Source organism: Mycobacterium sp. E802 (assembly GCF_001666875.1).
GTDB lineage: Bacteria > Actinomycetota > Actinomycetes > Mycobacteriales > Mycobacteriaceae > Mycobacterium.
The window spans coordinates 1-57,671 of the sequence record NZ_LZJD01000002.1 but is presented as its reverse complement, the minus strand read 5'-3'; the positions used below and the strand labels follow the sequence as shown (position 1 = coordinate 57,671).

Below are 57,671 nucleotides of genomic sequence, written 5' to 3'. Positions count from 1 at the left end.
CTGGCCGACGCTCCGCTGCGGATCGAATGCGTCGATATCAGCCATGTGCAGGGCACCGATGTGGTGGCCTCGCTCGTGGTGTTCGAGGACGGTCTTCCGCGCAAGTCGGATTACCGGCATTACGCGATCCGGGAGGCCGCCGGTGACGGCCGCTCCGATGACGTCGCGTCGATCGCGGAGGTGACGCGCCGGCGATTTTTGCGGCACGTGGCCGACAGCCAACCCGACCCGAGCGCTGAACAACGTCCGCGCCGGTTCGCCTATCCACCCAACCTGTTCGTAGTGGACGGCGGTGCACCTCAGGTGAATGCGGCCTCGGCAGTGCTCGAGGAGTTGGGCGTCACGGACGTCGCGGTGATCGGTTTGGCCAAGCGGTTGGAAGAGGTGTGGGTGCCGGGGGAGCCAGATCCGGTGATCTTTCCGCGCAACAGTGAAGGGCTGTATCTGCTGCAGCGGGTGCGCGACGAGGCGCACCGATTCGCGATCAGCTACCACCGCAGCAAACGGTCCAAGAGGATGACGGCGTCGGCGCTGGATTCGGTGCGTGGGTTGGGCGAGCAGCGACGTAAGGCGTTGGTGATGCATTTCGGTTCGGTGGCCCGGCTCAAGGAGGCCACGGTCGAGGAGATCACCGCGGTGCCGGGGATCGGTGTGGCGACGGCGAGGGCGGTCCTGGCTGCGCTCGGCGGCGAGCCGCCGAATGTGCCGAGCGGCGAGCCGCCGAATGTGCCGAGCGGCGAGCCGCCGAATGTGCCGAGCGGCGAGCCGCCAAGTGTGCCGAGCGGGGAGCCGCCGAATGCGCCGAGCGGCGAGCCGCCAAGTGAGCCGCCAGTTGAAAATGGTGATCGGCTAAGTGAGAACAGCGTCGGACTGGGCGTTTCAGGGACGCCTGCAACGGATATCGAGGATGATCGACGCAGGGTGTCGGGATGACGGATGACGGAGACATGAGAAGCCAGGCGGATCGCGCATGAATGAACACCTGCGCGAGAGCGGGATTGTCGGTGGTGCAGACGCAGACTCGGATATCGACGTGGTGTTGGTCACCGGCCTGTCTGGAGCGGGCCGTGGCACCGCCGCCAAGGTGTTGGAGGATCTCGGCTGGTACGTCGCCGACAATCTCCCGCCGGAGCTGATCGCGCGCATGGTCGAGTTGGGCTTGGCTGCCGGATCACGGATCACCCAGCTGGCCGTGGTGATGGATGTGCGCTCGCGTGGCTTCACCGGAGACCTGGACTGGGTCCGCAATGAGCTGGCGGCCAGGAGCATCACGCCGCGAGTGTTGTTCCTCGAGGCCTCCGACGACATCCTGGTGCGTCGCTACGAGCAGAACCGGCGGAGTCACCCGCTGCAGGGCACACAGACCCTGGCCGAAGGCATCGCCGCCGAGCGTGTGTTGTTGGCACCGGTTCGCGCGGCGGCCGATCTGGTGATCGACACCTCGGCACTGCCGGTGCCGGCGTTGCGGGAGAGCATCGAGCGGGCGTTCGGCGGTGAGACGGTGTCCTACACGAACGTCACCGTGGAGTCTTTCGGCTACAAATACGGACTGCCGATGGATGCCGACACGGTGATGGATGTGCGGTTCCTACCGAACCCACACTGGGTCGACGAGTTACGACCGCACACCGGCCAGCATGCGGATGTGCGCGACTACGTGCTCGGCCAACCGGGCGCCAGAGAGTTTCTCGACACCTACCATCGTCTGTTGGACGTGGTGATCGCCGGATACCGCCGGGAGGGGAAGCGTTATATGACCGTCGCCATCGGGTGTACCGGCGGCAAACATCGCAGCGTGGCGATTGCCGAGGCGCTGGCGGAACGGTTGCAGGGCGGTGACGGGCTGACGGTGCACGTGTTGCACCGGGATCTGGGTCGCGAATGACCGCCCGCATCGTCGCCCTCGGCGGAGGGCATGGTCTGTACGCCACGTTGTCGGCGGCCCGCAGGCTGAGTCCGCATGTGACGGCCGTGGTGACGGTGGCCGATGACGGGGGCTCATCGGGGCGGTTGCGCAGCGAACTCGATGTCGTGCCTCCCGGTGACTTGCGAATGGCCTTGGCGGCGTTGGCCTCTGACAGCCCGCACGGGCGGCTGTGGGCGACCATCATCCAGCACCGGTTCGGAGGCAGCGGGGCATTGGCCGGTCACCCGATCGGCAATCTGATGTTGGCGGGTCTCAGCGAGGTGCTGGCCGATCCGGTCGCCGCGCTCGACGAGCTGGGCCGCATTCTCGGCGTCAAGGGTCGGGTGCTGCCGATGTGTCCGATCGCACTGCAGATCGAGGCCGATGTCGCGGGTCTGGAAACCGATCCCAGGATGAGCCGGGTGATCCGCGGTCAGGTGGCGATCGCCACCACGGTGGGCAAGGTGCGTCGGGTCCGGCTGCTGCCGGGTGATCCGCCGGCCACCCGGCAGGCCGTGGAGGCCATCATGGCCGCCGATCTCGTGGTGCTCGGCCCCGGTTCGTGGTTCACGAGTGTGATTCCGCACGTTCTGGTGCCGCAGTTGGTGGCGGCGTTGCGTTCGACGACGGCGCGCCGCGCACTCGTGCTGAACCTCGCGGCAGAACCCGGCGAGACGGCAGGGTTTTCGGCGGAGCGCCATATTCATGTGCTGGCCCAGCATGCACCCGATTTCAGCGTGCATGACATCATCGTCGATGCCAGCCGGGTGCCGAGCGACCGGGAACGGGAGCAACTCAGCCGCACCGCCAACATTCTCAACGCTCGCGTGGAGTTTGCTGACGTGTCTCGACCTGGTACACCTTTACATGACCCGGCGAAATTGGCCGCGGTGCTGGAGGGCGTCCGGTTGCGTGCGTCGACACCTGGGCGGGCCGTGCCAGAATCGACCGTTCCCACACCGGCTCCGAGGTCGGTCGATGTCGCACATCGGGAGCCGGCGCCGAACACACCGAGAGGGGACAATCCGTGGCGATGACAGCCGAGGTGAAAGACGAGCTGAGTCGCCTCGTAGTCAACTCGGTGAGCGCGCGCCGCGCGGAGGTGGCCTCGCTGCTGCGCTTTGCCGGTGGTCTGCACATCGTCGCGGGTCGCGTGGTGGTGGAAGCCGAGGTGGATCTCGGCATCATCGCGCGGCGGCTCCGCAAGGACATCTACGACCTGTACGGCTACAACGCGGTGGTGCATGTGCTGTCCGCCAGCGGTATCCGCAAGAACACACGTTATGTGGTGCGGGTGGCCGCCGACGGCGAGGCGCTGGCCCGGCAGACCGGCCTGCTCGATCTGCGCGGCCGGCCGGTGCGTGGCCTGCCCGCGCAGGTGGTCGGCGGCAGCGTCGGCGATGCCGAGGCCGCCTGGCGCGGAGCGTTTCTCGCCCACGGCTCGTTGACCGAGCCGGGACGCTCGTCGGCGCTGGAGGTCAGCTGCCCCGGTCCGGAGGCGGCGCTGGCTCTCGTCGGTGCGGCCCGCCGGCTCGGGGTGAGCGCCAAGGCGCGTGAAGTCCGCGGCAGTGACCGGGTCGTGGTGCGCGACGGCGAGGCGATCGGTGCACTGCTGACCCGGATGGGGGCGCAGGACACCCGGTTGACGTGGGAGGAGCGGCGCATGCGCCGCGAGGTCCGCGCGACCGCCAATCGCCTGGCCAATTTCGACGACGCGAACCTGCGCCGATCCGCGCGCGCCGCGGTGGCCGCGGCCGCCCGGGTGGAACGCGCGCTGGACATCCTGGGCGACGGGGTACCTGACCATCTGGCCGCCGCCGGCAAGCTGCGGGTCGAACACCGTCAGGCCTCACTGGAGGAGTTGGGCCGGCTCGCAGATCCGCCGATGACGAAAGATGCTGTGGCCGGTCGGATTCGACGTCTGCTGTCGATGGCTGATCGGAAGGCGAAGCAGGAGGGGCTTCCCGACACCGAGTCGGCGGTCACCCCGGATCTGCTCGACGACGCCTGAGCGCCTCTGTCTTGACAAGCATCGTCAACTAGCGAAATTCGCTGTTGCCAAGTCCTTTTGGCGGTGCCGCGGTGTCAGCTGTGTAGTGGATAACTGCGGTATTCGGGCTCCGGCGGCCCGAATTCGATGGCGTTGTCGTCGAGGCCGTTGGTGATCGTGATCCGGTCGTGGGCGAAGCCGAAACTGACCGCGACCATATCGCTGCCGCTCCACACGAGAAGTTCGACGGTGTGAAGCTGTTGTCCGTGAAAGGCTGCAAGCCGTAGACATGCGTCGTCTCGCCACGCCAGGGAGATGTCCTTCGGGTCCTCGCCATAGGCGATCGGCTCACTGGGGTCGATGCTGTTTCAGGTGATGGACAGATCGTCGACTTTCTGGTGGGTGAGCTCTACCTGCTCGCCCTCGAAGTCCAACAAGACCGGCCAGTCGGCGTACCACTCATCGCGGATGTGGTTCCAGACCAGCCAGCTGTTGGTGAGGCGGCGACCGACCTGTGCGTGCAATCGAAGCCCGTGGGCACGGGCAATCGTGTGACGCCCGGTGAGCCATTGCGGCTGGTACCCCCGAATCCCTAAGTAGGACACCCGCCGATTATCCCGAGCGGCCGCTGGACAGGCGCTTGAATATTTCGGATAGCGATCACTATCCGAAATTCCAGATAACGGCTACTATCTGAAATATGGTCGATGATCGACGTGACGACGAAGCGGCGCCGGTGCGCCGGACGCGGGCCGAGAACCAGGCCCGAACCCGGGCGGCACTCTTGGACGCGGCCGCCCAGACCTGCGCCCGAAAGGGCTACGCCGCGGCGTCGGTCGACGAGATCGCCGCGGCCGCGGGGTATTCGGTCGGTGCCGTGTATTCCAACTTCTCCAGCAAGGAGCAGATGTTCTCCGAGCTGATGAATGAGCGTGCCTCCGGTCGGCTTGACCAGGTGGCGCAGTCCATCTCCGAGAACGACGACGGTCCACTGACCGCTTTGGGTCGGGTGCTCGTCGAGATCGCGGACAACGACATCGAATTCGAGGCGATCCAGGCGGAGTTCTGGCTGCACGCCGTGCGCAACCCCGACGCCATGCAGATCCTGCGAGAGCGGTCGGCACGCACGCTGGCCTCGCTGCGCGAAATCCTTGCCGCCGCACTGGAGTGCAACAAGATCGACGTCAGCGTCTCGGTGGACGGATTCGCCGTGGTGGTGCTCGCGCTGTTCCAGGGCCTGATCCGGCAACGGCGTATCGACCCGGACCGGGTCCCGGAGGAACTGTTCGGCCAGGCGCTGGCCTGGCAGTTGGCCGGTATGCCCAAGAAAGACAAGGGATAACCGCGATGGATCCGATCCGGATCGGGCTCTACGCCATGCCCGCCTTCTTCGTCCTCATGGCGGTCGAGTTCCTCAGTTACCGCTTCGACAAAGACGATGATCCGCGGCCCCGGGCCGGCATCTCCTGGCGGGACACCGGCACCAACCTCTCGATCTATGTGCTGGGATTCATCCTGCGGCCGTTGGACAAATTCATCGCGGTCCCGCTGGTCGCGATCGCGGCATCCGTGACGCCGCTGCACCTCTCGGCATCGCACTGGTGGGTCTGGGTGCTGGCCATCGTGCTGGCCGATCTGGCCTACTACCTGCAACACCGGATGTCGCACCGCATCCGGCTGTTCTGGGCCGCCCACAACGTGCACCACTCGAGCCAGTACTTCAACCTGTCCACGGCCACCCGGTTGTCCTGGCTGATACCCGGATCGTTTCTGGCCACCATCGGTTACGCCGGGTTGGCGCTCATCGGCATCCCGGCCTGGCTGGTCTTCCTGTCGCAGGCGATCGTGCTGCTCTACCAGTTCCCGATCCACACCGAGCGCATCGACCGGTTGCCCCGCGTCATCGAGTACGTGTTCAACACCCCGTCCCATCACCGCGTGCATCACGGCGCCAACAACCCCTACCTCGACAAGAACTACGCCGGCATCTTCATCCTGTGGGACCGGATGTTCGGCACCTTCGTCGCCGAGGGCGAACCGGTCCGGTACGGGCTGACCAAGAACATCGACACCTACAACCCCGTCAAGGTGAACTATCACGAGTTCGTCGCCATGCTCGGTGACGTCTGGCGCGCCCGGACCTGGCGCGGCCGACTCGGCTACCTGTTCGGCCCACCCGGATGGAGCGAAAGCCCCGACAGCGCAACGACTGTCGGGGACACGGAGCAGAAGCTGACGGCGGCAGCGTCGGCAAGCTAGGCGAATCGGTCTGCGTAGTTGCCGACACCCAGCGGGATGTCGCCATTGCGTCGCGCCGGCGCCACCGGGGCGTTGTAGGGTGTGGCGACAAACTTCGACGTCAACACCAACAATCGAGGCGGCGCTCGCGATGAGACTGATTCTTGAGCTGATCCGCCCCTATCGGTTGCTGGTCGCGGGGATCTTCGCGGTGCTGCTGGTACAGATCGCCACGGGACTGGCCGCGCCGTGGCCGTTGAAGGTCGTGCTGGACAGCGTGGTCGGCCACCATCCGCTGCCCGGCTGGCTGCACGGTCTGCTGCAGCCGCTACTCGGCGGTGAAGGCAAGATGCACATCGCCGGGTTGGCCGCGATCATGGTGTTCGTCATCGCGGTCGTCGCCGCGGTGGCAAGTTATGTGGCCAATTATCTGACCGAGACCGTCGGCCAGCGCATCGGCAACGATCTGCGCACCCGCGCCTACCACCACCTGCAGCAGTTGTCGCTGAACTATTTCGACACCCACCGGGTCGGGCCGATCCTGAGCACGCTCACCGACGACGTCGACACCATCCAGGGCTTCGCGTCGGCCTCCACGCTGGGCATCGCGACCGATCTGCTGACCATTGTCGGGATGTTGGCCATGATGCTATGGCTGCAATGGGATTTCACGCTCATCGCGCTCGCGGTGGCGCCGTTGCTACTGTTGTTCGTCTCGCGGATCCGCAAGGCCGTCAAGGCCGCCACACATGAGGTGCGCAAGCGGGAATCCGACATTGTCGCGGTCGCCGAGGAGGGCCTGCAGTCGATCCGCGTGGTCAAGGCGTTCGACCGCGAGGAGTTGCAGGAACGCCAACTGGCGATCGTCGGCCAGCAGGCCGTGGATGCCGCACTCAATGCCCGGCGGGTGAAGTCGGTGGTGTCGCCGATCGTCGGCGTGGTGGTGGCCGCCTGTACCGCCGTGGTGTTGTGGCGGGGTTCGGCGCTCATCCTCGCGGGTGCGATGACGGCGGGCACACTGACCGTGTTCATCTCCTATCTGGCGTCGTTCTTCAAGCCGGTCCAGGACCTGGCCAAGCTCACCAACACCATCGCCATGGCCTCCGTCGGCGTCGACCGCGTCAACGCCCTGCTGACCGCCGAGACATCGGTTCAGGAGAAACCCGACGCGATCGAGCCTGAGCAGCTCACGGGAGCGATCAGCTTCGAGCGAGTGGCATTCAGTTACGACAGCGCGACACCCGTGCTGCGCGACGTCACGTTCGAGGTCCAGCCCGGCCAACTCGTCGGCGTCGTCGGACACACCGGGAGCGGGAAATCCAGTCTGGTCAGCCTTATTCCGCGGTTCTACGATCCGAGCGCGGGCACGGTCCGGATCGACGGGATCGACCTGCGCGACTACAAACTGCACGAACTTCGCCGCCAGATCGCCTACGTCCTGCAGGACACGGTGCTGTTCCGGGGCACCATCCGAGACAACATCGCCTTCGGCCGTCCCGACGCCGATCACGACGAGATCATCGAGATGGCGAAACTGGCCAACGCCCATGAGTTCATCTCCGAGATGCCCCTGGGCTACGACAGCCCGGTGGGCGAGCGCGGGTTGACGCTCTCCGGCGGCCAACGTCAACGCATCGGCATCGCCCGTGCGCTCATCCGTGACAGCCCGATCCTCATTCTCGACGAACCGACCGCGGCACTCGACGCCGAATCCGAGCACCTGGTGATGTCGGCGTTGCAGCGTCTGATGAACGGACGCACGGTGATCACGATCGCCCACCGGCTCAGCACGATTCGCGATGCCGACAAGATCGTCGTGCTGGAGGAGGGCCGGGTGATGGAGCAGGGCACGCACACCGAACTGCTCACCGCCGGCGGCAGATACGCCGAGTTGCACCGCATCCAATACGAGGACGAGACAACGTGACGCGTTCGCTGATCATCCTGCCTGACGACTCGGCGAAGCCCGTGATCGATGCGATCGGGGGATCCACCCGTTCCGTGCGGATCAAGATGTTCGCGTTCAGCCACCGGCCGCTGCTGGAGGCGGTGGTGGCCGCCCACCGGCGCGGCGTGGACGTCAAGGTCATGCTCAATCCCGAGCGGCGCGATGGGGAGACCGACAACGACGCTGCACGAGAAATGTTGCAGCAGTTCGGTATCGAGGTCCGCCAGAGCAACCCCGCCTTCGACCTGACACACGAGAAGTCCATGGTCGTCGACGACGAGTACGCCTTCGTCGAATCATTGAACTGGACCGACGAGAACTTCACGGTGACACGCGATTACGCAGTGGTGACCCCCAGTGCCTACGAGGTCGCCGAGATCATCGACTGCTTCGAAGCGGATTGGGCGCGTCAGGATTTCAACCCCGGCGGCGGAGCCCACCTGATCTGGTGTCCGTCCAACGGGCGGCATCGCATCGCCGAGTTCATCGACCGCGCCGAGCACACCCTGTTCGTGCAGAACGAGCGTTATCAGGACCCGGTGATCATCGAGCGCCTCGTGCGGGCGGCGCATCGGGGCGTCAAGGTGCACGTCATGGCCCGGGCGCCCCACCACCTCAAGGCGGGCAAGCTGCTCGAAGGAGTCAGTGGGATGCGCATCTTGGACGACGTCGGCATCAAAATCCACCGGCTCAAGCACATGAAGCTGCACGCCAAAATGATCCTGGCCGACCACGAGCGGGCGATTGTCGGCTCGATCAACTTCTCCCCGGGCAGCTTCGATCATCGTCGCGAGTTGGCCATCGAAGTCACCGATCACCACATCCTCAAACGACTGAACGAGGTGGCCCACCACGACTGGAAACATTCCGCGCCGATGGACCTCTCTGACGAGGGCCTGATCGCCGATCTCGTCGGCCAGGATCCGCACGAACTCGACCAACTGGCCCTACACGACCGCGAAATCTGATGCACTGACCGGACCGCGCGGCAAGGCTTTGACGCTACTAGGCTGGCGACGGGCAGTTCAGTTAACGGCAACTGTAGGGAGAATCACGTGACGATCCGGGTAGGCGTTAACGGCTTCGGCCGCATCGGACGCAACTTCTATCGGGCCCTGGCGACACAGCAAGCCGAGGGCAAGAACACCGACATCGAGATCGTGGCAGTCAACGACCTCACCGACAACGCCACCCTGGCTCACCTGTTGAAGTTCGATTCGATCCTCGGCCGCCTCCCGCAGGACGTCAGCCTCGAAGGCGAAGACACGATCGTCATCGGCGACAAGTCGATCAAGGCCCTCGCGATCAAGGAAGGTCCCGCGGCCCTGCCATGGGGCGACCTCGGAGTCGACGTGGTCGTCGAGTCGACCGGCATCTTCACCAAACGTGACAAGGCCCAGGGCCACCTGGACGCGGGCGCCAAGAAGGTCGTCATCTCGGCGCCGGCCACCGACGAGGACATCACCATCGTGTTGGGCGTCAACGACGACAAGTACGACGGCAGCCAGAACATCATCTCCAACGCCTCCTGCACCACCAACTGCCTCGGCCCGCTGGCCAAGGTGCTCAATGACGAGTTCGGAATCGTCAAGGGCCTGATGACCACCATCCACGCCTACACCCAGGACCAGAACCTGCAGGACGGCCCGCACAAGGATCTGCGCCGCGCCCGCGCTGCCGCGCTGAACATCGTGCCGACCTCCACCGGTGCCGCAAAAGCAATCGGCCTCGTCTTACCTGAACTGAAAGGCAAGCTCGACGGCTATGCCCTGCGCGTGCCGATCCCCACGGGTTCGGTCACCGATCTGACCGCCGAGCTGGCCAAGTCGGCGTCCGCCGACGAGATCAACGCCGCGATGAAGGCCGCAGCAGAAGGACCGATGAAGGGAATCATGAAGTACTACGAGGCGCCGATCGTGTCGAGCGACATCGTCACCGACCCGCACAGCTCGATCTTCGACTCGGGTCTGACCAAGGTCATCGACAACCAGGCCAAGGTCGTCTCCTGGTATGACAACGAATGGGGATACTCGAACCGCCTCGCCGATCTGGTCGCACTCGTAGGGAAGTCGCTCTAATACCAATGACTGTCAAGACACTCACTGACCTGTTGTCCGTGGGCCTGGAAGGGCGGGGCGTACTGGTGCGCTCCGACCTCAACGTCCCCCTCGATGACGAGGGCAACATCACCGACCCCGGTCGCATCATCGCGTCGGTACCCACCCTCAAAGCCCTGGCCGAGGCCGGCGCCAAGGTCGTCGTGACCGCGCACCTGGGCCGTCCCAAGGGCACTCCGGATCCGAAGCTGTCGCTGGCCCCGGTGGCCGCGGCGCTGGGGGAGAAGCTCGGACGCCACGTGCAGCTGGCCGGCGATGTGGTCGGCACCGATGCGCTGGCCCGCGCCGAGGGCTTGACCGACGGTGACATCCTGCTGCTGGAGAACATCCGCTTCGACCCGCGTGAGACCAGCAAGGACGACGCCGAGCGGTTGGCGCTGGCCAAGGCGCTGGCCGCGCTGGTCGAAGGTGCCGACGGCTCACCGGGTGCCTTCGTCTCCGACGGCTTCGGCGTGGTGCACCGCAAGCAGGCCTCGGTGTACGACGTGGCCACCCTGCTGCCGCATTACGCAGGCACGCTGGTCGACGCCGAGGTCAAGGTGCTCGAGCAGTTGACCAGCTCCACCGAGCGACCGTACGCAGTGGTGCTGGGTGGGTCGAAGGTGTCCGACAAGCTCGCGGTCATCGAGAACCTCGCCACCAAGGCCGACAGCCTGATCATCGGCGGCGGCATGTGCTTCACTTTCCTTGCTGCCCAAGGTGTTTCGGTTGGAACCTCGCTGTTGCAGGAGGAGATGATCGACACCTGCAAGGAACTCCTCGAGAAGTACGCCGACGTCATCCACCTTCCCGTCGACATCGTGGTGGCCGACAGGTTCGCCGCGGATGCCGAACCGGAGACCGTGGCCTCCGACCGTATCCCCGACGGCAAGATGGGCCTGGACATCGGTCCGGAGTCGGTCAAGCGTTTCACCGCCCTGCTGTCCAACGCCAAGACCGTGTTCTGGAACGGTCCCGTGGGTGTGTTCGAGTTTCCCGCGTTCTCGGCGGGCACCAAAGGCGTGGCCGAGGCGATCATCGGTGCCACCGCCAAGGGCGCGTTCAGCGTCGTCGGCGGGGGTGACTCGGCGGCTGCGGTGCGTCAGCTCGGTCTGGCCGAGGACGGTTTCTCACATATCTCGACCGGCGGCGGGGCGTCGCTGGAATACCTTGAGGGCAAATCCCTGCCCGGCATCGAAATCCTGGAGTCCTGACATATGGCCCGTAAGCCGCTGATCGCCGGCAACTGGAAGATGAACCTCAACCATTTCGAGGCCATCGCGCTGGTACAGAAGATCGCATTCGCCTTGCCGGACAAGTACTTCGACAAGGTGGACGTGACCGTCATCCCACCGTTCACCGACCTGCGCAGCGTGCAGACCCTGGTCGACGGCGACAAGCTGCGGCTGACCTATGGCGCCCAGGACCTGTCGAAGCACGATTCGGGCGCCTACACCGGTGAGATCAGCGGGGCGTTCCTGTCCAAGCTCGGTTGCAGCTTCGTGGTGGTGGGGCACTCCGAGCGGCGCACGTACCACGGCGAAACCGACGAGACCGTGGCCGCCAAGGCCGCCGCGGCGTTCAAGCACGGCATCACCCCGATCATCTGTATCGGCGAGCAACTCGAGGTGCGTGAGGCCGGCAACCATGTCGAGTTCAATGTGAACTCGTTGCGCGGCTCCCTGGCCGGCCTGAGCAAGGAACAGATCGGTCAGGCCGTCATCGCCTATGAGCCCGTGTGGGCGATCGGCACCGGGCGGGTGGCCAGCGCCGCCGACGCCCAGGAGGTCTGCAAGGCCATCCGCGCAGAGCTGGGTAACCTGTCGTCGCCTCAGCTCGCGGCGGGTGTCCGGGTGCTCTACGGCGGGTCGGTCAACGCCAAGAACGTCGGTGAGATCGTCGCGCAGGGCGATGTGGACGGAGCACTGGTCGGCGGCGCGTCGCTCGACGGTGAGCAGTTCGCGACGCTGTCGGCGATCGCCGCGGGCGGGCCGCTGCCGTAACCCGCGGCGGGCGTCCGACGGTTCACCCGGTAGTCTTTACGGCATGGAATTGGCCCTGCAGATCACCCTGGTCGTGACCAGTGTGCTGGTCGTGCTCCTGGTACTGCTGCATCGCGCAAAAGGTGGCGGTCTGTCCACCCTGTTCGGTGGCGGTGTGCAGTCCAGCTTGTCCGGCTCCACGGTGGTGGAGAAGAACCTCGACCGGTTGACGCTGTTCGTCACCGGTATCTGGCTGGTCTCGATCATCGGCGTCGCGCTGCTGATCAAGTACGGCTGAGCAGTTCCGTCAGGCACCAAAAGGACGCCGCCCCGGTGTGAAACCGGGGCGGCGTCCTTTTTCCTGTCCGGTGGCTCAGTAGCCGGAGGCTTGCTGGTTGTTGTCGGCGTTGTTGTCGGGGCTCGTGTCAGAGTCCAGCAGCGTGCGCGTGCCCGACACCCCGAGACGGGTGGCCCCGGCGACGATCATGGCCCGGGCCTGTTCCAGGGTGCGCACCCCACCGGAGGCTTTGACCGCGAGCCCGCTGTCGCGGACGGTGCGGTACATCAGGTCGACCGCGTGCACGCTGGCCCCGCCGGCCGGGTGAAAGCCCGTGGACGTCTTGACGAAGTCGGCGCCCGCTGTGGCGGCCGCACCGCACACTCCGACGATCTCGGCGTCGGTCAGCGCAGCCGACTCGATGATCACCTTCAGCACTGTCGGCGCGGGCACCGCGGCCCGCACCGCGGCGATGTCGGCCTCGACCCGATCGAACGCACCTTCCTTTGCCGCACCGATGTCGATCACCATGTCGATCTCGTCGGCCCCGTTGCGCACCGCCTCGGCCGCCTCGGCAGCCTTCACCGCCGAGGTGTGTTTTCCGCTCGGAAAGCCGCATACCGCAGCCACTTTGAGGTCGGAATCAGACGGCACCTCGATCGGCAGCATCGACGGCGACACGCACACCGAATAGGTGCCCAACGCCACGGCCTCGGCGATCAGCGCAGCCACATCGGCGGCCGTGGCCTCCGGCTTGAGTAGGGTGTGGTCGATCATCGCGGCGACCTCGGTCGGCGTCGGTGGCGTGGTCATCGGATTCGGATCCTTTCCGTTGTCGGGTTTCAGGCAGTCTTGGTCTGGCGGTCGAGCACATAGTTCATGACCAGCGCCGCGATCAGGATGAGGCCGGTCACCAGCATCTGGAAGAACGAACTCAACCCCAGCAGGTTGAACAGGTTGCGCAGCACCGAGAGCAGCAACACGGCGATGAATGTGCCCATCACGCCGCCCTTTCCACCGAACAGACTGGTTCCACCCAACACCACCGCGGCGATGGCATCCAACTCCAGGCCGGTGTGGGCGGTGGGTTGCCCGATCGTCAGCCGCGCGGTCAGCAGCACCCCGCTCAGCGCGGCCAGCCCGCCGGAGATCACGTATGCCGCCGTGGTGATGCGCTGCACCGGAAGACCCGACAGCCGGGCCGCTTTGGCGTTGCTGCCGACGGCGTAGATGTGTTCGCCGAAGGTGGTACGGCGCAGCACCAGTCCGACGATGACGGTGGTGGCCACGAAGATCAGCCCGACCACCGGGATCCCGGCCACCGACCCCGCGCCGAGGAACCGCAGCCCCACCGGAATCTCGGCCGTGGTCGGGGTGCCGTTGGTGGTGAGGAACGTCAGGCCCCGGATGCTCTGCATCCCGGCCAGGGTCACCATGAAGGCCGGCAGCGCCAGGTAGGCACTCAATCCGCCCATGACCCCGCCGAGTACCAGCCCGCTGCCGATGGCCAGCACCGTGGCCACCGGCCAGGCGATACCGAAGCCGATCAGGATGGCCACCAGCATGCCCGACAGCGCGGCCACGCTTCCCACCGACAGGTCGATGCCGGCCGTCAGGATCACCACCGTCATACCGATTGCCACGATGCCGGTCAGGCTGGATTGCTGCAGCAGGTTCGCGAGGTTCTGCGAGGTGAGGAATTGCGGCGCGGTGACGGCGGCCACGACGAACAGCGCGATGAAGATGAACAGCAGATTGAACCGCACGATGATGTTCTGCCGGCGGGTGCGCGTGGTGACGGCCCGACCTTCCGCGGCCGCTGGGGTGGATCCCTGAAGTAGATCAGTCATTGTCGGTTCTTCCTGTGACGACGCAGCGGGCGATGTCCGCCGCCGGTGTTGTTCTCGGGTCGAAGGCGGCGATGTTCCGGCCTTCGTGCATGACCCAGATCAGGTCGCAGTTCTCGGTGAGCTCGCTCATCTCACTCGAGGCCATCACCACCCCGACGCCGGACTCGGCCAGGGCCTGAACCTGTTCGAACAGATCGGCTTTCGCGCCGATGTCCAGACCCCGGGTGGGCTCGTCGAGCAACAGCAGGTCGATCCCGCGGGCCATCCACTTGGCCAGCACCACCTTCTGCTGATTGCCGCCCGAGAGCTGGCCGACCGGTTGATCGACGTCGGCGAACTTGACTCCGAGCCGCTGCAGCGGCGGCAGGCACAGGGTCCTCGCGGCCTTGAGCGGGTTGACGCCGAACGGCGCGAGCGCCGCGATGCCGGCGTTGCGCAGGATCGACTGTTCCAAGAACAGGCCCTGGCTCTTGCGGTCCTCGGGCACCAGGCCGATCCCGGCCCGGACGGCGTCACGAGGGGACAGCCGGCTGATTCGGGCACCCGCCATGGTCATGTCGAGCGTGGCGGTGCGGTCGCCGAAGAGGGTGGCCAACAGGGTGGAACGGCCTGCCCCGCCCAGCCCGGCCAGGCCGATGATCTCGCCGCGTCGGACCCGGATGCCTGATACGTCGATCAATCCCGGAATGGTGGCACGGCGAACCTCGAGCAGATCGGCTTTGGCGCCGTCCGGGCGTGGCTGCCGAGGCGACTGAGGCTGCAGGCCACGGCCGATCATCGCCTCGACGAGTTCGTCTTTGGTGACCGTGGCGATGTCGAACACGCCGACGGTGGCCCCGTCCCGCATGACGGTGGCACGGTCACCGATCGCCTTCACCTCGTCGAGCCGGTGGGAAATGTAGATCACCGACTTGCCCGCGGCGGTGAGCTCTCGGATCACCCGGAACACCTCGGCCAGATCGTGGTCGGTGAGCGTGGCGCTCGGTTCGTCCATGACGACGATCCGGGCATCGGTGGTGAGCGCCTTGGCGATTGCGGTGAGCTGCTGGTCGGAGACCGACAGGTTGGCGACGACATCCGATGGTGCGAAGCTGCCGCCGACGCGTGCGATCGCTGCTGCCGCCCGGCGATCGCGTTCCCGGCGGGCGATGAACGGCCCGCGCCCCGGTTCGTGCCCCAGGAACAGATTCTGTGCCACGGTCATGTCCGGCACGAGATCCAGTTCCTGGTAAATGGTGTTGATTCCGGCTCGGACGCCATCGATGGGGGAGTCGAACGAGACTTCTTCTCCGTCGATGACGATCGTTCCGGAATCTGGTGTGTAGGAACCGGAAAGGATCTTCATCAGGGTGCTCTTGCCGGCGCCGTTCTCACCGAGCAGACAGTGCACTTCGCCGCGGGCCACCTCGAGGGTGGCACCGGCGCAGGCTTTGGTGCCCGGGAAGGTCTTCACGATGTCCTGCATACGCAGCGCGATGGTGCGCTCGGGGCTAGGTGTCATGTCGTTGCTCCAGCACGGCTCGGGCCGTTGGTTCATCGGTGATCAGTACCGAGCACAGCCCACTGCTCAGCGCGCCGTTGACGACCGGGACCTTGTGGGACCCGGCGGCCACCGCGATCGCGCAGTGGGTATTTCTGACATCGTCGAGGCTGAGACCGACTGTGCGGCGGTCGATATCGGGATAGGCGAGCTCACCGGTTGCCGTGATGTAGTGGGCGAGAGCATCACCGCAGGCTCCGGCCGATTCGAGCAGCGTCAGTTCGCCGGGGGTGACCGCGCCGGACTCCACCAACACCGACGTCGCGCCCAGCGCCCCGAGCGAGAACAGCAGCGCGTCCGCCGTGCGGGCCCGGGTCAGGACGTCCTGCACGAAACCCTCCGCGTAGAGGGCGTCGCGGGTTTCGATCCGCTCGACGATGGCCGGCACCGGCAGCAGCGTGGCGCGGCCGTTGCCGCTGTGGGCGATGCTGGTCACAATGTTGGCGGCCTTCGTGGGATGCACTGATCGGCTGACGCCGCCGTTGGCCTGGATCACCTCGATTCCGCTGGTCCATCCGCTCGGCAGCACCGCGGCGATCTGCTGCAGGGTGTTGCCCCACGACACCGCCAAGGTGGTGATCCACGAGGCGTTCGTCTTCAGGTAGGTGGCCGCGGCGGTCGCCACGTGCGCACCGGACTCGTCACGGGTGTCCGGGCCCGGGACCACCACGCACTCGCGCAAACCGAACCGGCTGCGCATCTCCACTTCGAGGTCGGCGCGCCGGGCCTGCGGGTGCACGATCTTGATCTGTACGAGGCCGACGGTGCGCGCCTCGTCGAGCAGCCGGCCCACCTTCCATCGGGTCAGGTGCAGTTCGGCGCCGATGTCTTCCTGGGTGCGGCCCTGCTCGTAATAGCACTGGGCGACATAGAGCAGCAGATCGGTGTGGCTGCGATCGGCAGCGGCGCTCATCAGCGCACCACCCGAAGCGGGCCGCCGCCCACAGGCCCGGCGTCGCCGTCGGCGGTGTCGCACATGATCGGGCGCAATGCTGCGGTCAGCCGCTGGTAGTCAGCGAACGTCTGCTCGTAGACGGCGGTCCGTTTCGAGTCGGGTTCCAGGAGTCGAACCTTGGGGGCGAACAATCGAGAACCCGCACCGAGGCTGGGCACGATCCCGGCGGCGGTCGCGGCGATCACCGCGCAGGCCCGCAGGGTGAGATTCTCGCCGATCACCAGTTCGGCGGGCCGGCCGAGCATGTCGATGGTGACCTGCTGCCACAAGGAGTTTCGTTCGATGCCGCCGGAGAAGACCAGGCGGGTACAGGGCACCCCGGACCGTTCGAAAGAGTCGATGACGCTGCGGGTTCCGCAGGCCACCGCCTCCACCATGGCCCGGTAGAGCTCGGCCTTGGTGGTGCCGAGGGTCAGTCCGATCACCGCGCCGCGCAGCCGGGCCTCGCGGTGTGGCGTGCGGTTACCCATGAAGTAGTCGAGGGCGCGCAACCCGTGGCCGGCCGGGTCGACTGCGGTGGCCTGCTCGATCAGCCCGGCCAAGTCGTCGCGGGGGACACCCATGATGGATTCACCGGTCCATTTGAGGACCGAACCGCTGGTCACCTGTCCGCCTTCGACGAGCCACCTGTTGTGGGACAACGCGTTTGGGTAGGGGCCCCAGACCTCGTTGGAGGTGGTCGGCTGATCGATCTCGGTGACGATGGCCGAGGACGTGCCGGACACGATGGACACCAACCCGTCCGTCGTGCCGCCACAGGCCAGCAGGGAGACGTGTGCGTCGATGCCGCCGACGGCGACGACCGCGGTGTTCGTGATACCGAGATCAGCGGCCGCGCTGTCGCTGAGGGTGCCGGCGACCCCGCCGACCGGGACGATGTCGTCCGGCAACTTGGCGACGAGATCGTCCATACCCAATGCGGCGTACAGGTCTACCGGGAATCGCCCGGCGATCGCGTCGTAGTTGTATTTGCAGACTGCGTTCATCTGCGACCCCACCCAGCGGCCGGTCAGCCGGAAGGTGAGGTAGTCGACGGCTTCGACGATGCGGGCCGCCGAACGGTAGCTCTCGGGATCATTCTTCTTGAGCCACATCGCTTTGGGCAGAAGCCATTCGGCGGCATCGGATCCGCCCGACCACTCCAGGATCGGATGTTGGCGGCTCAGTTGTGCGGTCCGCTCGGATTCGGCAGCCCCGCGTGCGTCCATCCACAGGATCGCCGGACGTAGTGGCGTGCCGTCCGCGTCAACGATCGCCACCGTCGAGGCCGTGGTCGAGGCGGCGATCGAGATGACGTGGCCGGCCGCTCGGCAACCGTCGGTATCGAGTAGCTGACGGGTCGCGGCGGTGACGGCGGCCCACCAGTCCCGCGGGTCCTGCTCGGCCCAACCCGGCCTGGGGTGGTTGGTCGAGTAGGGGCGATGGGCCGTGCCCAGCGGGGTGCCGTCCTCGGTGAAGGCGCCGATGCGGGCGCCCTCGGTGCCGAGGTCGATCGTCAGAAGGATTCCCATGGGTTCAGTCCTTGTTGGGCAGGAACAGCACTTTTGACGAGAAGATCGAGCGGTCGCCGAGTTGTTGCATCATGTCCGGGAGGGCCGATAGCGGCAGTTCGTGGGTGATCATGAACTCCCACTTGAGTTTTCCTTCGGCCATCATCTGGGCCGAGGTGCGCCACTCGTCACCGGGGAACGGCGCCGAGAAGGAGTTCCACGAACCGTGCAGGCTGGTTTCGAGTCGCATGAACTGGTTGAAGGTGTCCTTCTCCAGCGTCACCGGTGCGTGCGGGATGCCGACGAACACGGCGTGCCCGTGCGGGCCGGTGAGATTCGCTGCCATGTCGGCCGTCGCGGGCACACCCGCGGACTCGAGCACGATGTCGAAACCGCGACCGCCCAGGGCGCGGGCCTCCTCGACGTTCTGCACGGCGTGCGTGGCACCGGCCTCCCGCACCATCGCCGCCTTTTCCTCGCTGAGGTCGACCGCGACGATCTGGCCGGCACCGTGCAGCTTCGCCCATTGCACGGCGAAGAGCCCGATCGGGCCGGCGCCGATCACCAGGACGCGGTGACCGGCCCGCAGGTCGGTCTTCCACAGCCCGTGCAGGGCGATGGCGGCAGGGTCGAGCATCGCCGCGGCGCGGGGATCGATGCCCGCCGGTAGCTTCAGCAGATTGCCGACCGGGCTGACCACGTACTGCGCGTACGCGCCGTCGGATCGGCTGCCGAAATAGTCGTAGTTCTCGCACAGTCCGAACGCGCCCTTGGCGCAGAATTCGCAACCGCGGCAGGGGATGAGCGGGGGCACCGACACCAGTTCGCCAACGTCGAATCCCTCGACGTCGGAGCCGAGTTCGGTCACCCAACCGGAGAACTCGTGTCCGCAGATGATGGGCATGACGTATCCGCCGTTGCGCAGCATCCTGGGGATGTCGGAACCGCAGACGCCGCAGGCGGCGACTTTCAGCAGTACCTCACCGGGTCCGGGTCTGGGTACCGGTGCGGACTCCACCCGGATGTCGCCCGGCGCGTACATCACGGCCGCGGTCATGGTGTCGGGCAGGCTCGGGGACGCCGACAGGGTGGTCGGGGCGGGGGCCTCGGTTGTCATCGAAGCTGTCTCCTCGTGTGTTGTGGTGGGTGACGCGGGGTTGCCCGGCTTATTCGGCCCGGGCGAAAGTCGACGTGCCCTCGAGTGAGGCCGCGTTGGCCTTGTTCACCAAACTCGTTCCGGCGTCGACGAATTCCGGCACGGACTCACCGCGGGCCACCTTGACCGCGGTATCGATGGCCAGTTGTCCCTCGGCGGTGGGGTCGTTGAGTGCGGTGGCGATGTACTGGTCGCCGGTGGCTATGGCGCGTACCGCTTCCATGAGGCCGTCGACCCCGAAAACCTTGACGTCGGTGCGGTTGTTCTCGGTGAGGACCTGTAGGGCGCCCAGGGCCATGTCGTCGTTCTGGGCGTAGACACCCTTGAGGTCGGGGTGCGCCTGCAGCAGATCCTGCATCGCGGTGACGGCCTTGGAGCGGGTGTAGTCGGCATACGGCCCGTCCACCACGGTGATGTTGGGCTGCGCCGCCACCGCGGCCTTGAAACCGTCGCCGCGGTCACGGGCCACCGCGCCGCCGGCGTCGCCCTGGATCTGGATGATCTTGCCGCCCGCCGGGCCCAGTGTGTCGACGGCGGCCTTGCCGACCAGCTCGCCCATGGCCTTGTTGTCGCGGCCGACAAACGTCGCCGCCCCCTTCTCGACCGGCCGATCCACGGTGACGACCTCGATGCCGGCCGCCTCGGCGGCGACCAGCGACGGCGTCACGCCCTTGGGGTCGACGGGGTTGATCACCAGCACGTTGACCCCGCGCGTGATCAGGTCCTGGACATCGTTGTTCTGTTTGGTCACATCGCCGTTGGCGTCGGCGTAGAAGAATTCGTGTCCCTGGGATTCGGCCTGCCCCCGGGCCGCATCGGTGAGCCCGACGTAGAACGGGCTCTGCTGGGTCGCCTGACTGAAGCCGATCTTCACGGGCCCGTCGACTACCGTGTTGGTGCTTCCGGCGGAGTTGTCGCCGGGTACCGAGCAGCCGGTCGAGGCCATCGCCATTGCGGCGCCGAGCGCGATTCCGGAGAGGGCTTTTGCGAGTCTCACTGTTCCTCCTAGCTGTGCGCGATCGTGACGGGGCCCGCGCATGACGTCCATCACGTTAGGAACCAAGATGTAGCCGCGTCAACATATGCGCATAACTTTGCTCATATGAGCAGTCGCTGGCCGTCCGACCCGCGTGAGCAGCGGTTTTTCGGCATTGGTGCGGCGTGAGACGTGCGGCTCGTCGGCGGTCCGCCGATACTGGACCGCATGGCTGACTCCAGTGATGTCGCACTCGAGCCGATCGGATCGGTACACCGCACGCCCGTCGGCCGTGAGGCCACCGAGCCGATGCGTGAGGACATCCGGTTGCTCGGCGCAATCCTCGGGGACACCGTGCGCGAGCAGAACGGTGCTGAGGTCTTCGACCTGGTCGAGCGCGCTCGCGTGGAATCGTTCCGGGTCCGCCGATCGGAGATCGATCGTTCCGAGCTGGCGGATCTGTTCTCCGGCATCGACGTTCGCCGGGCCATCCCGGTGATCCGGGCCTTCACCCACTTCGCGCTACTGGCCAACGTCGCCGAGGACATCCACCGGGAGCGCCGCCGGGCCGTCCACGAAGCAGCCGGCGAGCCGCCGCAGGACAGCAGCCTGGCCGCGACGTACCGCAAGCTCGATTCGGCCGACCTCGACGGGCCGGCGGTGGCCGCCGCGTTGAGCGGCGCTCTGGTGGCTCCGGTGATCACCGCTCACCCCACCGAAACCCGGCGCCGCACCGTGTTCGACACCCAGCACCGGGTCACCGAGCTGATGCGGCTGCGTCTGCACGGGCAGACCCACACTCCCGACGGCCGTGATATCGAGGTCGAGTTGCGCCGCCACATCCTCACGCTGTGGCAGACCGCGCTCGTACGGCTGTCCCGGCTCAAGATCTCCGACGAGATCGAAACCGGCCTGCGCTATTACCCAGCGGCGTTCTTCGAGGTGATCCCACAGGTCAACGCCGCGGTGCGGACGGCGTTGCAGGCCCGCTGGCCCGATGCGCATCTACTGGAACAACCGATCCTGAGACCGGGAAGCTGGATCGGCGGTGACCGGGACGGCAATCCGAACGTGGACGCGGCCGTGGTGCGGCTGGCCACCGGCCGGGCCGCCCATGTGGCCTTTGCGCACTACTTCGCCGAGATCACCGCTCTGGAAGAAGAACTGTCGATGTCGGGGCGGCTGGTCGCGGTCACTGACGGGCTGATGGCGCTGGCCGATTCCTGCCATGAGCCGGCCCGAGCCGACGAGCCCTACCGGCGGGCGCTGCGGGTGATCCATGCCCGGCTGACCGCCACCGGTCGAGAGGTCCTCGACGAGCAGCCCGAACACGAACTGGATCTGGGGCTTGATGCCTACCGCACCCCGGAGGAATTCCTGGCCGATCTCGACACCGTCGACGCGTCACTGCGTGTCAGCGGCAGTGCGATACTGGCCGACGATCGGATGGCCCGGCTGCGAGAAGCCGTGCGGGTCTTCGGATTCCACCTGTGTGGCCTGGACATGCGGCAGAACTCCGAGGTGCACGAGCAGGTGGTCGCCGAGCTGTTGGCCTGGGCCGGTGTGCATCCCGATTACGCCTCGCTGCCGGAGTCCCGGCGGGTGGAAATACTCGCCGGTGAGATCGCCACTCGCCGACCGCTGATCGGAGACGGTGCCGAGCTGTCTGAGCTGGCCCGCAAGGAACTCGACATCGTGGCCGCCGCGGCCCGGGCGGTCAGCGTGTTCGGAGCCCAAGCCGTGCCCAACTACATCATCTCGATGTGTCAGTCGGTTTCGGATCTGCTTGAGGCCGCGGTGCTACTGAAAGAGGCCGGCCTGCTCGATGTTTTGGGGGCGGCTCACGGCGGACACGTGTTCGCGCCCGTCGGCATCGTGCCGCTCTTCGAAACCATCGACGATCTCCAGCGGGGAGCGTCGATCCTTGAGGCGGCGCTGGAGCTCCCGGTGTACCGCAGCATCGTCACCGCGCGTGCTCGGCATCAGGAGGTGATGCTGGGGTATTCGGACTCCAACAAAGATGGCGGCTATCTGGCGGCGAACTGGGCGCTGTACCGGGCCGAACTGGATCTCGTGGAGGCGGCCCGCCGGACCGGGATCAGGTTGCGGCTCTTTCACGGTCGAGGCGGCACCGTCGGCCGCGGCGGCGGGCCCAGCTATGACGCGATCCTGGCTCAGCCGCCCGGAGCGGTGCAGGGTTCGTTGCGGATCACCGAACAGGGCGAGGTGATCGCCGCCAAATACGCCGAACCGCGGATCGCCCACCGCAACCTCGAGACGTTGTTGGCCGCGACGCTCGAATCCACCCTGCTCGACGTCGAGGGGCTGGGGGATGATGCCGAGCCGGCCTACCGGGTGCTCGACGAGCTGGCGGCCCTCGGCCGGCGGGCGTATGCCGAACTGGTCCACGAGACACCGGGATTCGTCGAATACTTTCAGGCGTCGACCCCGGTCAGCGAGATCGGGGCGCTCAACATCGGCAGCCGGCCCAGCTCCCGCAAGCCGACCACGTCGATCGCCGACCTGCGGGCCATCCCGTGGGTCCTGGCCTGGAGCCAGTCCCGGGTGATGTTGCCGGGTTGGTACGGCACCGGCACCGCGTTCGAGCAGTGGATCGGTGGCGACGAGTCCCGGCTGGCGGTCCTGCAGGATCTCTACGCCCGGTGGCCGTTCTTCCGCACCGTGCTGTCGAACATGGCGCAGGTGATGGCGAAGTCGGATCTTGGCTTGGCCGCCCGGTATTCGGAACTGGTGGCCGACGAAGAACTGCGGGCCAGGGTGTTCGACAAGATCGTGGCCGAGCACGGCCGCACGATCGCGACGTACAAACTCATCACCGGTCAGGAGGATCTGCTGGCCGACAACCCGGCCCTGGCGCGCTCGGTGTTCAACCGGTTCCCGTATCTCGAACCGCTCAATCATCTGCAGGTCGAGTTGCTGCGCCGATACCGCGCGGGTGACGCCGACGAGTTGGTGCAGCGCGGAATCCTGCTCACCATGAGCGGATTGGCCACCGCACTTCGTAACAGCGGCTGAGCCGACATCTCGGGAGATTACAGGTGGGCGCTCGCGCGGATTCGGTTGACCATCCCGCGAACCGCGTTCTCCGTCGCGGCCAGCGGCGACATCACCGCCTCGCCGATACCGACGATCGCCTCGACGCGGTCCACGATGGCTTCCAGGCGGTCGACCACACCGATCAGCCGAGGCGCGAGTTCGTCGATCCGGGTGATGGTGTCGTTGAACCGATCGAGGGTGGCATCCAGACCTCCGGTCGACTTGTTGAGATCGACCAGGGTATTGCTGAGGTCGGTGAGCAGGGTGTCGACCTGTTCCACCGTCATGTCAGCGTTGAGCGCGGCCTGCGTCAGTGTCCGAATCCGCTGCCGTCCCGAGGCCGGGCGGGCGCGGCCGTCGCCTTTGTCTGCCATGTCACACAGTATGGCGTGCGGGTCTCACCTGTCGGTCACAACGTGCGGATCACATTCGATGGTCTCGACTCCCGCGTCGTGCAGATGCTCGCGCCAGGCGTCGTCGAGGTGGTTGGTGACCAACACGTCGACGTCGGTCCAGGCCAGCGATCCGGCGATCGCGCTCTGTCCGACCTTGGCGGCGTCGGCGAGGATCGCCACGCGTCGTCCCTGTCGGGCCATCGCCGAGGCGATCTCGGCGTCGGGCAGGCTGTTGAACCGAACGCCCATGTCGAGATCGAGCCCGTCGCAACCGAGAAACGCGATGTCCACACGTAATTGGGCGATCGCCGCGGTTGCCAGCGGACCGCTGGTGCCGAACGACGAGGCACGCAGGGAACCCCCGATCACGTGTACCTCGAACGAGGGCACACTCGCGAGCCGCTCTCCGATGTTGAGCCCGGAGGTGGCCATCCACAGCGGTTGGGCTCCGGAGGCGAGTTCCTCGGCCAGCGCCAGGGTGGTGCTGCCGTCGTTGAGCAGGAGCGACGAGCGAGGCTTCACCATGGCGGCGGCGGCCACCGCGATCGCGCCCTTGTCCCGGGCGTTGCGCCGCCGCCGCAGATCGAAGGCCTCGTCGAGGGTGCTCGACGCCGCCGCCAGCGACGCGCCACCGCGCACCCGTTTGACGAGGCCGCGTCGCTCGAGGGCCGAGAGGTCTCGCCGGATCGTCGGCGTGCTCGCCCCTGTCGCACGCTGCATGTCTTCCAGAGACGCGAACGGTTGACGCGACAGCAGGTCGAGCAGGTGCGCGTGACGCTCCTCGGCATGTTGTTCCGGCACAGCCCAACACTGTACTGAGAATCAATTTCGATCACACTATTGATGTAGTTGATCGATTGTGATTCGATCTCTTCTTGTTATCGCACGCAGCGGAGGTTTTTGTTGCCAGTCAAGCCGTTGACGCCCCGCGGTCCGGTGACCCGGGTGTGGGCCGGGATCGACCAGGGCACCACGAGTACCCGGACCAACCTCTACGACGACGCCGGCAATTGCGTGGCCACGGCCCGTCGCCAGTCCTCGACCACCCATCCGTTCCCGGGCTGGGACGAGCAGGACGGCAATGCGTTGGTCGCGGCGATCGAGGAGACGCTGCGCGAGGCACTGGCCTCGGTGGCCGGGGCGGAACTGGGCGGCATCGGCCTGGCGAATCAGGGCGAATCGATCATCGCCTTCGACCGGCGTACCGGTGAACCGCTCTCGAAGGCAATTCTGTGGTCAGACCGCCGTGCCGGTGCGGTTGTCGAGCCGATGCTCGGCACGGCAGCCGCCACGCGAATCGCACAGGTCACCGGTCTGCAGCTGGACCCGTACTACTCGGCGGCCAAGATCGCCTGGACGTTACGCAACGTGCCCGAGGTGGCCGCTGCGGCCGCAGCGGGAACACTTGCGATCGGAACGCTCGACGCGTTTTTCATGTTCCGGCTGGCCGGGGGCGCCTTCGTCACCGATCCGTCGACGGGTAGCCGAACGCAGTTGATGGATCTCGATCAGCTGCAGTTCGACCAGGACTGCGCTGCGGCATTCGGCATCGATCTCGATCTGCTGCCGTGGATGGTCAACACCGTCTTCGACGAACCGCTGCCGACCACACTGGGCGCGCCGCTGTACGCCAGCGCCACCGATCAACTGGCCGCGATGGCCGCCCTCGGCGCCGTCTCTCCCGGCGACACGAAAATCACCTATGGCACCGGGTGTTTCATCGACGCGAACGTCGGTCCGAGCCCGCGGCGGCCCGGCCACGGTCTGATGCCGACCTACGCGTGGGCCATTCCAGGGGAGCCGAAGGCATGGGCGGTCGAAGGTGGGGTGTTCAGCGCCGCGACGGCCGTGGACTGGCTGGTCGGGCTTGGCCTCGCCGACGATGCTTCGCACGTGGGTGAGCTCGCCGCGGCCTGCGCGGCGGCGGCGGATTTCGACCTGCGGATGGAACATCCGTTGTTCTCACCGAGTTTCACCGGGATCGGCGCGCCGTGGTGGCGTGCCGATGCCGCAGGCGTGTTCGCCGGGCTCCGGGCATCCACCGATCGGCACGACCTCGCCTTCGCCGTGCTCGACGGGATCGCCCACCGGGTTGCCGACGTGGTCGATGCCGTCGACGCCGAACTCGGCGCCGTCGCCGGGCTGCGCGCCGACGGAGGACTGAGCGTCAACGCGGCGCTGATGCAACGACAAGCAGATCTGTGCGGCCGGCCGATCGCCATCGCCGATCATCACGACAACACCGCCGCGGGCGCGGCCGGGCTGGCGGCGATCGGTGCCGGTGAACTCGACTTGGCCGGCCTGGCCGCGCGGGCCAGGTTCACCCACACCGTGGAACCGAAGCTGAGGGACCGATACCGCACCGTCGAGCGCGCCCGGTGGAACGAGTTCATCGGGGCGACAAGGGCTCTCGACCCACCGGTATTGAACCAGGCTGCCCGGGGGCAGGACGGTGATCGGAAGTGATGGGTACACAGCACTACGACATTGCGGTGATTGGGGCCGGGGTGATCGGTGCGGCGATCGCCGCCGAGCTGTCCCGGAACTCGGTGCGGGTCGTGTGGTTCGAGGCGGCCCATGATGTTGCCGAAGGTGCCAGCAAGGCCAACTCCGCCATCGCCTGCAGCGGATACGACATGCCGCCGGGAAGCCTGGAATCCGGCCTGATCCGGCAGACCAGCCCGCACTGGGAAGAGTTGTGCCGCGCCCTGGACGTACCGTTTTCCCGAATCGGCGCGTTGTCCCTGGCGTTTGACGACGAGGACAGTGAATCGCTGAATCTCCTTGCCGCTCAAGCCGGCGAAGCCGGCATCGACGTCGAGATGGTCGACGGTGCCGCTCTGCGCCAGTTGGCGCAGACCGCGGCACCCGCTGCCACCAAGGCGCTCCACGTGCCGGCCGAGGGGATCATCGATCCGATCCGGCTGACGATCGGTTTGGCGAAACTGGCTGTGCTCAACGGGGTCGAGCTGCGCCGCTCGACACCGGTCACCGGATTCTGGCATCACGCATCGGGGGAGATCAGCCATGTCGTGACCTCCTCCGGCGCATATGCCGTCGGCGCGGTCGTCAACGCCGCCGGGGTGAACGCGGATCTGATCACCGAAGCGGCTGCCGCGGAGCCGTTTACGATGTGGCCCCGCAAAGGTCAGTTCATGCTGCTCGACCGCGCGGTGGGGCATTCGGTACCCAAGATCATGTGCACCGCACCCACGCCGCATACCCGGGGAATCTACGCGGTGCCCACCACGAACCGGACCGTCCTGGTGGGGCCCACCGCGGTGGACGGACAGGATCGTGCGGACAAGGCCACGGACGGGGACACCCTCGATCAGGTGTGGGAACGGGCCAGACGGCTACTGCCGCCCGGTATCCGCCGCAGACACGTGACCAAGGTGTTTTCCGGTCTGCGTCCGGCCAGTGACCGCACCTACCGGCTCGAGGTGTCCCCGAAGGTGCCGAACCTGGTGCATGCCGCGGGAATCCGCTCCACCGGCGTCTCTGCGGCTCCGGAGGTCGCGCGTTATGTGGCGAACCTCGTTTCCGCCGAAATCCTGGCGCTCAAGCCCAAAAGCCGAGTTACCGAATCGATTCCGGTACTCGATCGGTTGGCTGAGCTGGACACCGACACTGCGGCCGGCAGCTTCGTGAGCGCACCCGGTGCTGCCCCGGATCAACACCCCATGGTGGTGTGCGCGTGCGAGCACGTGACCGCAGCCGAGATCGCCGCGGAATGCCGGGGGCCGGTGCCCGCGACATCCGTCGACGGAATACGTAAACGCACCAGGGCGACCGCCGGCCGGTGTCAGGGCGCGTACTGCGCGGTGGGCGTCAGCTTCATCCTGTCCGCAGCCACCGGAGAACAACCTGGTGAGGTTCGCCAAGGCGAACCCGGATCGCAGTGGGAGACCGATGCCCGATGAGCACTGTCCGACCCCGCATCGCCATCGCCGGCTCGGGTCTGGCCGGCCTGCACTGTGCCGTGAACCTGGCGTCGTCGGCCGAGGTCACCGTCTACGAGCGGCTGCCGGTTCCCGGCGGTGAACACTGGGAGGACGGCGAACACCACGCCCTGGTACGTCAGGCGCGGCGCGGCGGCGTCCGATTCGCCGCGGGCACCCAGGTGGTCCGATGGGAAGGTGATCGGCTGCTGGCCGTCGGCGAAGGAGGCGGGATCGCCGCTGCCGACGCGCTCGTCGTCGCCACCGGTCACCGGCCTCCTACCCGCGCCGAACTACGGATCGACGGAAACCGTTGCGCCGGAGTGGTACCGGCCACGCTGGCGCTACACCTGCTCCAACAACAGGTCGATCTGGGTCATCACGTCGTCGTTGTCGGCGACTCGGACTGGGCGGCCGAGTGCATCGCGCTGATGACGGCGCAGCAGGACCACGCCTCGATCGTATGGGTCGGTGCCGCGGCCCGGCCCGCACACCCGAGCGTGACGCTGCTGCCGGATGCCAGGGTCACCGCGACCCATGGGATGCCGAGGATCACCGGGGTCACCGTCGAATCCGCGCCGGCCGTCGAGCAGGTGGTCTGCGACTGCTTGATCCTGGCCGGTCCGGCCGTGGCGTACCGGAACATCGACGGTGCCGTCCTGGACGACGAACCTGCCGTGTTCGCCCAACGACACCCCGAAACCACGGACAGCTCCGCACGGATCGGCCTGTTGGCGGCCCGACACGCGCTCGCCGTCGGCCGGGCCGCACCCCACACCCACATACCCGTGCTTCCCAGGATTGGACTGCCCCGATGAAAGTAACCTCGCCCGTCGGCGAATTCCCCTACACCTTCGAGCGTATCCGGATCGACGGCATGCGCATCGTGGCCGAGGGCCGGATGGGGACGTGGCCGGCACGCATCGAAGTCGGTGTCTCCGACATCCCCGCGGCGATCCGTGGCGGTATGGCGGCCGCTGCGCTCGGCGCCGCCCTCACCGTCGGGGCCCGCCGGTACCGAAATCGCAAGCAGCTCAACCACTAGACCCCACTCCGTCCGAAAGAGCCTCAGACATGGCCACATTGGGAAACATCGTCATCTATCTCATGATGGCGTTCGTCGTCATCGGTGCGTGCGCATTGGCATTCCGCGGTGATCGAGGAATCGGCCGGGAGTTCAAAGAGGGGATTTACGCCCTCGGCCCGCTGTTCGTGCCCGTCGCCGGCATCATGGCCGGGTTGCCGTACCTGGCCTGGTTCGTCGAACACGTCCTCGGCAAGATCTATGCCCCCTTCGGGGCCGATGCGGCGATGGCGGCGACCACCCTGATCGCCAGCGACATGGGCGGCTACCAACTCGCCAAGGCGACCGCTGATTCCACCGGAGCCTGGATGACGGCGTCGATCACCGGCTTCCTGTCCGGAGCCACGATCTCTTTCATCATCCCGGTCGGTCTGGCGATCCTCAATGTGCGGGACCACAAGTACTTCGCGCTCGGCATCATGAGCGGCATCCTCACCGTCCCGATCGGTGTCCTGGTCACGATGGGCATCCTGATCACCACCCACTCGCCGGTCCGTGACTCGGTCACCACAGACGGTGCCTCGACGGCGACCCTCGACGGCTTCGGCATCGGCGACGTCCTGATCAACATGTTGCCGGTCATCATTGTCACGGTGGCCATCGCGGCCGGGTTGTACTTCGCCACCCGGGCCATGATCACGGGGTTCATCTGGTTCGGCCGCATCCTCAACGCCGCCATCTATCTGGCGTTGGCGGTCTCGATCGTGGACCACGTCACCGGCTTCTTCAGCTCACGGCTCAGTTGGTGGGGATTCGAACCGATCATCGCGACCGCGGACGATCAGATGCGGGCCCTGGAGGTCGTCGGCAACATCGCCATCGTGTTGGCCGGGGCGTTTCCGTTGGTCTATGCGATCCGCACCTACGTGGACAAGCCGCTCACGGTGATCGGCAAACGCCTGGGCATCAGCACCGAGGGCACCGCCGGGCTGCTCGCTGCCACCACCAACATGCTGGCGGCTTTCCACCTCATCCGCAGCATGCCGGCCAAGGACAAGGTGCTCGTCGTCGCTTTCGGCACCACGAGTTCGGCACTGATCGGCGACCATCTGGCCTTCACCGCCAACTTTCAGCCAAATCTCATCGCCCCGTTGATGATCGGCAAGGTCGTCGCGGGCGTCACGGCGATGCTCTTGGCGCTGTGGATCGCCGTGCCGACCGCCAAGCGTCTGGAGCGCGAGGACGCCGAAACCGAAACCGATCTCACCGACGACGACGCCGAGCGCACGGACGACGAGGACCAGCAGTCCCCGGAACCCGCACGGTCGTGATGCCAGGGAACCAAACGGGGACGAACTACGTCTGAATGAATGTGCGGCAATTCTGCGAACCCCCCACCCGGTCGGCCGTCACGGCTGACCGGGTGGCTTCCGATCAACTGGTCGCCGACTATCTGGCCGGCTACGCCGAGGCGTTGGCCGACGCCGGCGAGTGCCGTGGCGGCACAGACGAGTGATGTCGGCTCAGAGCTTGCTTGCGGCCGCGTCGTCGAGTAACCACACGGTGCGCTCGCGACCGATCGCGCCGGCTGCGGGGATGTCGGTCGGTTCGGCCCCGCCCAAGGCTGCGGCCACCGCGTCGGCCTTGGCCGCACCGGAGACCACCAGCCACACCTCACGCGCGTTCTGAACGGCCGGCAGCGTCAACGTGATTCGCCGCGGCGGCGGTTTGGGGGAGTCGGAGACCCCGACGACCAGACGCCGGCTTTCGCGCACCGCGGCGGTGTCCGGGAACAGTGAGTTGATATGTCCCTCTGGGCCCATACCGAGCAGATGCACATCGAACCCGGGGCCTGGGGCATCGAAGTTGGCTTCCAACAGCTGCGCGTAGCCGGTGGCGGCCGCTTCGAGGTCGTCGCCGAATTCACCGTCGCTGGCGGCCATGGCATGTACGTTCACGTCCGGGATCCCGACATGGTCCAAGAGCGCCTCACGGGCCTGCTTGTCGTTGCGCTCGTCGTCGTCCTGCGGCACGAACCGCTCGTCGCCCCAGTAGACGTGCACCTTCGTCCAGTCGATCTCGTCACCGCGCGCGGCGACGCGCTTGAGCAGGCCGATCCCCGTACCCCCACCGGTGAGCACGATGGTCGCCTGATGCCGCTCGGCGATCGCCGACTTGATGGTGTCCACCAACCGGTCGCCCGTGGCGGCCACCAGGGTGTCGGCGTCGGCATGACGTTCGATCACTGTGCTCATACGTATCGGACCTTGTCGATTCCCTTGAGTGCGTCGTAATAGATCTCGTCGGCGTCGAGGCGACGCAGGTCCTCGGCCAGACATTCCTTGGCCTCGCGGCGGGCCAAGGGCACCAACGCATCCGGCTTGCCGGTACGGCTCAACACCGCCGTCACGCCGGTCTGCGGACGGGTCAGCGTCACGGTTTCGCTGGGCCGGGTGAGTTCGACCTTCAACTCACCGACCGCGCGGGTCACCGGTCCGTCGATCCGCCGGGCCAACCAGCCGGCCATGATGTCCAGTGCCGGTTCGTCTTTGAGTCCGGAGACCAACGCCGAGGTGATGGGCTCGTGCGGCGGCTGGTCGACCGCCGCGGCGAGCAACGCCCGCCAGTACGTGACGCGGCTCCAGGCCAGGTCGGTGTCGCCCGGGGTGTATCCGTCCAGCCTGCTCTTGATGCAGGACAGCGGATCGGCACCGTTGGTGGCGTCGGTGATCCGGCGAACCGCCAACTTGCCCAACGGATCCTGGGCCGGTACCGCAGGCGCCAGATCGGGCCACCAGGTCACCACCGGCGTGTCGGGAAGCAGAAACGGCGTCACCACGCTGCTGGCATGGTTGGCCAGCGGACCCGACAAACGCAGCACCACCACCTCGTTGGCGCCGGCGTCACGGCCCACCCGCAGCTGGGCGTCCAACCGGGCCTCGGTGGTCAGCCGGTCTCCAGGGATGACCACGATCACGCGACACGGATGCTCCCGGCTGGCGACGTTGGCCGCGTCGATCGACTCCTCCAGCATCGCCTCGGAATCGGTGGAAATGACCAGCGTCAGCACCCGGCCGAGGGTGATCGCGCCACCCTCTTCCCGCATCGCGACGATCTTCTTGTTGATCGCTCCGGTATTCGTGTCGGGCAGATCGACAATCATGGCTCGGCTCCTTCGCGGATCACGGCCGCCTCCATTCCCGCCCCGTCCGACGCAGCATCTCGAACGCCGAATCAGGGCCCCACGTTCCGGCCTCGTACGGGTCGGGCTTTCCGTGCGTGGCCCAGTACTCCAGCGCGGGATCGAGGATCTTCCACGACAATTCGACCTCGGCGTTGACCGGGAACAGCGACGGTTCGCCCAGCAACACGTCGAGGATCAGGCGCTCGTAGGCCTCCGGTGACTCCTCGGCGAACGCCGAGCCGTAGGAGAAGTCCATGCTGACATCGCGGACCTCCATGATGTGGCCGGGAACCTTGGACCCGAACCGCAAGGTGATGCCTTCGTCGGGTTGCACCCGGATCACCAGTGCGTTCTGGCCGAGTTCATCGGTCATCGTGGCATCGAAGGGCAGGTGCGGCGCCCGCTTGAACAGCAGGGCGATCTCGGTGACCCTGCGGCCCAAGCGTTTTCCGGTCCGCAGATAGAACGGGACACCTGCCCAGCGGCGGGTGTCCACGTCCAGGGTGATGGCGGCGAACGTCTCGGTGGTCGAGGTCTTCGAAAATCCCTCCTCGTCGAGGAGTCCGACCACTTTCTCGCCGCCCTGCCAGCCCGCAACGTACTGCCCGCGGGAGGTGGTCTCGTCCAGCGGCTCGGCCAGCCGGGTGGCCGAGAGCACCTTGATCTTCTCGGCCTGGAGTTCGGCGGGGGAGAAGCTGACCGGTTCTTCCATCGCCGTCAGCGCCAGCAGTTGCAACAGGTGGTTCTGGATGACGTCGCGGGCCGCACCCACACCGTCGTAATAGCCGGCGCGGCCACCGAGACCGATGTCCTCGGCCATCGTGATCTGCACGCTGTCGACGTAGTGCGAGTTCAGCACCGGTTCGAACAACTCGTTGGCGAAGCGCAACGCCAGGATGTTCTGGACGGTCTCCTTGCCCAGGTAGTGGTCGATGCGGAACACCGAGGACTCCGGGAACACGCTGTTGACCACCGCGTTGAGCTCTTCGGCGCTCTTGAGATCGTGACCGAAGGGCTTCTCGATGACCACCCGGCTCCAACTCTCGCCGTCTGATCCGCTCCTCACGTCCGCAGCAGCCTTGTCGGCCAGCCCCGACTTCGACAACTGCTCACAGACCTGAGGGAACGACTTCGGCGGGATCGACAGGTAGAACGCATGATTGCCGCTGGTGCCGCGCTCCACATCGAGTTTTTCCAGGGTCTCTTTCAACCGCTCGAAGGAGGCGTCGTCATCAAAGGTGCCCTGCACGAACCGGAAACCTTCGGCCAATCGGTCCCAGACTTCCTGGCGGAACGGCGTGCGCGCGTGCTGTTTGACCGCGTCGTACACGATCTTGCCGAAGTCCTCGTCCTGCCAGTCGCGTCGCGCGAAGCCCACCAGCGCGAAGCTCGGGGGCAACAGGCCGCGGTTGGCCAGGTCGTAGATCGCCGGCATCAGCTTCTTGCGGGCAAGGTCACCGGTAACCCCGAAGATCACCACCGCGCATGGCCCGGCGATGCGGGGCATGCGCTTGTCGCGCTTGTCCCGCAGCGGGTTGTGCCACGTGGTGCCCGCGTCGGCGACCGTCATCGTGCGGCGGCGTCGAGTTGGCCCTGGGTCGCGTCGAGCAGTTCCTGCCACGACTTCTCGAACTTCTCGACGCCTTCGTCTTCGAGCACCTTGAACACGTCGGCCACATCGATGCCGACCGCACTCAGCTTGTCGAAGACCTCCTGTGACGCCGCAGCGGTGCCGCTGATGGTGTCTCCGGTGATCTTGCCGTGGTCGGCCACGGCTTCGATCGTCTTCTCCGGCATGGTGTTCACCGTGTCGGCGGCCACCAACTCGGTGACATACAGGGTGTCTGGATAGTCCGGGTTCTTCACGCCGGTCGAGGCCCACAGCACCCGCTGCACCCGGGCGCCGTCGCCCTTGAGTGCCGCGAACCGCTCGCTGCCGAAGACCTCCTCATAGGCGGCGTAGGCCAGACGTGAGTTGGCCACGCCGGCCTGGCCGCGCAGCGCCAGTGCATCCTGACTGCCGAGCTTGTCCAGCCGGTTGTCGATCTCGGTGTCCACCCGCGAGACGAAAAACGAGGCGACCGAATGGATCTTCGACAGATCGTGGCCGGCCTCCTTGGCCTTCTCCAACCCGGCGAGGTAGGCGTCCATGACCGCGCGGTGCCGTTCCACGGAGAAAATCAGCGTCACGTTGACCGAGATGCCCTCGGCGATCACCGCGGTGATCGCGGGCAGGCCCGCCAGCGTGGCCGGGATCTTGATCAGCAGGTTGGGCCGGTCCACGATCTTCCACAGCTCGATGGCCTGCAGGATCGTCTTGTCGGTGTCGTGCGCCAGCCGCGGATCGACCTCGATGGAGACCCGGCCGTCGACACCGTCGGAGGCCTCGTACGTCTTGGCCAGGACGTCGCACGCGTTGCGGACGTCGTCGGTGGTGACGGTGCGGATCGTGGCGTCGACGTCGGCGCCGCGTTCGGCAAGTTCTTTGACCTGCGCGTCGTACGCGGTGCCTTTCGACAGGGCGGCCTGGAAGATCGACGGGTTGGTGGTGACACCCACGACGCTGCGGGTATCGATCAGTTCCTGCAGATTGCCGGTTTGCAGCCGCTCGCGCGACAGGTCATCAAGCCAGACAGATACGCCCGCGGCGCTCAGCGCCGCGAGATTCGGGTTCTGAGTCATGGTTGCCTTCTCCTGTTCGTCTGTCAGTTGTCCAAGGATCGTTCCGCCGCGGCCGCCACGGCCTCGGGGGTGAAACCGAACTCACGGAACAGCGTCTTGTCGTCGGCGGAGGCACCGTAGTGCTCGATCGAGACGATCTCGCCGGTGTCTCCGACCAGCTTGTACCAACTCTGCGCCACGCCGGCCTCGACCGCCACCCGGGCTGAAACCGCCGGGGGCAGCACCGAATCGCGGTACTCCTTGGGCTGCGCTTCGAACCATTCGACACAGGGCATCGAGACGACGCTGGCGTTGATGTCCTTGTCCGCCAACAATTTTTGTGCCTCGACGGCAAGCTGCAGTTCCGAGCCGGTGGCGATGATCACCACGTCCGGATTCTCCTGGGGGGTGCCACCCAGGACGTAACCGCCGCGGGCCACGCCGTCGGCGTCGGTGCCTTCCAGCACCGGCACTCCCTGGCGGGTCAGGATGAAGCCGACCGGCCCGCTGCCGTTGCCGCGCGCGATGATGCTGCGCCACGCGTAGGCGGTCTCGTTCGGATCACCCGGACGGACCACGGCCAGCTGGGGGATGGCCCGCAGGGCGGCCAGATGTTCGATCGGCTGGTGGGTGGGACCGTCCTCGCCGAGGCCGATCGAATCGTGGGTCCAGATGTAGATGGTGTCGATGTCCATCAACGAGGCAAGTCGGACCGCGGGCCGCATGTAGTCGGAGAACTGCAGGAACGTGCCGCCGAACGCACGGGTGGGGCCGTGCAGCACGATGCCCGACAGGATCGACCCCATCGCGTGCTCACGGATGCCGAAGTGCAGCACCCGGCCGTACCAGTCCGCGGTGAAGTCGTCGGTCGAGATGGACGGCGGCCCGAACGACTTGACCCCCTTGATCGTGGTGTTGTTGCTGCCGGCGAGATCTGCTGAACCGCCCCACAATTCGGGCAGCTTCGGGGCCACGTCGTTGAGCACCTGACCGAATGCGGCGCGGGTGGCCACCGCCTTGCTGCCCGGCCCCCAATAGGTCAGGTCGGCATCCCAGCCCTCGGGCAGTTCCTGGGCCAGCAGCCGGTCGAGAAGCTTCTTGCGCTCGGGTTCGCGCTTGGCCCACGCGTCGAAATCGACCTGCCACTCGTCGTGGGCCTGCTTGCCGCGGCCGACCAGCTCCCGGGTGTGGGTGATGACGTCGTCATCGACCTCGAACGTCTTGTCCGGGTCGAAGCCCAGCACCTTCTTGGTGGCAGCCACCTCGTCGGCACCCAGGGCCGAGCCGTGCACGCCACCGGTGTTCATCTTGGTCGGCGCGGGGTAGCCGATGATCGTGCGGATCGAGATGAACGACGGCTTGTCGGTGACCTTCTTGGCCTCGGCGATGGCCGCTTCGATCCCGACGACGTTCTCGCCGCCCTCGATCTCCTGGACATGCCAGCCGTAGGCGCGGTAGCGGTCGGCGACGTTCTCGCTCAACGCGATGTCGGTGTCGTGCTCGATCGAGATGTGGTTCTTGTCGTAAAAGACGATCAGGTTGCCGAGCTGCTGGGTGCCCGCCAGTGACGACGCCTCACTGGTGACGCCCTCTTCGATGTCGCCGTCGGAGGCGATCACGTAGATGTAGTGGTCGAACGGGCTGGTGCCGGGCTTGGCGTCCGGGTCGAACAGGCCACGTTCGTAGCGGGCGGCCATCGCCATGCCGACCGCAGAGGCCAGGCCCTGGCCCAGCGGGCCGGTGGTGATCTCCACGCCCTTGGTGTGCCGGAACTCCGGATGGCCGGGGGTCTTGGAACCCCACGTGCGCAGCGCCTCGATGTCGGACAACTCCAAGCCGAATCCGCCGAGATACAGCTGGATGTAGAGCGTGAGGCTGGAATGGCCGCAGGACAGCACGAACCGGTCACGCCCCAGCCAGTGGGTGTCGCTCGGGTCGTGGCGCAACTGGCGCTGGAACAACGTGTAGGCCAGTGGCGCCAAGCTCATCGCCGTGCCCGGGTGGCCGTTGCCCACCTTCTGCACCGCATCAGCCGCCAGCACCCGCGCGGTGTCGACTGCGCGGCTGTCGAGGTCGGTCCAATCCTCGGGATGGTTGGGCTGGGTGAGAGCGGTGATCTCTTCGGCGGTGGTCACTAAGCTCACTTCCTCGTCGTCAAACTGCTGATAGGTGCGCGCAGTTGCCATGCTGCTACCTCAAACACCCTAGTGGGGCGGACTCATCCGATGCAGACTGGTTCGCACACCGATACCCGGTCGTTTACCCCGTCGCCGCCCTGAACAGACCCTGCGATTCTGAGGTTTTCGGGCGGCGGTCTACCATCGTCTGTAGTAGAAGCCGCGTGACGCCACCCGAGGAGTTATTTGCGTGAGCATTCGCGAGCGCCGGCTCATCAATGGGGCGCCGAGCCGAATACGGTCCACCTTCCTGTCGTATTTGGCGTTGACCAAGCCGCGGGTGATCGAGTTGTTGCTGGTCACCACCATTCCGGCGATGCTGCTGGCCGACCGCGGCACGATTGACCCGCTGCTGATCCTCAACACCCTGATCGGTGGCGGGCTCGCGGCGGCCGGCGCCAACACCCTGAACTGTGTGGCCGACGCCGACATCGACAAGGTGATGAAGCGGACCGCCCGTCGCCCGCTGGCCCAGGCCTCGGTGCCCACCCGGCACGCACTGATCTTCGGTCTGGTGCTGTCGGTGGTCTCGTTCTGCTGGCTGTGGTGGACGTCGAACCTGCTCTCCGGGTTGCTGGCGGTGGTCACCATCGCGTTCTACGTCTTCATCTACACGTTGATACTCAAACGCCGCACCTCACAGAACGTGGTCTGGGGCGGGGCGGCCGGTTGCATGCCGGTGATGATCGGGTGGTCGGCGGTGACCGGCACGATTCAGTGGCCGGCGCTGGTGATGTTCCTGATCATCTTCTTCTGGACGCCGCCGCACACCTGGGCCCTGGCCATGCGGTACAAGGACGACTACAAGGCGGCCGGGGTGCCGATGCTGCCCGCCGTGGCCACCGAGCGCGAGGTCACCCGGCAGATCCTGATCTACACCTGGGTGACGGTGCTGACCACGCTGGTGCTGGCCCTGGCCACCGGGTGGCTCTACGGCGCCGTCGCGCTGCTGGCCGGTGCCTGGTTCCTGATCATGGCCCACCAGCTGTACTCCGGGGTCAAGCGCGGTGAGCCCGTCAAGCCGCTGCGGTTGTTCCTGCAGTCGAACAACTACCTCGCGGTGGTGTTCTGCGCGCTGGCCATCGACTCGGCGCTCGCCCTGCCGACGATCTTCGGCAACTAACGCCCACCGCCCCGCGGCGAGTTGTGGCACGTTGGGGTGATGCCACAGTTGGTGAGCCCCGACAACTTCGCCCGCGCCGAATCCGACCGGTATTTCGCCGGCGCGGTTGCCGACGGTGGCTTCGGCCAGTTCTTCCACATCCGAGAACTGACCCCGATCGACCACCAGCTCGTGATCCGGCAGAATCGCGACACGCTCTATTCGGCAGCGGTGTTCGATCTCGATGCCGGTCCGGTCACCGTCGCGCTGCCCGACACCGCGGGCCGGTTCATGTCGCTGCAGGTGATCAGTGAGGACCACTACACCACCAACGTCGCCTACGCGCCCGCCGAGGTGACGTTCAGCCGTGACTCGGTGGACACCCGATATGCGATCGTCGCGGTGCGGACCTTGGTCGATCCGGGTGACTCCGACGACCTGGCCGCCATGCACGCGGTGCAGGACGCGATCGCGGTGTCGCAGGCAGATCCGGGATTCTTCGAGGTTCCGCAGTGGGATCCGGTCAGCCAGAAGACCGTTCGCGATGCGCTCGTCACATTGTCCACCACGCTGACGGACACCAAGGCAATGTTCGGCGCCAAGTACGAGGTGGACCCGGTGCGCCACCTGATCGGCTCGGCGTTCGCCTGGGGCGGCAACCCGGAACGCGACGCGCTCTACCAAACGGTGGTGCCGCCCCGAAACGACGGCGCGACCGTGCACCGACTGACCGTGAACGATGTTCCGGTGGACGGGTTCTGGTCGGTGACGGTGTACAACCGGGACGGCTATTTCACCTCGAACCCGCAGAACGCCTATTCGGTGAACAACGTCACCGCCGTCAAAGACCCCGACGGCGCCATCACGGTGCAGTTCGGCGGCAGCGGCGCGGGCAACGTGTTGCCGATCACCGACGGGTGGAACTACCTCGTGCGGTTGTACCGGCCGAGGTCCGAGATCCTCGACGGGTCCTGGACGTTCCCGCACGCCCAACCGCAATAGCCAGATCACACCGCTTTCCACGACAGGGCGGTTGACCGGTCGTCAGCACAGCCCTGAGGTGGAATTCGGCGTGGCTTTAAGGCTTCGAAAGCTCAGGGCACCAGCACGATCGAGCCGACGGTCTTGCGCCCCTGCAGGTCGGTGTGGGCCTGGGCGGCTTCGGCCAACGGATAACGCCCACCGACGGTGATGGTGATCGACCCATCGGCGATCGCATTGATCAGTTCGCCTGCCCGCCAGCAGAACTCGTCGGGAGTACGGGTGTGGTGGGCCAGTGTCGGCCGGGTCAAGAACACCGAGCCCGACGAGTTGAGCCGCTGCGGGTCGACGGGCGGCACGGGTCCGCTGGCGGCGCCGAACAGGGCCAGGGTGCCGCGCACGGCCAGGCTGGCCAGGCTGGCATCGAAGGTCGACGCACCGACACCGTCGTAGACTGCGGCCACCCCCACGCCGCCGGTGAGATCACGGATCTTGGCGCCGAACTCGTCGGGATCCTCAGGGTATTCGAGGACTTCGACGGCACCGGCCTGCCGGGACAGTTCGGCCTTCTCCGGTGTCGAGGCGGTGGTGATCACCCGGGTGCCGATGCTGGTGGCCCACTGGGTCAGGATCAGGCCGACGCCGCCGGCGCCGGCGTGCACCAGAATCGTGTCGTTCGGTTGCACGGCGTAGGTGGACTTGATCAGGTAGTGGGCGGTCATGCCTTTCAGCAGCGCCGAGGCGATCGCGTCGGGCGCCACACCTTCGGGCACATACGCGACGAAATCGGCTGGCGCGACACAGAAGTCCGCGTAGGCACCCGTCGCATTCGCGGTGACCACACGATCACCGACGGCCAGGGCGGCCACGTCGTCGCCGACGGCCGCGACAGTGCCGCACACCTCGGACCCGACGACGAACGGCAGCTCCCGCGGATACTGCCCGGATCGGAAATACGTGTCGATGAAGTTGACGCCGATGGCTTCGGCCTTGATCAGCACCTCGCCCGGGCCGGGGGACGGCTCGGAACGCTCGACGTAGCTCAGGACTTCGGGTCCGCCGGTCTCGGCAACTTCGATGGCATACACGCCATCCATCATCCACACCTATCATCGCGGAGGTGAAGCTCGCCCGTCCGGATGTGTTCCATCCCCGCATCGTGTTGGCCGGCTGTGCGGCCTTGCCGGAGGGCGACGGCGACGACGCCGGCCTGATCGCGGCTCTGCGTCACCGCGGGCTCCACGCCCGCTGGCTGCCGTGGGACGATCCGAGCACGCTCGAGGCGGACGTGGTGATCTTGCGGGCCACGTGGGATTACGCCGAACGTCTCGACGAATTTCTGGCGTGGGCCCGGTCGGTGCGCCACCTGATCAACCCGGTGCAGATCGTGCAATGGAACACCGACAAGCGCTATCTCGGCGACCTGCAGCGCATGGGCGTCCCTGTCGTGCCCACGCGATATTTCGCGGCCGGCGAGCGGGTCAGCCTTCCTGACGGCGAGTTGGTGGTGAAGCCCGCGGTGGGTGCCGGTTCCGCCGGGGTGCAGCGGTTCGTGGAGGCATCGGAGGCGCTGGCGCACGCGGCGGCACTGCAAGCCCACGGCCGCGCGGTGCTGGTGCAGCCGTACGACCCGCGCATCGCCGACGGTGAGACGGCGCTGGTGTTCCTGGCCGGTGAGGAATCCCACGCGTTCACCAAGGCGCCGATTCTGCCGCCACCCGGGCAGATTCCCGAATTCGAGGAGACCGGCACCTACGCGCAGGAATCGTTGTCACCGGCCGATCCTGACGACGAAGTCTGGGAGGTCGGTCGCCGGGCGCTGGACGCAGTGAGGCGGTCGTTCGATCTGGATCGTGCGGATCTGGTGTATGCCCGGGTCGATGTGATCGGCGGCCCGGCAAATCCCCGTCTGCTCGAACTGGAATTGGTCGAGCCGTCACTCGGGTTCGGTCAGCTCGGTCAGGCAGAACGCGCCGAGGCCGAGCGGCGGTTCGCCGTGGGCATCGAAGGGGCGTTGGAGCGCCTGGGCCTCGGCCCGCTGTCGCACCGGGCTTTCTAGCCCGACGTTTTCTGCTCTGACGCCGGCGTGACCCGCTCACGCATCGAAGCCCACAGTGCGGCAGTGGCCGCGGTACAGACGGCCGCGCCGGCGACGTGCACCGCGACCAGCGCTGCCGGAACCCCGGTGTAGAACTGCACGATCCCGACGAGCCCCTGCCCGCACACCACCACCAACAGCACGGCGAGACGGATCATCACCGCGCGGGGCGCGCGCACCGCGGCGAGCGCGAAGCCCAGCGCGACGATCAGCGACAGGTAGGCCACCAGCAGCGACGAGTGCATGTGGACCAGCGTGGTGATCTCGACCTGCAGCCGCGGGACCACGCGATCGAGGCTCTTGTCGCCGGCATGCGGGCCGGCGCCGGTGGCCAGGGTGCCGGTCACCAGGACCGCCGCCAGGATCACCGCGCTCAGAACGGTCAACTGGCGCAGCGGTTTCGGTACGGTCTCGGTCGGCGCACCGGTATCGGGCTGGCCGATCTTGACGAACAGCAGAACGGCGAGCCACACCATCGCCATGGAGGCCAGCAGGTGGATGGCCACCGTCCACCACAACAGGCCGGTGCGTACCGTGATGCCGCCGATGATCGCCTGGACCACGGTCGAGGCCGGCATCAGCCAGGCGTAGATCAGCACCTCGCGGCGCCGCCGGGCGCGCGTGACGGCCAGCACGGCGGCGATGGCGGTCAGGACGACGAGAAAGGTGATCATCCGGTTGCCGAACTCGACCACCTGATGCACGACAGCGACCTCGGCGTGCGGCACCGGGGTGAAACTGCCGGGGAAGCACTGCGGCCAGGTCGGGCACCCGAGGCCGGACGCGGTGACACGGACGATCGCTCCGGTGACCGAGATACCGCCTTGGGTGAGGATCACCAGGAACGCGATCACCCGCTGGGCCCGAAGGCTCGGCATGGGCAGCAGGTCGACCAGTCGCTGGAACGCTCTTCCGACGGGCACGGCCTGATCGTAGTTGATCAGGAACTACAGCCCGTAGTAGGGGCGGTGCCGGATCAGGTGAACCGGAACCACCGCAAGGCGGCCGCCGCGGCCACCGCGCCCCAAACCGCCAGCACGGCCAGGCCGAACCAGTCCACCGACACCGTCATGGCCTGGGTCAGGGCTTCGGTGAGGGCGCCCGACGGGGTCAGCCGGGCTGCCCACCGCAGGGCCGACGGCACCGGGCCGCCGTCGATGGTGAGCGCGCCGAGGCCGGCAAAAACGAACCACAACAGGTTCGCCAACGCCAGCACGATCTCGGCCTTGAGCGTGCCGCCGAGCAGCAGTCCCAACGCGGCGAAGGTGGCGGTACCCAATGCGATCACCACCGCACCCAGCGCCAACCCCACCGGCGATGGGCGCCACCCCAGCGCAAAACCGATGGCCCCCAACAGGATCGCCTGCAAGAACACCACGGTCACCACCGCCAGCGACTTGCCGACGATGATTCCCCAGACCGGAAGCGCCGTGGCACCGAGCCGTTTGAGGGCGCCATAACGACGGTCGAACGCCACTGCGATGGCCTGTCCGGTGAACGCCGTGGAGATCAGGGCCAGTGCCATGATGGCCGGGGTGAACGTGGCAGCGCGGTGATCGCCGAACGATCCCAGTGGCAACAGCGTCAACCCGACCAACAGCGTGATCGGGATGAACATCGTCAACAGCAGCTGTTCGCCGTTGCGCAGCAACAGCTTCAGCTCCAGCCCGAACTGGGCGGCCAGCATGGCCGGCACCTTCGCCGGACGCGGGTCCGGCGAAAATGTTCCGGGGGCGAATCGGTTCGGCGCGCCGGTCATGACCGCAGCTCCCGTCCGGTGAGGTCGAGGAATACATCTTCGAGGCTGCGCTGCTCCACCCGCATGCCGGTGGCCAGCACATTGAGCCGCGCGCACCAGGCCGTCACCGTGGCCAGCACCTGCGGATCGATCTGCCCCTCCACCAGGTACTCCCCGGGAGCCGTCTCGACAGCCTTGTAGCCCTCGGGAAGGGCGGCGGTCAGCAGGGACAGGTCGAGCTTGCGTGGCGCGTTGAACCGCAGCTGGTTCTCCGCGCCGCTGTGGGTCAGCTCGGCCGGTGTACCGGTGGCGACGGCCACCCCGTGGTCGATGATCACGATCCGGTCGGCCAGTTCTTCGGCCTCGGCGAGGTGGTGGGTGGTCAGCACGACGGTGACACCGTCACGGCGCAGCGCATCGATCAACTCCCACACCACAATTCGGGCATGCGCGTCCATTCCGGCGGTGGGTTCGTCGAGGAAAACCAGCTCGGGCCGGCCGACCACGGCGCAGGCCAGGGCCAGCCGCTGCTGCTGGCCGCCCGAGAGCCGGCGGTACGTGGTGCGGGCCGACTCGGTGAGTCCAAGCGTGTCCATCAGCCAGGACGGATCGAGCGGATCGGCGGCGTAGGAGGCGACCAGCTTGAGCATCTCGCCGGCGCGGGCCGCGGGGTATCCACCGCCGCCCTGCAGCATCACCCCGATCCGTTCGCGCACCCGGGCGTTGTCGGCGACAGGGTCCAGGCCGAGGATCTCGACCCGGCCGTCGTCCGGGCGGATGAATCCCTCACACATTTCGACGGTGGTGGTCTTGCCGGCGCCGTTGGGGCCCAGGAGCGCCAACACCTCGGCGCGTTGCACCTCGAGGTCCAGGTTTGACACCGCTGTGGTGGAACCGAAGCGCTTGGTTACGCCGCGCAGCAGCACTGGATGGTCGGAACGCGAGGTCACGGGGATTCAGCGTAGGCGTCGGGAGACTGGGCCGGTGTCGGCGGTGGGCTTGTGTCCCGCCGAGGTGACGCGCGCCACGGCAACCGGCGCCAGGTCAGCCCGATCAGGATCAGCACGATCACGGTGCTGGCCAGGGTGGCCATCACGATCTGGAACAGCGTGAACCGGTCGCCGTTGGCCGTCGGACCGAAGATGCCGACCACCAGCGTGATCGCGATCGTCGAGCCGCGGAACCCGGGCCGTGTCGCCCAGGCCGCCAACGGGATCACCGCCCACAGCAGATACCACGGCTGCACCACGGGAAACAGCAAAATGGTGCCGCCGAGGGCGACGCCCAGGCCGCCGACAGGGTGCAGTCGGCCGCGCAGCACGGCCAGCAGCAGCCAGCTGACCAGGATCGCGATCAGGAACACGCCGATCGCGCGGGTCAGCGCGAGTACCGCGGTGGTGTGGTCACCCAGTCCGAGCAGGATTCCGACCTGGCCGGTACCGAGCGCCAGCAGCGTCGGCGGGGACATCCAGCTGCGCACCACGTTGGCGGTGCCCAAGGTGGACAGCCAGCCGAAGCCCAGCCCGCTGGCCCAGCCGATCAGAGCCATCACCGCCAGCGAGATCACGCCGAGCGGGACGCTCGCGGCGAAAAACGCCTTGACGGTGCCGCCGAGACGCCAGGCCAGCGCCATTGCGACAAAGCCGAGAGCCAGCAGGGACGGCAGTTTGACCTGCGAGGACAACGTGATCAGCACGGTGCCTACGGTCAGCATCGCGGCCGGATACCAGCGCTGCCAGTCCACACGGGTGTGGGGCCAGGCCAGCGGCCGGGGGATGATCGCCGCCGCAGCATCGATGCCGCGGAGCGCAAACTCCGTACCGGCCAGCATCAGCCCGAGCATCAGGGCCTCGTTGTGGATTCCGGCTACCAGGTGCATGAACAACAGGGGATTGCAGGCACCCAGCCACAGCGCACTGACCTCGGCGACCCCGCAGCGACGGGCCAGCCGCGGCGTTGCCCACACGATGAGCCCGACGCCGAGCAACACCACGATCCGGTGGCACAGCACCGCCGCGACGATGTTCTCCCCGGTGAGTGCCGAGATGCTTTCGCCGATCCACAGGAACAGCGGCCCGTACGGGGCCGGTGTCTCGCGCCACAGGCTGGGCACCGACAACGTGAACACGTGGTCGAGGCCCAGGCCCGTGGCCGGGCCGACCTGGTACGGGTTGAGTCCGATGTAGCCGATTTCACTTTGCGCGAGGTAGGAGTAGACGTCCTTGCTGTACATCGGCGGCGCGATGAGCAGCGGGATGGCCCACAACAAGAGGGTGCGGTCGAGTTGGCTGCGGGACATGCGTCGCGGGCCGAGTGCGAACCGGCCCAGCATCAGCCAGGCCAGCGCCATCATCACCGCACCCGTCGTGGTCATCGTCAGCGATACGGTCTGGATGCGCGAGGGCAGGTTGAGCAGCCGCACCCCGAATGTCGGATCCTGGACGACGGGACGGGCGCCGGCACCGAGGGCGCCGATCGCCATCAGTACGGTTCCGGTGGCCCCGAACAGCCGGGTCCGGCGTTGCGCGACGACCTCGGCAGGGTTCAGTGGTGACCCGACTGCCCGTTCATCGCCGTGCCACCGGGCGATCGATGAGCTGAAGGACGACAGGCGGCTTGCCATCAGGGCAGCCTAACTGCCGACCGAGGGGCTTTCCGTCGGGCAAGGGTGGCCCCGGTCACGTAAGGGTGCCCTTGCTAGAACCGACGGACGAATTCCGTCACAATGGTGTTGTGAAAATGCGTCGCGAGACGACGGGCCCAGTGTTGAGCCCGGTGCCGAACCCCGTTTCGACCGGTGTGCCCACACCGGTCAATGACGTGGTCCCGGCGTCTGACGGGCATACCCGCCGCGCGATCATTCACTTGCTGCTCGAGGGTCCCATCACGGCCGGCCAGATCGGTGAGCGGCTGGGCATTTCGGCGGCGGGTGTGCGTCGCCACCTCGATGCCCTGATCGAAGCCGGTGACGCACAGGCCAGCGCGGCCGCGGCGTGGCAGCACAGCGGTCGGGGCCGGCCGGCCAAGCGTTATCGGCTGACGGCAGCCGGGCGAGCCAAACTCGGCCACACCTACGACGACCTGGCCGTCGCCGCGATCCGGCAACTTCGTGAGATCGGTGGCGAGGATGCCGTTCGGACCTTTGCACGGCGGCGGATGGACACCATCCTGGCCGGCGTCACCGAAGGGTCCGGCGGGGTGGCCGAAACCGCCGATCGGGTTGCCGATGCCCTGACCAGGGCCGGATATGCCACCACCACGGCGCCGGTGGCCGGGCCCATCCACGGTGTGCAGATCTGTCAGCATCACTGTCCGGTATCGCATGTGGCCGAGGAATTCCCGGAGTTGTGCGAGACCGAGAGCGAGGCGTTCGCCGAGATCCTGGGTACCCACGTACAACGCCTGGCCACCATCGTCAACGGCGACTGCGCGTGTACCACGCACGTTCCCCTCGATGCCGAAGGCACCGAAAACGCCGGCACCACAACCAAAGTTCGGGGCACAGCCCGCACTCGGACGACCGCCACAATCAACCAAGGAGCGGCGACATGACCACCACGCCCGAAACGGCACTCACGCAGGAAGAGACCATCGCGTCGCTGGGCAAGTACGGCTACGGCTGGTCGGACTCCGACGTGGCCGGCGCCAGCGCACAGCGCGGGCTGTCCGAAGCCGTGGTGCGTGACATCTCGGCGAAGAAGAACGAGCCGGAGTGGATGCTGGAGTCCCGGCTGCGGGCGCTGCGCACCTTCGACAAGAAGCCCATGCCGAACTGGGGTTCCAACCTCGAAGGCATCGACTTCGACAACATCAAGTACTTCGTGCGCTCCACCGAGAAGCAGGCGGCGTCCTGGGAGGATCTGCCCGAGGACATCCGCAACACCTACGACCGGCTGGGTATCCCGGAGGCCGAGAAGCAGCGGCTCGTCGCCGGTGTCGCCGCCCAGTACGAGTCGGAGGTGGTGTACCACCAGATCCGCGAGGACCTTGAGGCCCAAGGCGTCATCTTCCTGGACACCGATTCAGGCCTGCGCGAGCATCCGGAGATCTTCAAGCAGTACTTCGGCACCGTGATCCCCGCCGGCGACAACAAGTTCTCGGCGCTGAACACCGCGGTGTGGTCGGGCGGTTCGTTCATCTACGTGCCGCCGGGCGTGCACGTCGACATCCCGCTGCAGGCCTACTTCCGGATCAACACCGAGAACATGGGCCAGTTCGAGCGGACGCTGATCATCGCCGACGAAGGCTCCTACGTGCACTACGTCGAGGGTTGTACCGCGCCGATCTACAAGTCGGACTCGCTGCACTCGGCCGTCGTGGAGATCGTGGTGAAACCCGGTGCGCGCGTTCGGTACACGACCATCCAGAACTGGTCGAACAACGTCTACAACCTGGTGACCAAGCGGGCCCGGGCCGAAGCCGGCGCGACGATGGAGTGGATCGACGGCAACATCGGGTCGAAGGTCACCATGAAGTACCCGGCGGTCTGGATGACCGGCGAGCACGCCAAGGGCGAGGTGCTCTCGGTGGCGTTCGCCGGTGAGGGCCAGCATCAGGACACCGGCGCCAAGATGCTGCACCTGGCCCCGCACACGTCGAGCAACATCGTGTCCAAGTCGGTGGCCCGCGGCGGTGGCCGGGCGTCCTACCGCGGCCTGGTTCAGGTCAACAAGGGTGCTCATGGCTCCAAGTCCAGCGTGAAATGCGATGCGCTGCTGGTCGATACGATCAGCCGCTCCGACACCTACCCCTACGTCGACATCCGTGAGGACGACGTGACGATGGGGCACGAGGCCACGGTGTCCAAGGTCAGCGAGGATCAGCTCTTCTACCTGATGAGCCGCGGCCTGACCGAGGACGAGGCGATGGCGATGGTGGTGCGCGGGTTCGTCGAGCCCATCGCCAAGGAACTGCCCATGGAATACGCGCTCGAGCTCAACCGGCTCATCGAGCTGCAGATGGAAGGCGCGGTCGGTTAAGTGACACAGAACAACGTGGCAGAGGCGGTTAAAGAAGGGGTGGCCGTCAATAAGGGCGAGCTATTCGCCTCCTTCGACGTCAATGCCTTCGAGGTGCCCGGCGGGCGCGATGAGCTGTGGCGGTTCACCCCGCTGAAGCGGCTGCGCGGCCTGCACGACGGGTCGGCGGTCGCCAATGGTGCCGCCGGTATCACCGTGACCGAGCGACCGGGTGTCACCATCGAGACCGTCGGCCGGGACGACAAGCGACTCGGGGAGGCCGGGGTACCGGCCGACCGCGTTGCGGCGCAGGCCTATTCGTCGTTCGAGACGGCCACGGTGGTGACCGTCAAGCGTGACACCGAGGTGGCCCAACCGATCGAGATCGTCATCGACGGACCCGGAGCCGGGAACGTCGGCTACGGCCACCTGCAGATCCGGGTCGAGGAACTCTCCCGGGCCATCGTCGTGGTCGACCTGCGCGGCAGCGGCACCTACGCCGACAACGTCGAGATCATCGTCGGCGATTCGGCCGGCCTCGGGTTGATCTGGATCGCCGACTGGGCCGACGACATGGTCCACGTCAGCGCTCACCATGCCAAGCTCGGCAAGGACGCGGTGCTCGGCCACGTCAACGTCACCCTCGGTGGCGACGTGGTGCGCACCTCGGCCACCGTGCGGTTCACCGGGCCCGGTGGCGACGCCAAGATGCTCGGCACCTATTTCGCCGACGACGGCCAGTTCTTCGAGTCCCGGTTGCTGGTCGATCACGCTGTCCCGCACTGTAAGTCGGATGTGCTCTACAAGGGTGCGCTGCAAGGGGATCCGGAGTCGAACAAGCCCGATGCGCACACGGTGTGGATCGGCGACGTGTTGATCCGGGCCGAGGCCACCGGCACCGACACCTTCGAGGTGAACCGCAACCTGGTGTTGACCGACGGCGCCCGCGCGGATTCGGTGCCCAACCTGGAGATCGAGACCGGCGAGATCGCCGGCGCCGGGCATGCCAGCGCCACCGGGCGTTTCGACGACGAGCAGTTATTCTACCTGCGCGCCCGCGGCATCCCCGAGGATCAGGCCCGGCGACTGGTCGTGCGTGGATTCTTCAACGAGATCATCGCCAAGATCGCCGTGCCCGAGGTGCGTGAGCGCCTCACCGAAGCCATCGAACGAGAACTAGCTATCACCGAATCGAGAACTGCGTAATGACCACACTGGAAATCAAGGACCTGCACGCATCGGTCTTCACGCCCGAGGGCGAAGAGGTGCCGATTCTCAAGGGCGTCGACCTGACCGTGAAGTCCGGCGAGACCCATGCGGTCATGGGCCCCAACGGTTCCGGCAAGTCGACGCTGTCCTACGCGATTGCCGGTCACCCCAAGTACACCGTCACCTCCGGCTCGATCACCCTCGACGGACAGGACGTCCTCGAGATGAGCATCGACGAGCGGGCGCGCGCGGGCCTGTTCCTGGCCATGCAGTACCCGGTCGAGGTGCCCGGGGTGTCGATGTCGAACTTCCTGCGGACCGCTGCCACCGCCGTGCGTGGTGAGGCCCCGAAGCTGCGGCACTGGGTCAAGGAAGTCAAGGCCGCGATGGACGAGCTGGAGATCGACTCGGCCTTCGGCGAGCGCAGCGTCAACGAGGGCTTCTCCGGCGGTGAGAAGAAGCGTCACGAGATCCTGCAGCTCGGTCTGCTCAAGCCGAAGATCGCCATCCTCGACGAGACGGATTCGGGTCTGGACGTCGACGCGCTGCGCATCGTGAGCGAGGGCGTCAACCGTTACGCCGAGGCCGAGCACGGTGGCATCCTGCTGATCACCCACTACACCCGGATCCTGCGCTACATCCGCCCGCAGTTCGTGCACGTGTTCGTCGGTGGCCGGATCGTGGAATCGGGTGGCCCCGAACTTGCCGACGAACTCGAAGAGAACGGATACGTGCGCTTCACCCAAGCCGTCGGAGCCTGATGTGACGGCCTCGGCGGAGACGGTGAATCTGGCCAGGATCAGAGCTGACTTTCCGATTCTGAACCGGGTCATGCGCGGCGGAAAACAGTTGGCGTACCTGGATTCCGGGGCGACGTCGCAGAAACCGCTGCAGGTGCTCGATGCCGAACGCGAGTTCCTCACCACGTCCAACGGCGCGGTGCACCGCGGTGCGCACCAGTTGATGGAAGAGGCCACCGACGCCTATGAGCAGGGCCGCGCCGACATTGCGTCGTTCGTCGGTGCCGAGCCGGACGAGTTGGTGTTCACCAAGAATGCCACCGAGTCGCTCAACCTCGTCGCATACGTACTGGGGGACAAGCGGTTCGAGCATGCCGTCGGCCCCGGCGATGTCATCGTCACCACGGAGCTGGAGCACCACGCCAACCTGATCCCGTGGCAGGAGCTGGCCCAGCGCACCGGTGCGACGCTGCGCTGGTATTCCGTCACCGAGGACGGTCGGATCGACCTGGACTCCCTGCAGCTCGATGAGCGCGTGAAAGTCGTTGCGTTCAGCCATCACTCGAACGTCACGGGCGCCATCGCCCCGGTCGCCGAGCTGGTGGCGCGGGCCAAGGCGGCGGGGGCGCTGACCGTGCTCGACGCCTGCCAGTCGGTGCCGCACCAGCCGGTCGATTTCCATGCGCTCGACGTCGGTTTCGCGGCGTTCTCCGGGCACAAGATGCTCGGTCCCACGGGTATCGGGGTGCTCTACGGCCGTCAGCAGCTGCTGAACGCCATGCCCCCGTTCATCACCGGCGGCTCGATGATCGAGACCGTCACGATGGAGCAGACCACCTACGCGCCGGCCCCACAGCGGTTCGAGGCAGGCACCCCGATGACCTCTCAGGTGGTCGGGTTGGCCGCTGCCGCACGGTATCTGAGCGACATCGGGATGGACGCCGTCGAGGCGCACGAAGCCGAACTGGTCGCCGCCGCGCTGGAAGGCCTCGGTGCGGTGCCGGGCGTCCGCATCATCGGGCCGCAGTCGATGGTCGGCCGCGGCTCACCGGTCAGCTTCGTCCTCGACGGGGTCCACGCCCATGATGTCGGCCAGGTGCTCGACGACGAGGGCGTCGCGGTGCGCGTCGGGCACCACTGCGCCTGGCCGCTGCACCGTCGATTCGGTATCGCCGCCACTGCCCGCGCCTCGTTCGCCGTGTACAACACCCTCGATGAGGTCGATCGGCTGGTGGCCGGAGTGAAGCGGGCTGTGGAGTTCTTCGCGTGAGAATCGACCAGATGTACCAGGAGGTGATCCTGGACCACTACAAGCATCCGCATCACCGCGGGCTGCGGGAGCCGTTCGCCGCTGAAGTGCATCACGTCAACCCCACCTGCGGCGACGAGGTCACTCTGCGGGTGGCGTTGTCGGAGGACAAGGAGACCGTCACCGACATCTCCTATGACGGCCAGGGATGCTCCATCAGCCAGGCCGCCACCTCTGTGCTCACCGATCAGGTGATCGGCCAGAGTGTCGGCGACGCGCTCAAGACGGTGGCGGCATTCACCGAGATGATTTCCTCACGCGGCAACGTGGAGGGGGACGAAGATGTACTCGGTGACGGCATCGCGTTCGCCGGTGTCGCCAAATATCCGGCACGGGTGAAATGTGCCTTGTTGGGTTGGATGGCTTTCAAGGCCGCGCTGGCGGAGGCCAGGCCATTGACAGATGAGCTGGCGGAGGCCGGCCACGACGTGGAGGACAAGCGATGAGCGAGGCTACGTCCGAAGAATTTCTCGCCGACGTCGAGGAGGCCATGCGCGACGTGGTGGACCCGGAATTGGGCATCAACGTCGTCGACCTCGGGCTGGTCTACGGCCTCAACGTCGAGCAAGGCGAGGAGGGGTCGGTCGCCCTGATCGATATGACACTCACTTCCGCGGCGTGCCCGTTGACCGACGTCATCGAAGATCAGTCACGCACGGCGTTGGTGGGTGCCGGTCTGGTCGACGAGATCAAGATCAACTGGGTCTGGAATCCGCCGTGGGGCCCGGACAAGATCACCGACGACGGCCGCGAGCAGTTGCGCGCGCTGGGATTCACCGTCTAGTCGCGAACGGCTCTCGATCGACCGACGCACTGTCGGTGTCCGGTGCTACCAATGTCGCCAGTAAGCGACAACGGAGGTGCACATGGCGGACAGTGCTGAGGTCAAGGTCATCGACGACCAGTTGGTGTTGGGGCCGGTTTCGGTCGGTTTCGAGCGGACCCTTCGTATCCCGGAGGTCGGATTGCACCCGTTGCCGCCGAGTGTGGGCTCGTTCCCGCTGCGCCGGGTGCAGGACTATCCCGATCGGGTACCGCCCGAGTGGTTGACGCACGGCGGTGTGATGCTGCCGATCTACCAACGCGAGGCGATGTGGCTGTCGTTCCACTCTGCCGAGCCCGCTGCGCTGCAGGTCGGCATCGGCAAGGTGTGTGCGATCAGTGGCGGCGGTTGGCAGGACCGGCTGGTCCAGGATTCCCAGAACTACGTCGCGCTGCCGGAGCAGCCGTGGCTCGACGGCATCAATGCCGGTGAGGGATTCATCCGCCAGTTCGTGGCGGTGCCGCTCGGGTCCGGGGCAACCGTCGAAGGTCAGCTGACCGGTCAGGAAATCCACGGCGGGGTGCAGCTGCGCGCCGTCGGGCTCACCCCCCAGGCGCTGCGGGCGTGGCAGGCCCGGCCGCGGTTCGACGACCTGATCCTGGAGGACAGCCTGTGCGACATTCTTCCGGTGCCATGTGGGGCACCGGACACGGGGCTGGGTGCCGGCGGCCGGATGCGCCAGGAGGTGTACGCCGACGACCGTCCGCTGTCGGATTACGACGAGGACCGCTCGTGGCGGGTGTTCGTGCATCTGTGCAGTGCGGCGCAGTGGACTGCCATCACCGGCGAGGTGCCACCCTCGACTCCGGTGGACCGCGACGCGTATGTCGCTGCCGGGCTGCCGTGGCTCGACTACTACGACGCCGATGCCGAGGACTTGCCGGCCCCGGACCCGCTGGCGAGCGTCAAGAGTGTGGGGGAGTGCTTCGGACACGACGAAAAGCCGTTCGTGCCGGTCGATTCCGCCAGCATCGTCACGCTCAACGGTGCGCCCGGGGACACCGTCACCGACGGGCAGTGGTAGCAGCCTGTGGATAACTGCGGCTCGACACCGAAATTTGTCGGCTCCCAGCGTTAGCTTCCGACTCAACCGGGAACGGTCGACGTTCCCCAGCCGGAAGGAAATTGAGATGCCGTCGGATGTTGAGAAATTGCTTGCAGCCTGCGATCGCGATCTGGGTGACCCGCAGCGCTGGTTCGCCCCGCGGGGCTACCCCGACTCGCTGGCGCTGTGCGTGATCGACGCGATCTATTCGCCCGGGGCGCGGTATGTCACGGTCGAGAAGATCATCGCGCGCTACCGCGGTTATCGCGGTGCCCAAGGCGCCGATCCGGAGACCGACGGTGCCGAGGAGCTCCTGCACAACATCGCCGAGGTGGGTGGGCCGGAGCAGTGGGCTTCCCAGATCGGAAACCGCAGGCCGACGTCCACCGCTGCCGGTGCCCCACTGAAGGCCGTGGCCCTGGCGAAGGTCGCGGAAATCCTTGTGTCCCTGGATGTCCGGAATGCCGAGGAGCTGCGGGCGGTCACTGCCGACGAGGGTCGCTGCGACGAGGTCAAGGCGGCCTGGTGTGCCGTACCGGGGCAACGGTCGGGCATCACCTGGGATTACGCCCGGATGCTGGCGCGGGTACCTGGCGTGAAGGCCGACCGGATGGTGCTCGGTTACGTCTGCCGGGAAGTCGGTGCAATCGATGCGGGCCGGGCCGCAGAACTCGTCCGCGCAGTGGCCGAGGCGCGTGGCTGGAATGTGATCGATCTCGACCATGCGATCTGGCGGTTCGAGTCGAAACGTCCCTACCAGCGCGACGTGCCGGCCTGACGATCGGGGCGGATAGCGCAGGCTTTCGGCGGGTATCCCGCCCGTCGAAAGCCTGCTGCCCGCTCATGTTGGCCATATGGTGGGAACAGGCCGTTACGCCCCGACGTTAGGACAATCGTGACTACGCAGGACATCACCACAGAACAGTTCGACAGCATCGTCAAGGACAACGAGATCGTGCTGGTCGATTTCTGGGCGTCGTGGTGCGGACCGTGCCGGGCGTTTGCGCCGACGTTCAAGGCGGCCTCGGAAAAGCACCCCGACGTCGTCTTCGCCAAGGTTGACACCGAGGCCGAGCAGGGGTTGGCCGCCGCGGCCGATATCCGGTCGATTCCCACCTTGATGGCGTTCAAGAAGGGTGTCCTGGTCTTCAACCAGGCCGGGGCGCTGCCGCCGGCAGCGTTGGAGGACGTGATTCAACAGCTCAAGAAGTTCGACGTCGAGGCGGCGTTAAAGGAACAGGCGGCTCAGGGCGACGCTGAACAGGTCTGATAACCGGCACGCGATAGCGTGCTGGGCGTGACTGCGCAAAACGAGTTCATACTGGTTGACCGGCCACGACCGGACGTGGCCCTGGTGACGCTCAACCGTCCCGAGCGGATGAACTCCATGGCGTTCGACGTCATGGTGCCGCTCAAGAGTGTCCTGGAAGAGCTGCGCTACGACAACAGCGTGCGCGTGGTGGTGCTGACCGGAGCGGGCCGCGGGTTCTCATCCGGGGCCGACCACAAATCGGCCGGGGCGGTGCCGCATGTGGCCGGGCTGACCCGCCCGACGTACGCGTTGCGGTCGATGGAGATTCTCGACGATGTGATTCTCGCCCTACGCCGGTTGCATCAGCCGGTGATCGCCGCGGTCAACGGGGCGGCAATCGGGGGTGGCCTGTGCTTGGCGCTGGCCTGCGACATCCGCGTCGCCGCCACGGGCGCCTACTTCCGCGCGGCCGGGATCAACAACGGGCTTACCGCCAGTGAGCTGGGCTTGTCCTATCTGTTGCCGCGGGCCATCGGCTCCTCGCGGGCGTTCGAGATCATGCTGACCGGCCGCGACGTGGACGCCCAGGAGGCGTCACGCATCGGCCTGGTGTCCGACGTCGTGGCCGAGGAGGTGCTGCTGGATACCTGCTACGCGATGGCCGAGCGGATGGCGGCGTTCTCCCGGCCGGGAATCGAGTTGACCAAGCGCACACTTTGGAGTGGACTGGACGCCGCTAGCCTGGAGGGGCACATGCAGGCCGAGGGCCTGGGACAACTCTTCGTGCGCCTGCTCACCGCAAACTTCGAGGAAGCGGTTGCTGCGCGCGCGGAGAAGCGTCCCCCGGCCTTTACCGACGAGAAATAGGAGGACCGCAGCGTGATCACCGCAACGGACCTGGAGGTCCGCGCCGGCGCGCGCACGCTGCTGTCCTTCGAGGGCTCGGCGCTGCGGGTGCAGCCCGGTGACCGGATCGGGCTGGTCGGGCGCAACGGCGCCGGCAAGACCACCACGATGAGGATTCTTGCCGGTGAAGGCGAGCCCTACGCCGGATCTGTCACCACGACCGGCGAGATCGGTTATCTGCCACAGGATCCCAAAGAGGGTGACCTCGACGTGCTGGCCCGCGACCGGGTGCTCTCCGCCCGCGGTCTCGACACGCTGCTGGCCGACCTGGAGAAGCAGCAGGTTTTGATGGCCGAGGTGGCCGACGACGCGGCTCGCGACAAGGCGGTCCGCAAGTACGGTCAGCTCGAGGAGCGGTTCTCGGCGCTGGGTGGTTACGCCGCCGAAAGCGAGGCCGGCCGGATCTGCGCCAGCCTCGGCCTGCCCGACCGGGTGCTGACCCAGCCGCTGCGCACTCTCTCGGGTGGTCAGCGTCGACGCGTCGAGTTGGCCCGCATTCTGTTCGCGGCGAGCGACACCGGTTCTGGATCGGCCACCACGCTGCTCCTCGATGAGCCCACCAACCACCTCGACGCCGACTCGATCGGCTGGCTGCGGGACTTCCTGCACAACCACACCGGCGGCCTCGTCGTCATCAGCCACGACGTCGACCTGCTCGACGAGGTCGTCAACCGGGTGTGGTTCCTCGACGCGGTGCGCGGTGAGGCCGACGTCTACAACATGGGGTGGAAAAAGTACCTCGACGCCCGCGCCACCGATGAGCAGCGTCGTCGCCGCGAACGTGCCAATGCCGAGAAGAAGGCCGGTGCGTTGCGGGCCCAGGCCGCCAAGATGGGCGCAAAGGCCACCAAAGCTGTTGCCGCCCAGAACATGTTGCGGCGCGCCGAGCGGATGATCGCCGAGCTCGATGCCGAGCGGGTGGCCGACAAGGTGGCCCGGATCAAGTTCCCCACCCCGGCTCCGTGCGGCAAAACCCCACTGGTGGCCAAGGGTCTCACCAAGACCTATGGGTCGCTGGAGATCTTCACCGGTGTCGATCTGGCGATCGACCGCGGCTCCCGCGTGGTGGTGCTCGGTCTCAACGGTGCCGGCAAGACGACCTTGCTGCGACTGCTCGCCGGCGCCGAGACTGCCGATGCCGGAGTGCTCGAGCCTGGGCACGGCTGCAAGATCGGGTACTTCGCCCAGGAGCACGACACCCTCGACAACGAGGCGACGGTCTGGGAGAACATCCGCCATGCCGCCCCGGACACCGGCGAGCAGGACCTGCGCGGGCTGTTGGGTGCGTTCATGTTCACCGGCCCTCAGCTGGAGCAGCCTGCGGGCACCCTGTCCGGCGGTGAGAAGACGCGCCTGGCACTGGCCGGTCTGGTCGCCTCGACGGCCAATGTGTTGTTGCTGGACGAGCCGACCAACAACCTCGATCCCGCCTCACGCGAGCAGGTTCTCGATGCGCTGCGCAGCTACCAGGGGGCGGTGGTGTTGGTGACCCACGATCCGGGTGCGGCCGAGGCACTCGACCCCCAGCGGGTCGTGCTGCTGCCGGACGGTACCGAGGACTTCTGGTCGACTGAATATCGCGACCTCATCGAGCTCGCCTGATCGCGAAACCTCAAGTACCACCGCATCTTCGGGGACGTCAATTAAGACGTTGGACAAATCTTCGCCCGGGTGTGTGGGCGGTTTCTACTGTGGGTAACCGTCGGGACATCACGAGCGTGGAGATGTCGATGAGGGATATGAACAAGAATCGCGACGAACTGCTGACCGAACTGCGCAAGGCGTATGAGGGGGGCGCCAGCATCCGCTCGCTGGTGGCTTCGACCGGGCGTTCCTACGGTTCGATTCACAGCTTGCTGCGTGAGTCGGGGACGACGATGCGCAGCCGCGGCGGACCCAACCACCGCGCCCGATCCAGGGCGTGAGGATCAGCACCGCTGTGCGGTAGTGGATTCAGGCTTCCGCGGCCAGTCCGTGCGCGTCCGGCTGGCGCACGCTGGCCTCGACCAGATCCAGGACAGCGGTGAGGTTCTTCGGATCCTCGCCCGAGGCGATCCGGGCCACGAGGCCGTCGAGCACCAGGTCCAGATAGATGTGCAGGACTGCGCTCGGTACGTCATCACGCAGGCGTCCGGCCTGCTTCTGCCGACGGAGACGCTCGGTGATGGCGGCGTCCAGTTCGGCCGATCGCTCCGCCCAGCCCTGGTGAAAAGCCGGATCGTTTCGCAGTTTTCGGGCGATCTCGAGCCGGGTGGCCAGCCAGTCGAACTGCTCGGGTGCGGCCAGCATGTTGCGCATCACCTGGATCAGGCCTTCGCGTGCGGCCACGTCGGCCATGCGCTCAGCGTCTTCGCGGGCCAGTTCGAAGAACAAGGTGTCCTTGTCCTTGAAATGGTGGAAGATCGCGCCGCGCGACAGCCCGATGGTTTCTTCGAGCCGCCGCACGGTCGCACTCTCATATCCGTACTGACCGAAGCAGCGCCGGGCGCCGTCGAGGATCTGACGGCGCCGGGCCGCGAGATGGTCGTCCGTCACCCGGGGCATTCAGACCACTCCTCGCGCAAGCGCCGGTCGCGGCGCTGTCCCTTACCTGCTTCGGTCAGTCCGGTCAGGATTACTTCGACTTCAGCATGTTGCGCAGCACATACTGCAGGATGCCGCCGTTGC

Annotated in this window: 56 protein-coding genes (1 of these 56 running past the window's edge); 34 read left to right on the top strand and 22 right to left on the bottom strand. The window is 66.6% G+C overall.

Going from position 1 to position 57,671, the window contains the following annotated elements:
• The 4 genes in view from uvrC to whiA are tightly spaced (at most 37 nt apart) and all read left to right on the top strand, a layout consistent with a single transcriptional unit that may run on beyond the window.
• A protein-coding gene (gene uvrC / locus A5699_RS00325; RefSeq protein ID WP_082957501.1) for an excinuclease ABC subunit UvrC crosses the window boundary here: on the top strand, positions 1–933 show its 3' portion. Its footprint begins 1,320 nt before the window's first position; the window shows 933 of its 2,253 coding nt (coding positions 1,321–2,253); the start codon falls outside the window, past its left edge; it ends in the stop codon at positions 931–933.
• 37 nt (positions 934–970) lie between these two features.
• On the top strand, positions 971–1,885 hold the full coding sequence (rapZ, locus tag A5699_RS00320) for an RNase adapter RapZ (RefSeq protein WP_067763734.1): 915 nt from the start codon (positions 971–973) through the stop codon (positions 1,883–1,885).
• On the top strand, positions 1,882–2,943 hold the full coding sequence (gene yvcK, locus A5699_RS00315; protein ID WP_067763732.1) for a uridine diphosphate-N-acetylglucosamine-binding protein YvcK: 1,062 nt from the start codon (positions 1,882–1,884) through the stop codon (positions 2,941–2,943). Before rapZ ends, yvcK begins: the two co-directional genes overlap by 4 nt.
• Positions 2,940–3,917: a DNA-binding protein WhiA gene (gene whiA, locus A5699_RS00310; RefSeq protein ID WP_080596716.1), complete on the top strand. Its 978-nt coding sequence runs from the start codon at positions 2,940–2,942 to the stop codon at positions 3,915–3,917. The genes yvcK and whiA overlap by 4 nt, the downstream gene beginning before the upstream one ends.
• 74 nt (positions 3,918–3,991) lie before the next feature.
• On the opposite strand, the gene A5699_RS30115 is transcribed toward whiA, so the two are convergent.
• On the bottom strand, positions 3,992–4,114 hold the full coding sequence (locus A5699_RS30115) for a hypothetical protein (RefSeq protein WP_255378741.1): 123 nt from the start codon (positions 4,112–4,114) through the stop codon (positions 3,992–3,994).
• Between the two features lie 150 nt (positions 4,115–4,264).
• A complete protein-coding gene (locus A5699_RS29445; protein ID WP_197508144.1) occupies positions 4,265–4,501 on the bottom strand; it encodes a hypothetical protein in 237 nt (78 codons plus the stop codon).
• Between the two features lie 95 nt (positions 4,502–4,596).
• Between A5699_RS29445 and A5699_RS00300 the strand changes: the two genes are divergently transcribed.
• The 8 genes from A5699_RS00300 (at position 4,597) to secG (ending at position 12,458) form a co-directional block, all read left to right on the top strand.
• A complete protein-coding gene (locus A5699_RS00300) occupies positions 4,597–5,238 on the top strand; it encodes a TetR/AcrR family transcriptional regulator (RefSeq protein ID WP_067763730.1) in 642 nt (213 codons plus the stop codon).
• Between the two features lie 5 nt (positions 5,239–5,243).
• Positions 5,244–6,155, top strand: a complete 912-nt coding sequence (locus tag A5699_RS00295) for a sterol desaturase family protein (protein ID WP_067763728.1) — start codon at positions 5,244–5,246, stop codon at positions 6,153–6,155.
• Positions 6,156–6,285: 130 nt separating this feature from the next.
• Positions 6,286–8,061: an ABC transporter ATP-binding protein gene (locus A5699_RS00290; protein WP_067763726.1), complete on the top strand. Its 1,776-nt coding sequence runs from the start codon at positions 6,286–6,288 to the stop codon at positions 8,059–8,061.
• The gene (locus A5699_RS00285; protein ID WP_067763724.1) at positions 8,058–9,050 is read left to right on the top strand and encodes a phospholipase D-like domain-containing protein; all 993 of its coding nucleotides are present in this window, start codon (positions 8,058–8,060) and stop codon (positions 9,048–9,050) included. The genes A5699_RS00290 and A5699_RS00285 overlap by 4 nt, the downstream gene beginning before the upstream one ends.
• 87 nt (positions 9,051–9,137) lie before the next feature.
• On the top strand, positions 9,138–10,160 hold the full coding sequence (gap, locus tag A5699_RS00280) for a type I glyceraldehyde-3-phosphate dehydrogenase (RefSeq protein WP_067763721.1): 1,023 nt from the start codon (positions 9,138–9,140) through the stop codon (positions 10,158–10,160).
• A gap of 5 nt (positions 10,161–10,165) precedes the next feature.
• Entirely contained in the window at positions 10,166–11,392 is a 1,227-nt protein-coding gene (gene pgk, locus A5699_RS29730) for a phosphoglycerate kinase (RefSeq protein ID WP_067763718.1), read from the top strand.
• A gap of 3 nt (positions 11,393–11,395) precedes the next feature.
• The gene (tpiA, locus tag A5699_RS29725; RefSeq protein WP_067763715.1) at positions 11,396–12,181 is read left to right on the top strand and encodes a triose-phosphate isomerase; all 786 of its coding nucleotides are present in this window, start codon (positions 11,396–11,398) and stop codon (positions 12,179–12,181) included.
• 43 nt (positions 12,182–12,224) lie between these two features.
• Positions 12,225–12,458, top strand: coding sequence for a preprotein translocase subunit SecG (secG, locus tag A5699_RS00265; RefSeq protein ID WP_067763712.1), 234 nt, complete (start codon positions 12,225–12,227; stop codon positions 12,456–12,458).
• 75 nt (positions 12,459–12,533) lie between these two features.
• On the opposite strand, the gene deoC is transcribed toward secG, so the two are convergent.
• Genes deoC through A5699_RS00230 form a run of 7 tightly spaced genes read right to left on the bottom strand, consistent with a single transcriptional unit; the run spans position 12,534 to position 20,425 of the window.
• Positions 12,534–13,250 (bottom strand): deoxyribose-phosphate aldolase, encoded by a 717-nt coding sequence (gene deoC, locus A5699_RS00260; protein ID WP_067763709.1) that lies wholly within the window; start codon positions 13,248–13,250, stop codon positions 12,534–12,536.
• A gap of 29 nt (positions 13,251–13,279) precedes the next feature.
• Positions 13,280–14,287 (bottom strand): ABC transporter permease, encoded by a 1,008-nt coding sequence (locus A5699_RS00255; protein WP_067763706.1) that lies wholly within the window; start codon positions 14,285–14,287, stop codon positions 13,280–13,282.
• Complete coding sequence (locus tag A5699_RS00250) at positions 14,280–15,788, bottom strand: sugar ABC transporter ATP-binding protein (RefSeq protein WP_067763703.1); 1,509 nt, start codon at positions 15,786–15,788, stop codon at positions 14,280–14,282. The genes A5699_RS00255 and A5699_RS00250 overlap by 8 nt, the downstream gene beginning before the upstream one ends.
• The gene (locus A5699_RS00245; protein WP_067763700.1) at positions 15,778–16,740 is read right to left on the bottom strand and encodes a sugar-binding transcriptional regulator; all 963 of its coding nucleotides are present in this window, start codon (positions 16,738–16,740) and stop codon (positions 15,778–15,780) included. The genes A5699_RS00250 and A5699_RS00245 overlap by 11 nt, the downstream gene beginning before the upstream one ends.
• A complete protein-coding gene (locus tag A5699_RS00240) occupies positions 16,740–18,293 on the bottom strand; it encodes a ribulokinase (RefSeq protein WP_067763697.1) in 1,554 nt (517 codons plus the stop codon). Before A5699_RS00240 ends, A5699_RS00245 begins: the two co-directional genes overlap by 1 nt.
• A gap of 4 nt (positions 18,294–18,297) precedes the next feature.
• A complete protein-coding gene (locus tag A5699_RS00235; protein WP_067763694.1) occupies positions 18,298–19,389 on the bottom strand; it encodes a galactitol-1-phosphate 5-dehydrogenase in 1,092 nt (363 codons plus the stop codon).
• A gap of 49 nt (positions 19,390–19,438) precedes the next feature.
• A complete protein-coding gene (locus A5699_RS00230; protein ID WP_231965512.1) occupies positions 19,439–20,425 on the bottom strand; it encodes a substrate-binding domain-containing protein in 987 nt (328 codons plus the stop codon).
• 207 nt (positions 20,426–20,632) lie between these two features.
• Between A5699_RS00230 and ppc the strand changes: the two genes are divergently transcribed.
• The gene (gene ppc, locus A5699_RS00225) at positions 20,633–23,440 is read left to right on the top strand and encodes a phosphoenolpyruvate carboxylase (protein WP_067763776.1); all 2,808 of its coding nucleotides are present in this window, start codon (positions 20,633–20,635) and stop codon (positions 23,438–23,440) included.
• A 17-nt stretch (positions 23,441–23,457) separates the two neighbouring features.
• Here the strand turns inward: ppc and A5699_RS00220 are convergent, their stop codons facing one another.
• Together A5699_RS00220 and A5699_RS00215 are read right to left on the bottom strand one after the other, a co-directional pair.
• The gene (locus tag A5699_RS00220; protein WP_067763689.1) at positions 23,458–23,835 is read right to left on the bottom strand and encodes an ATPase; all 378 of its coding nucleotides are present in this window, start codon (positions 23,833–23,835) and stop codon (positions 23,458–23,460) included.
• A 24-nt stretch (positions 23,836–23,859) separates the two neighbouring features.
• Entirely contained in the window at positions 23,860–24,657 is a 798-nt protein-coding gene (locus A5699_RS00215) for a DeoR/GlpR family DNA-binding transcription regulator (protein ID WP_067763686.1), read from the bottom strand.
• 102 nt (positions 24,658–24,759) lie between these two features.
• On the opposite strand from A5699_RS00215, the gene A5699_RS00210 reads away from it, so the two are divergent.
• From A5699_RS00210 to A5699_RS00190, 5 genes are read left to right on the top strand one after another with little or no spacing between them, the layout of a single operon-like run.
• Positions 24,760–26,322 carry an FGGY family carbohydrate kinase gene (locus A5699_RS00210; RefSeq protein ID WP_231965511.1) on the top strand — a complete coding sequence of 521 codons (1,563 nt, stop codon included), beginning with the start codon at positions 24,760–24,762 and terminating at the stop codon, positions 26,320–26,322.
• Positions 26,322–27,779, top strand: a complete 1,458-nt coding sequence (locus A5699_RS00205) for an NAD(P)/FAD-dependent oxidoreductase (protein ID WP_067763770.1) — start codon at positions 26,322–26,324, stop codon at positions 27,777–27,779. The genes A5699_RS00210 and A5699_RS00205 overlap by 1 nt, the downstream gene beginning before the upstream one ends.
• Complete coding sequence (locus tag A5699_RS00200) at positions 27,776–28,615, top strand: FAD-dependent oxidoreductase (protein ID WP_067763683.1); 840 nt, start codon at positions 27,776–27,778, stop codon at positions 28,613–28,615. Before A5699_RS00205 ends, A5699_RS00200 begins: the two co-directional genes overlap by 4 nt.
• Entirely contained in the window at positions 28,612–28,842 is a 231-nt protein-coding gene (locus A5699_RS00195; protein ID WP_067763679.1) for a hypothetical protein, read from the top strand. The genes A5699_RS00200 and A5699_RS00195 overlap by 4 nt, the downstream gene beginning before the upstream one ends.
• 29 nt (positions 28,843–28,871) lie before the next feature.
• Positions 28,872–30,152, top strand: coding sequence for an ethanolamine utilization protein EutH (locus tag A5699_RS00190; protein ID WP_067763676.1), 1,281 nt, complete (start codon positions 28,872–28,874; stop codon positions 30,150–30,152).
• Positions 30,153–30,344: 192 nt separating this feature from the next.
• Here A5699_RS00190 and pgl read toward each other — a convergent pair whose 3' ends face one another.
• From pgl to tkt, 5 genes are read right to left on the bottom strand one after another with little or no spacing between them, the layout of a single operon-like run.
• A complete protein-coding gene (gene pgl, locus A5699_RS00185; protein WP_067763673.1) occupies positions 30,345–31,076 on the bottom strand; it encodes a 6-phosphogluconolactonase in 732 nt (243 codons plus the stop codon).
• The gene (gene opcA / locus A5699_RS00180; RefSeq protein ID WP_067763669.1) at positions 31,073–31,984 is read right to left on the bottom strand and encodes a glucose-6-phosphate dehydrogenase assembly protein OpcA; all 912 of its coding nucleotides are present in this window, start codon (positions 31,982–31,984) and stop codon (positions 31,073–31,075) included. The genes pgl and opcA overlap by 4 nt, the downstream gene beginning before the upstream one ends.
• A gap of 19 nt (positions 31,985–32,003) precedes the next feature.
• On the bottom strand, positions 32,004–33,575 hold the full coding sequence (gene zwf, locus A5699_RS00175; RefSeq protein WP_067763666.1) for a glucose-6-phosphate dehydrogenase: 1,572 nt from the start codon (positions 33,573–33,575) through the stop codon (positions 32,004–32,006).
• Positions 33,572–34,687, bottom strand: coding sequence for a transaldolase (gene tal / locus A5699_RS00170; protein WP_067763663.1), 1,116 nt, complete (start codon positions 34,685–34,687; stop codon positions 33,572–33,574). The genes zwf and tal overlap by 4 nt, the downstream gene beginning before the upstream one ends.
• A gap of 23 nt (positions 34,688–34,710) precedes the next feature.
• Positions 34,711–36,801 (bottom strand): transketolase, encoded by a 2,091-nt coding sequence (gene tkt, locus A5699_RS00165; protein WP_067763660.1) that lies wholly within the window; start codon positions 36,799–36,801, stop codon positions 34,711–34,713.
• Between the two features lie 232 nt (positions 36,802–37,033).
• Between tkt and A5699_RS00160 the strand changes: the two genes are divergently transcribed.
• Both A5699_RS00160 and A5699_RS00155 read left to right on the top strand, forming a co-directional pair.
• The gene (locus A5699_RS00160) at positions 37,034–37,966 is read left to right on the top strand and encodes a heme o synthase (protein ID WP_067763657.1); all 933 of its coding nucleotides are present in this window, start codon (positions 37,034–37,036) and stop codon (positions 37,964–37,966) included.
• A 51-nt stretch (positions 37,967–38,017) separates the two neighbouring features.
• Positions 38,018–38,947 (top strand): DUF1254 domain-containing protein, encoded by a 930-nt coding sequence (locus A5699_RS00155; protein ID WP_197508149.1) that lies wholly within the window; start codon positions 38,018–38,020, stop codon positions 38,945–38,947.
• A 92-nt stretch (positions 38,948–39,039) separates the two neighbouring features.
• Here A5699_RS00155 and A5699_RS00150 read toward each other — a convergent pair whose 3' ends face one another.
• On the bottom strand, positions 39,040–40,014 hold the full coding sequence (locus A5699_RS00150; protein ID WP_067763767.1) for a quinone oxidoreductase: 975 nt from the start codon (positions 40,012–40,014) through the stop codon (positions 39,040–39,042).
• A gap of 32 nt (positions 40,015–40,046) precedes the next feature.
• On the opposite strand from A5699_RS00150, the gene A5699_RS00145 reads away from it, so the two are divergent.
• Positions 40,047–40,985 carry a RimK family alpha-L-glutamate ligase gene (locus A5699_RS00145; protein WP_067763651.1) on the top strand — a complete coding sequence of 313 codons (939 nt, stop codon included), beginning with the start codon at positions 40,047–40,049 and terminating at the stop codon, positions 40,983–40,985.
• On the opposite strand, the gene A5699_RS00140 is transcribed toward A5699_RS00145, so the two are convergent.
• From A5699_RS00140 to mptB, 4 genes are all read right to left on the bottom strand, one after another.
• Positions 40,982–41,902 (bottom strand): heme A synthase, encoded by a 921-nt coding sequence (locus A5699_RS00140; RefSeq protein ID WP_197508148.1) that lies wholly within the window; start codon positions 41,900–41,902, stop codon positions 40,982–40,984. The two genes, A5699_RS00145 and A5699_RS00140, sit on opposite strands and share 4 nt — an antisense overlap.
• A gap of 98 nt (positions 41,903–42,000) precedes the next feature.
• The gene (locus A5699_RS00135) at positions 42,001–42,783 is read right to left on the bottom strand and encodes an ABC transporter permease (protein WP_067763645.1); all 783 of its coding nucleotides are present in this window, start codon (positions 42,781–42,783) and stop codon (positions 42,001–42,003) included.
• Positions 42,780–43,712, bottom strand: coding sequence for an ABC transporter ATP-binding protein (locus A5699_RS00130; protein WP_067763642.1), 933 nt, complete (start codon positions 43,710–43,712; stop codon positions 42,780–42,782). The genes A5699_RS00135 and A5699_RS00130 overlap by 4 nt, the downstream gene beginning before the upstream one ends.
• Positions 43,709–45,385, bottom strand: coding sequence for a polyprenol phosphomannose-dependent alpha 1,6 mannosyltransferase MptB (gene mptB, locus A5699_RS00125; RefSeq protein WP_067763639.1), 1,677 nt, complete (start codon positions 45,383–45,385; stop codon positions 43,709–43,711). Before mptB ends, A5699_RS00130 begins: the two co-directional genes overlap by 4 nt.
• Before the next feature lie 116 nt (positions 45,386–45,501).
• On the opposite strand from mptB, the gene A5699_RS00120 reads away from it, so the two are divergent.
• The 13 genes from A5699_RS00120 to A5699_RS00060 all read left to right on the top strand — a co-directional run bounded on the left by A5699_RS00120 (position 45,502) and on the right by A5699_RS00060 (position 56,929).
• Entirely contained in the window at positions 45,502–46,314 is an 813-nt protein-coding gene (locus tag A5699_RS00120) for a metalloregulator ArsR/SmtB family transcription factor (protein ID WP_157561016.1), read from the top strand.
• Complete coding sequence (gene sufB, locus A5699_RS00115) at positions 46,311–47,741, top strand: Fe-S cluster assembly protein SufB (protein WP_067763636.1); 1,431 nt, start codon at positions 46,311–46,313, stop codon at positions 47,739–47,741. The genes A5699_RS00120 and sufB overlap by 4 nt, the downstream gene beginning before the upstream one ends.
• Positions 47,742–47,756: 15 nt before the next feature.
• A complete protein-coding gene (sufD, locus tag A5699_RS00110; protein WP_369806636.1) occupies positions 47,757–48,926 on the top strand; it encodes a Fe-S cluster assembly protein SufD in 1,170 nt (389 codons plus the stop codon).
• The gene (gene sufC, locus A5699_RS00105) at positions 48,926–49,690 is read left to right on the top strand and encodes a Fe-S cluster assembly ATPase SufC (protein ID WP_067763630.1); all 765 of its coding nucleotides are present in this window, start codon (positions 48,926–48,928) and stop codon (positions 49,688–49,690) included. Before sufD ends, sufC begins: the two co-directional genes overlap by 1 nt.
• A 1-nt stretch (position 49,691) precedes the next feature.
• Positions 49,692–50,939, top strand: a complete 1,248-nt coding sequence (locus tag A5699_RS00100; protein WP_067763627.1) for a cysteine desulfurase — start codon at positions 49,692–49,694, stop codon at positions 50,937–50,939.
• A gap of 11 nt (positions 50,940–50,950) precedes the next feature.
• Positions 50,951–51,424 carry a Fe-S cluster assembly sulfur transfer protein SufU gene (gene sufU, locus A5699_RS00095; protein WP_197508146.1) on the top strand — a complete coding sequence of 158 codons (474 nt, stop codon included), beginning with the start codon at positions 50,951–50,953 and terminating at the stop codon, positions 51,422–51,424.
• A complete protein-coding gene (locus A5699_RS00090; protein WP_067763621.1) occupies positions 51,421–51,762 on the top strand; it encodes a metal-sulfur cluster assembly factor in 342 nt (113 codons plus the stop codon). The genes sufU and A5699_RS00090 overlap by 4 nt, the downstream gene beginning before the upstream one ends.
• 82 nt (positions 51,763–51,844) lie before the next feature.
• On the top strand, positions 51,845–52,825 hold the full coding sequence (locus A5699_RS00085; RefSeq protein WP_067763617.1) for a hypothetical protein: 981 nt from the start codon (positions 51,845–51,847) through the stop codon (positions 52,823–52,825).
• Between the two features lie 106 nt (positions 52,826–52,931).
• The gene (locus A5699_RS00080) at positions 52,932–53,624 is read left to right on the top strand and encodes a heme peroxidase (RefSeq protein ID WP_067763614.1); all 693 of its coding nucleotides are present in this window, start codon (positions 52,932–52,934) and stop codon (positions 53,622–53,624) included.
• Between the two features lie 117 nt (positions 53,625–53,741).
• Positions 53,742–54,116: a thioredoxin gene (gene trxA / locus A5699_RS00075; RefSeq protein WP_067763611.1), complete on the top strand. Its 375-nt coding sequence runs from the start codon at positions 53,742–53,744 to the stop codon at positions 54,114–54,116.
• 18 nt (positions 54,117–54,134) lie between these two features.
• Positions 54,135–54,965, top strand: a complete 831-nt coding sequence (locus tag A5699_RS00070) for an enoyl-CoA hydratase (protein ID WP_067763608.1) — start codon at positions 54,135–54,137, stop codon at positions 54,963–54,965.
• 12 nt (positions 54,966–54,977) lie between these two features.
• A complete protein-coding gene (locus A5699_RS00065) occupies positions 54,978–56,606 on the top strand; it encodes an ABC-F family ATP-binding cassette domain-containing protein (protein WP_067763605.1) in 1,629 nt (542 codons plus the stop codon).
• Between the two features lie 107 nt (positions 56,607–56,713).
• Positions 56,714–56,929 carry a helix-turn-helix domain-containing protein gene (locus A5699_RS00060; protein WP_255378742.1) on the top strand — a complete coding sequence of 72 codons (216 nt, stop codon included), beginning with the start codon at positions 56,714–56,716 and terminating at the stop codon, positions 56,927–56,929.
• Positions 56,930–56,957: 28 nt separating this feature from the next.
• Here the strand turns inward: A5699_RS00060 and A5699_RS00055 are convergent, their stop codons facing one another.
• Positions 56,958–57,548, bottom strand: coding sequence for a TetR/AcrR family transcriptional regulator (locus A5699_RS00055; protein ID WP_067763602.1), 591 nt, complete (start codon positions 57,546–57,548; stop codon positions 56,958–56,960).
• Positions 57,549–57,671: the final 123 nt, after the last annotated feature.

Bases quoted from the DNA above. Each gene is read 5' to 3' on its own strand.
- rapZ (WP_067763734.1), top strand. From the start codon at position 971: ATGAATGAACACCTGCGCGAGAGCGGGATTGTCGGTGGTGCAGACGCA.
- yvcK (WP_067763732.1), top strand. From the start codon at position 1,882: ATGACCGCCCGCATCGTCGCCCTCGGCGGAGGGCATGGTCTGTACGCC.
- whiA (WP_080596716.1), top strand. From the start codon at position 2,940: ATGACAGCCGAGGTGAAAGACGAGCTGAGTCGCCTCGTAGTCAACTCG.
- A5699_RS30115 (WP_255378741.1), bottom strand. From the start codon at position 4,114: ATGGTCGCGGTCAGTTTCGGCTTCGCCCACGACCGGATCACGATCACC.
- A5699_RS00300 (WP_067763730.1), top strand. From the start codon at position 4,597: ATGGTCGATGATCGACGTGACGACGAAGCGGCGCCGGTGCGCCGGACG.
- A5699_RS00295 (WP_067763728.1), top strand. From the start codon at position 5,244: ATGGATCCGATCCGGATCGGGCTCTACGCCATGCCCGCCTTCTTCGTC.
- A5699_RS00290 (WP_067763726.1), top strand. From the start codon at position 6,286: ATGAGACTGATTCTTGAGCTGATCCGCCCCTATCGGTTGCTGGTCGCG.
- pgk (WP_067763718.1), top strand. From the start codon at position 10,166: ATGACTGTCAAGACACTCACTGACCTGTTGTCCGTGGGCCTGGAAGGG.
- tpiA (WP_067763715.1), top strand. From the start codon at position 11,396: ATGGCCCGTAAGCCGCTGATCGCCGGCAACTGGAAGATGAACCTCAAC.
- secG (WP_067763712.1), top strand. From the start codon at position 12,225: ATGGAATTGGCCCTGCAGATCACCCTGGTCGTGACCAGTGTGCTGGTC.
- deoC (WP_067763709.1), bottom strand. From the start codon at position 13,250: ATGACCACGCCACCGACGCCGACCGAGGTCGCCGCGATGATCGACCAC.
- A5699_RS00255 (WP_067763706.1), bottom strand. From the start codon at position 14,287: ATGACTGATCTACTTCAGGGATCCACCCCAGCGGCCGCGGAAGGTCGG.
- A5699_RS00250 (WP_067763703.1), bottom strand. From the start codon at position 15,788: ATGACACCTAGCCCCGAGCGCACCATCGCGCTGCGTATGCAGGACATC.
- A5699_RS00245 (WP_067763700.1), bottom strand. From the start codon at position 16,740: ATGAGCGCCGCTGCCGATCGCAGCCACACCGATCTGCTGCTCTATGTC.
- A5699_RS00240 (WP_067763697.1), bottom strand. From the start codon at position 18,293: ATGGGAATCCTTCTGACGATCGACCTCGGCACCGAGGGCGCCCGCATC.
- A5699_RS00235 (WP_067763694.1), bottom strand. From the start codon at position 19,389: ATGACAACCGAGGCCCCCGCCCCGACCACCCTGTCGGCGTCCCCGAGC.
- ppc (WP_067763776.1), top strand. From the start codon at position 20,633: ATGGCTGACTCCAGTGATGTCGCACTCGAGCCGATCGGATCGGTACAC.
- A5699_RS00220 (WP_067763689.1), bottom strand. From the start codon at position 23,835: ATGGCAGACAAAGGCGACGGCCGCGCCCGCCCGGCCTCGGGACGGCAG.
- A5699_RS00205 (WP_067763770.1), top strand. From the start codon at position 26,322: ATGGGTACACAGCACTACGACATTGCGGTGATTGGGGCCGGGGTGATC.
- A5699_RS00200 (WP_067763683.1), top strand. From the start codon at position 27,776: ATGAGCACTGTCCGACCCCGCATCGCCATCGCCGGCTCGGGTCTGGCC.
- A5699_RS00195 (WP_067763679.1), top strand. From the start codon at position 28,612: ATGAAAGTAACCTCGCCCGTCGGCGAATTCCCCTACACCTTCGAGCGT.
- A5699_RS00190 (WP_067763676.1), top strand. From the start codon at position 28,872: ATGGCCACATTGGGAAACATCGTCATCTATCTCATGATGGCGTTCGTC.
- pgl (WP_067763673.1), bottom strand. From the start codon at position 31,076: ATGAGCACAGTGATCGAACGTCATGCCGACGCCGACACCCTGGTGGCC.
- opcA (WP_067763669.1), bottom strand. From the start codon at position 31,984: ATGATTGTCGATCTGCCCGACACGAATACCGGAGCGATCAACAAGAAG.
- zwf (WP_067763666.1), bottom strand. From the start codon at position 33,575: ATGACGGTCGCCGACGCGGGCACCACGTGGCACAACCCGCTGCGGGAC.
- tal (WP_067763663.1), bottom strand. From the start codon at position 34,687: ATGACTCAGAACCCGAATCTCGCGGCGCTGAGCGCCGCGGGCGTATCT.
- A5699_RS00140 (WP_197508148.1), bottom strand. From the start codon at position 41,902: ATGCCGAGCCTTCGGGCCCAGCGGGTGATCGCGTTCCTGGTGATCCTC.
- A5699_RS00135 (WP_067763645.1), bottom strand. From the start codon at position 42,783: ATGACCGGCGCGCCGAACCGATTCGCCCCCGGAACATTTTCGCCGGAC.
- mptB (WP_067763639.1), bottom strand. From the start codon at position 45,385: ATGGCAAGCCGCCTGTCGTCCTTCAGCTCATCGATCGCCCGGTGGCAC.
- A5699_RS00120 (WP_157561016.1), top strand. From the start codon at position 45,502: ATGCGTCGCGAGACGACGGGCCCAGTGTTGAGCCCGGTGCCGAACCCC.
- sufB (WP_067763636.1), top strand. From the start codon at position 46,311: ATGACCACCACGCCCGAAACGGCACTCACGCAGGAAGAGACCATCGCG.
- sufC (WP_067763630.1), top strand. From the start codon at position 48,926: ATGACCACACTGGAAATCAAGGACCTGCACGCATCGGTCTTCACGCCC.
- sufU (WP_197508146.1), top strand. From the start codon at position 50,951: ATGTACCAGGAGGTGATCCTGGACCACTACAAGCATCCGCATCACCGC.
- A5699_RS00090 (WP_067763621.1), top strand. From the start codon at position 51,421: ATGAGCGAGGCTACGTCCGAAGAATTTCTCGCCGACGTCGAGGAGGCC.
- A5699_RS00085 (WP_067763617.1), top strand. From the start codon at position 51,845: ATGGCGGACAGTGCTGAGGTCAAGGTCATCGACGACCAGTTGGTGTTG.
- A5699_RS00080 (WP_067763614.1), top strand. From the start codon at position 52,932: ATGCCGTCGGATGTTGAGAAATTGCTTGCAGCCTGCGATCGCGATCTG.
- A5699_RS00055 (WP_067763602.1), bottom strand. From the start codon at position 57,548: ATGCCCCGGGTGACGGACGACCATCTCGCGGCCCGGCGCCGTCAGATC.